The following is a 57,671-nucleotide window of genomic DNA, read 5'->3' on the forward strand; positions in this document are numbered from 1 at the left end:
TCAAGTTGATTTCGAGGGTTAACTAAGTGAATATCTTTCGACTTACTTGCTAATTATGTGTTCCGGTGATGAAACGCTCTATGTTTAAGAGCCACGACTGATAAGGCTAGATCAATATGGTGTTCGAGCTGCTGCTGATTTTTCTTGGAGCTTTGGCTTTGTTTCTATTCCGTCGAAGTTCCAGTGAGCGAGAATGGATGGATTTACCTTCGTATGATGAGTATCTGTCAAGTCATCCAGAGACAGCTTTAGCGACTGGTGCTCAGTGTTTCCATTGTCATAGTGAGCAAATTTGGGAGTATGGCGTGGATAGCCTTATGGATTATCGGCGTGAAAATGTCTGTTTAGCTTGCGGAACTCGCTTATGGCGGAGCGAGCAAGAAAGCCTTACGAAATAAGCCAGCGACTGCTCGACCATCTTCTTCAAACTTTTCTCCACTTTAGCCCTATTGGTCATTGTTTGTGATGACCAGCCAACTCGCTTAGGCCATCTTTCTATATGTCAGCCATCCTAAAATACTTGGTATTGCTTGGTGGTGAGCTTCACTCTAGCCTTGATGCTTGATTGGGCTGGCACGCCTTCCATTCGAAGTGGAACCTAATCTTGCGGCCAGATAACTAGATAAACAGATAGATAACTAGACAGCCACCGCAACTAGCGATTGTCCTTCGACAGTTATATCGTTTTAATGGTCGAGCATTCGGTGAATGGCTTGGTTTCGTTAGGTGTCTTTATATGCCTCGGCCAAGTGTGCTTGCGTCCGGCTTGTTTGGCCAAATACATCGCTTGGTCGGCGCGTTCTAACCAGTCGTCAATGTTTTCGCTGGCTATCACGCTGGCTACGCCTGCACTAAAACTAATGGTTTGTTGATTAGGAGGAGCAGAGGGCTGGGCGAGTTGTTGTAGCAGCTGTTCACTGACGTGGTAGGCTTGGCTAAAATCTGTGTTTGGCAAAAGAATGAGAAACTCTTCTCCGCCAAAGCGAAATACTTGATCGCTGACTCGTACATTGTTTTGTAAATAAGTGGCAAACCAAACCAAAACTTTATCCCCGACATTATGGCCATGTTGATCATTCACTTGTTTAAAGAAATCGATATCTAACATGATGATACTACTGACAACATTGTTATGTTTATAGTGTTGTTTTGCGATTAGTAGTTCCTCGTATAGGGCGCGGCGGTTATAGCAGCGAGTCAGGGTATCCTTAAAGGCGAGTTCTTTTAATTCGGTGTTTTGTTTCATTAGTAACCGAGCTAAACCCCAAGCAAAAAAATGTGACACGATTACGCTAAGGCTAAAGCGCTGGGCGATATGGCTGCCCAAGTGCTGAAAGCTTAATCCAATCGCTGCGAGACTGAGCGCCATAACGAGACGCTCGGCCAGTTTTAAGGGCAGGCGAACAAAGCAAGCTAGAATTAATGGCGGAACAAAAAACTCACCATGCATTTCGGGAAGAATTAAGGCCAGCAGTACTGGTGGAATCGCTAATAATAGAAACCAGAAATCGGCGACTTTATAATCTTGGGAGTTGGGCCGAGTGAGCATTAAGTAAACCGATGCCAGCAGAGTAGACATGCAAGGGAGAATGATGATCCCAAACAAAAAGTTATTATAGAAAATATGATGGATAGAAAAATACACGCAGGGAAACAGCCCAGCCACGTGCATCATTAGACTTATTTTCTTTTCTGGAAAATTCGCGGGAGCCCATTGAGATAACATCAGGTTAACGGTCCCTTCTTGGTTGTTGGTTAATCCTTACTGAATAACCATACTGCCTTTTAACTGTAAACTTAACTTGTCACTTTAGTCAAATTATTGATTATATTTTTTTGACATTACCCTCACCGTTCTGATGCCCGGTAATAATTTGCAGGTTTGCTGTTGTAATAATTGTAAAAATGCTTGTAAGGCTGGGGCGTTTCTCAGGCTTAATGGGTAAGCTGCGTACATTGGTCGCCATAAGGCTTGCTGCAATGGCAGGGCACATATTAACCGTTGTTTTACATAGTGATCAACTGCCCAATAAGGCATCGCGGCAATGCCCATATCAGCGGCTACCATTTGCACTAACATCGCTGGATTATCGGCGTGTTTACGGTTTTTCATCTGAAGATTCTCGGGCGTTAAAACAAAGTTGTATATGTCTAAACGTTGCGGATTTACTGGGTAACTGATTAGTGTATGTGGGCAGAGATCAGCGGCGCTAAGCTCAGTTTTACTGCTGAGTGGATGAGTTAAAGGGCAGATGATGACCATTTCATATTCGAATAGAGGTTGGTAGTGGATGTCCTCCTGCGGTGAAACTTGAGAGGTCAGCAATAAATCAGTTTCGCCTTGCTGTAATAACGGTAGCCCATCGTAGTTTAGGTCTTGGCAAAGGTTACTTACAACCTCTGGCCAAGCTTGTTTAAATTGTTGCAGGCTTGGTAATAACCATTGGAAACAAGCATGGCAATCAACGCTGATGTTGAGCCTGCTTGAATGCTGGTTGCCGCTAATTAATGTTTGTTCTAGCTGGCCTATAAGAGGTAAAACCTGTTCGGCGAGCGCCAGCACCTGCTTGCCGGGTTCGGTTAATTGTATCGCTTGTCTTTTCCTAAGCAGTAAGTGGACGCCAAGCTTTTGTTCCAAACCCTTGAGTTGATGAGAGAGAGCCGATTCACTAACAAATAGTTTGGCTGCGGCGCTTTTCATCGAAGGGCTGCTGGCAAGGGCTTGTAGGCTACGTAAGTGTTTAATTTCTAACATAAGTTCAACAGAGTACCAGTGCTATTAGCGATTAAGTCGCAAGCTTAGGAGCTTGGACTTTGCTTGTATAGTTAGCGGCGATTTTAGTTTCCTTAAATTGAATTAAATTCATTTTAAATGCTCTTGGTGTCAAATCATGGCTGTATAGGTAGTCCTAACTTCCATCTTATGCTTTCTAAATTGAATTTGATTCATTTTCGTTTGAATACTTTGCAATTGTAATTGGCGGCTTCGCTTGCCAGTATGGAGCTGTATACATCTAGACGGCTAAAAGGATTGGTTTATGACTATCACACATATTTTGGGTTACCCCCGTATTGGTAAACAGCGTCAGTTGAAGTTTGCTTTAGAGGCATATTGGCGGGGGGAATCCTCGCAACAGCAGTTACTGGAAGTGGGGCGGCAGATCCGCCAACAAAATTGGCAAGCTCAGCGAGACAGTGGTCAAGCTTGGGTGACCGTTGGTGATTTTGCTTGGTATGACCAAGTGTTGAATACTTCCTTATTGTTAGGGAATCTGCCACAGCGCCATCGCTCTGCTGAACTAAATTTAGACACGATGTTTGCTATTGCCCGTGGTCAACAAGGTTGCGGGTGCAACCATGCAGCATCGGACATGAGTAAGTGGTTTAATACCAATTATCACTATATTGTGCCGGAGTTCTCAGCCAATAGTGAGTTTAGTCTGCAATGGTCACAATTATTTGACGAAATTAAAGAAGCCTTGGCTTTAGGTCATAAAGTGAAACCTGTGTTACTAGGGCCGGTGTCCTATCTATATTTGGGGCGCAATGATGTAGCCTGCAGTGAGCCATTCGAGCGGGTCACTTTGCTACCGAAATTAATCCAGGTCTATCAGCAGATCTTGCAAGGTATCGCCGCGCTGGGGGTTGAGTGGGTGCAGCTAGACGAGCCTATCTTAGGTTTAGAATTAGAAGCGCAGTGGCAAGATGCTTTATTGCAGGCCTACAACAGCCGTTTAAGTCCCTGTAACTTATTATTAACTAGTTATTTTGACGATGTCTTAAGTAATACAGGGCTGATTAAGCAGCTGGCGGTAGATGGTTTACATCTCGACTTAAGTGCTAGCGCTGAACAGCTTGAACCAATATTGAGTGATTTTCCCGAGAACTGGGTATTGTCGGCAGGCGTGATCAATGGTCGTAATGTATGGCGAGCCAACTTACCCGTCTTAGCCGAGCGCTTGGCAGCGGCCAAGCAACAATTGGGGGAGCGTTTATGGTTGGCCAGCTCCTGTTCGCTGTTGCATAGTCCGATTGATTTGAATGCTGAAACCGAGTTAGCCGAAGCAAAGCCTCGCTTGGCCTTTGCCGAGCAAAAGTTAGAGGAATTGCAATGCTTGGCTGCCGTGATTGATGGGGATGCAGCGGCTCAGCTTAAAGCTCAGCAATATAGCGCTGCGGTGCAGGCGCAAAGCCTTGCAACTGAGGGAGAACTACAGCAGCAAATTCAGCAATTCTCCTTGTTACAGCGAGAGCGTGGGCAAAGCTTTGCCCAGCGCCAAGTTATTCAGCAGCAAAGTTTAGCCTTACCTGCGCTGCCCACGACTACTATCGGCTCATTCCCTCAGACCGCCGAAATTCGTCGCCAGCGGCGTGAGTTTAAGGCTGGTTTGCTAAGTCCAACAGACTATCAGGCGGCCATCGCCGAGCACATCCGGGAGGCGATCAAGCGTCAAGAGAGGCTTGGTTTAGATGTATTGGTACATGGCGAAGCTGAGCGCAACGATATGGTGGAATACTTTGCCGAGTTACTCGATGGCTTCTTGGTGAGTCGTTTTGCTTGGGTGCAAAGCTATGGTTCTCGTTGTGTGAAGCCGGCGATTATTGTTGACGATATTAAGCGCAGTAAACCCCTAACCGTTGCGTGGGCAAGCTATGCACAATCGCTGACGCAAAAACCGGTAAAAGGCATGTTAACGGGGCCAGTTACCATACTGACCTGGAGCTTTGCGCGTGAAGATCTGAGCAGAGCGCAAATCGCAGAACAGATTGCTGTTGCTTTAAATGAAGAAGTGGCCGACTTACAACAGGCGGGGATCCAGATCATTCAAATTGATGAGCCTGCGATCCGTGAAGGTATGCCTTTAAAACGCAGTCAATGGTCTGCTTATTTAGATTGGGCGGTGGCCGCTTTTAAATTATCGGCGGCCAGTGCCAAGCCGGAGACGCAAATTCATACCCATATGTGTTACAGCGAGTTCAACGATATTATGCAGGCGGTTGCTGCCTTAGACGCAGATGTGCTTACTATCGAAACCTCACGCTCGGCAATGAGTTTATTACAGGCCTTCGAGCACTTTGCCTATCCAAATGAGATCGGCCCCGGGGTTTATGATATTCACTCACCCAACATTCCGAGTGTTGCAGACATAAAGGTATTGATTGATAAGGCGGCCAAATGGATCCCTTGGCAACGTTTATGGGTGAATCCCGATTGTGGTTTGAAAACCCGGAATTGGAAAGAAACCGAGTTAGCTTTGCAAAACATGGTGCAGGCGACGAAGGAGTTACGCGCCAGCTTAGTTTAAGCTTTGCTTAAAGCCATCGCTTAAAACCCTTGTTTATTCAGGGGTATTTGAGCAATGACTTCGGCTGGCTTTGCACCTACACTCAGGGTTTAAGATCCCTGTAGTGAGCATCTATGCCCAAGGCTAAATTTATTTCTGGTGATATTTTCCGGCACATTGTGTTGATGTCCTCCACTAATGCGATCGGTTTAACGGCCTTATTTTTGGTTGATTTAGCCGATCTGTTTTTTATTAGCTTGTTGGGGGAGGCCGAGCTTGCTGCCGCCGTGGGTTACGCTGGTACGATTGCTTTTTTTACCACCTCTTTTACGATTGGTTTGTCGATTGCTATGACCGCTCTGGTCTCTAAGGCGATTGGCCAACAGGATAAAAGCCGCGCTCGTCAGTTAGTGACCAATGTGCTGGCAACGGGTTTTTTGATCAGTAGCTTGGTGGCTGGCTTAGCGTGGATTTTTACCCCCGAATTATTAACGCTAATTGGTGCGAAGTCGCGTACCCATGCCTTGGCGGTAGAATATTTACATATTTTATTACCTTCTTTGCCTATCTTAGGCATGGCGATGAGTGCGGGGGCAGCGTTGCGCTCGGTGGGGGATGCAAAACGGGCGATGTGGTCTACTCTCGCTGGCGGTGGGGTGAATGCTTTACTCGACCCCTTGTTCATTTTTGCTTTAGGCTTGGGCTTGCCGGGCGCGGCCATCGCTTCGGTTGTGGCACGCTTTGCGGTAGCTGGGGTGGCTCTGTCCGGTGTGGTCAGTAAACATCAGCTAATCTCTGCTTTTCGTATTGGCGGCTTGATTGACGACTTACGCGGCATTTTAAAGGTTGCACTGCCTGCGATGATGACCAATGTTGCAACCCCAATGGGGAATGCTTATGTGACTGCCGCGATTGCTCACTTTGGTGATGCTTATGTGGCTGGATGGGCGGTGGTTGGGCGGATCATGCCAGTTGCCTTTGGCATGATTTTCTCTCTGTCGGGAGCGATTGGTCCAATTGTTGGACAAAACTTTGGCGCGCATGCCTACCCTCGAGTGAAAGAGGCGCTCAGTAAAGCGCTGTGGTTTAACGTGGTTTATGTACTGGCCATCTCTTTGCTGCTGTATGGCTCGAAAGACTTGCTGATTGCGGCCTTTGGCGTGAGTGGTGATGCAGCCTCGGTGATTGATTTTTTCTGTACTTGGGTTTGTTTCAGCTTTGTGTTTAATGGGGCCATGTTTGTCGCCAACGCAGCGTTTAATAATCTTGGTTACCCAAGTACTTCAACCTTGCTCAATTTTGGTAAAGCGAGTCTTGGGACGATTCCTTTTGCTTATTTTGGTGGGCAATGGTTTGGTGCTTTAGGTGTACTCGCGGGTCAAGCCGTGGGGAGTATTGTATTTGGTTTGCTTGGCTTGTGGATGGCTTATTACATCGTGACTCGGGTTACCAATAAACATCTTGCGAAGCAACAGCTAGAGGCGCAAAACCTAGAGCCGCGGGTACCCTTAACACCATTTTGTTCAAGTCGTGCTTATATGTGTGCCGAAGCAGAAGTCGATCAATTGAACGATCCTGCACCTACGCCTAAATAAATCGGCTGGTGAGATGATCGTGATGATTGCTTGGCATTGCGAATTAGCAATAACCAGCTTCGGCTGGTTTTTTTGGTAAATGCGCTTCGGTCGGGAAGGATTTGAACTGCTGGATTGGATAAGTCAGTAGAGTTGACTTCGGTGGTGAATGCCAGTAAACATCCTTTAGCTCAGCCATTTATAAAAAATACTAATTTATCTGTTGATTGAAACGGATTGGCTTGGTTGGTTTTGCTAAGCGCTATATAAGGAAGATCTGTGGAGAGGGAAACAGTGGTGAATATGTTGTTATTTGATTTGGACGATACTTTAGTTGATGACGGTGTCGCTACCCGTTTGGCGGCCGAAGCTTTATTTCAACACTACAGGCCAGAGCAACAAGCTCAGGCGCTGCAGCATTGGCAACGGGCCTTAAAATTATATTATCCGGCGTTTTTACAAGGCCAGATGAGCGCTGCAGAAATGCGTCAAGCTCGTGCCCGGGAAGTGTTACAGCAGCCGCAGTTGAGCGCGGCGCAAGCGGAACAGGTTTTTGAGTATTTCATGCAGCAATATATCGCATCAACCCAGCTTTATCCCGATACTCTCGCCTGTCTAAAGGAGTTGCAGCAGCAAGGTTGGCGTTTAGCACTGATATCCAACGGCCCCGAAGAGATGCAGCAGCGAAAGGTAAAGGCTGCGGGTTTAGTGGATTTTTTTGAGTTTGTATTAACCGCCGAAGTGGCGGGGGCAGCCAAGCCTAAACTTGATATTTTTAAGCATGCTTTGCGCTTAGCAAATTTACCTGCGGCTCAATGCTGTTATATTGGGGATCATCTAGAGAAGGATGCTCAGGCCGCCTTTGCTGCAGGTTTGAGCAGCATTTGGTTGCAACGGACCGATAGCGCTGAAGTTGTTGCTTGGCCTTATCCGGATGTGAATTGGAAAATTGCTTGTCTGGCTCAGCTTAAACAGTGCATTTAGCGCTAAATAAAGGCACAGGCAAAGATGATGTTGTTAATTGTTCAGGGAGTTGTATGAGATTCGCCAGTTTGTGGGATTGGTTGGTTGATAGCTTAGCGTTTTATCGTCAGCATATTATTAGTTTTGCGGCAATGGTATTACCCTTCGCTATTCCATTTTCTGCGTTACAGAGTGGTTATGTGTATGACGTTTCACACCCTTCGGTATTGCAATATTGGATATTTATTTGCTTGGGTTTACTCTGCCAGCCAATCTATCAAGGTGCGAGTATCTTGTATATTCGAGCTCAGCTAAACCAGCAGCCTTGGAGTATTGCTCAATGCTTTCAAGCGTCGCTTAGTATCTGGCCAAGGCTATTTGTGGTGGTATCGATCAGCTTTAGTTTAGTGATGCTTGGTCTTAACTTTTTTGTTGTTCCCGGGCTTATCTTTGCGAGTCGTTTGTTATTTGCCGATTTGAATTGTGTTTTATATAAACGCTCTCCTTTGCAATCGCTTAATGATAGTTGGCGGCAAACGGATGTGATCAAATGGCCGCTGTTAGCCGGTGTGATTATTGTCTCTGGCATTAGCATATTACCAGTATGGGCAATTGATCACTGGTTAGTTGCGCAACATGCCAACAACTTTTGGTTTTTTGCCAATAAAGTGTTGGGGCAATTATTGGATGTATTTTTTCTAGTGTTTGCTTATCGTGCCTATTCTGGCATCAGTGATGTAACAGAGGAGCCTTAAGTGAGCCAGCTCGAACCATTAACATTACTCAACTATCCCAACCCGATGTTGTCTCAAGTTGCTGAACCATTGCATTTTCCGCTGAGTGCTGAGCAACTTCATTGGATAGAGCGTTTGCGTTTTACCATGATACAGGCCAACGGAGTAGGGATTGCCGCGCCGCAAGTCGGGCGCGCATGGCAGTTGATGATTGTGGCTAGTTCGCCAAATGCACGTTATCCAGATGCGCCGGAGCTAGCACCGTTTGTGTTGTGTAATCCTCAGATCAAGCAATATAGCGAACAACAACAGTGGGGCTGGGAGGGTTGTTTAAGTGTTGCTGGACAACGCGCAAAAATAGCCCGTTCGCAAGCCGTTTGGTTGGAATATCAGGATTTACAAGGCGAATGGCAACAGGCGCATTATCAGGGCTTTGTGGCACGTATTATTCAGCATGAATATGACCATCTGCAAGGTTTATGCATCGTTGATCGCGTTAGCGAAGATACTTTGCTGATCAGTGAGCAGCAGTATTTGCAAGACTTTAGCTAACGATAAATTGCTGCTGTTGAGCACGTAACTCATAACCCGCCTGTTGCAGTCGTTGGGTGAGCTTATCTTGGTCTAGTGCGTAAAACTGACACAATTCGCTGAAGCTGCCGAAGTCATTTCTAATTTGCATGTTCACGATACTCAGTAAAATGTGAACATCCATTGTTTCGATGCGTTGTTGGTCTAACATTATGCTTTTCCTCTGATGGCTGAACCTATGCTTTAAATCGCGAGTTAAAGAGCAAGCGTCTCTGCCTCGACCCGTTTCAAATCAGCTTTTTATTGAAGAAATTAGCCACGCGATGGACACTGGGTTCAACAAGTGCGACGGCACCGTCGATCAGGATCTGGTCGCTTAATTAGCGTTTGCTGATTAAACTTCGCATCTAAATGATAATTATTATCATTTAGATGCGCAAGTGTTTTATCGATTTTTGTTGTGTTTGTGTCAGTTGGTGCTGCTTTATTTTTTGGATATGGAAGTTATAGAGTAAAATCATGTCACGATCACTGAACTTGATGGCGGGTCTTGAGTGCTTGGCAGTAATACGCAAGATTAACAGGAATAAAGTTGAGCCTCTATATGCATTGAGTTTTATATCTTTCCTTTCCTTTCCTTTCCTTTCCTTGCCTGTATAATTCCCGCAGAATAATTTTGGTTAGGATAAGTTATCAATGATTAAAAAAAGGTTTGAAGCATTAGATGCTTTTAGAGGGCTGTGTGCTTTATCTGTTGTGGTATTCCATATGCACTGGATTGAGTCAATAACTGAGTTGGATTTCTTTAGTGGAGCATTGGTATTTGTTGAGTTTTTTTTCGTTTTAAGTGGTTTTGTATTAGCTCATGGATATGGATTTAAAAGAGAATTAGATTTTAAATCATTTATGAAATCGAGATTTTTTCGACTGTATCCCTTACATTTTGCTATGTTTATTTTTGCTTTTTCTTTTCAATGTATAAAGTTTTTTGCATATGACTATGGTGGAATTACTTTTGGCTCTGAACCTTTTAGTGGTAATTTTGCTTTTAGTGAAATTATACCGAACTTAATGTTGATTCAGTCCTGGACTCCATACACAGAGCATTTGTCTTATAATGGACCATCTTGGAGTATTAGTATTGAGTTTTATATGTATGCAATTCTTTTTATGTCTATTTTGTTTTTTAAATCACATAAAGTAATTTCATGGTTAATGATCTCAACAATATCATATATTCTATTGTTTTCTGGTTCTGATGTTTTACTTAACACGGTTTTACGTGGCTTATCCTGCTTTTTTGGTGGTGCAGTTGCTTATCTTGTCTATACGAAAATATCTGATCTTAGACCAACATATGTTTTAGGTAGTTTGGTTGAGACTATTTTAATTGTTAGCGTGATTTTTTCTGTTCAGTCTAATATTCAAAATAAAGGTGCTTTATGTTCAATCTTATTCATATTAACAGTTCTATTTTTTGCATTTGAGTCAGGTATAGTATCAAACGCACTTAAAAATAAGCCTTTCCAATATTTAGGTATGTTGTCATATTCAATATATATGGTACATGGAATTATTTTACTTTACCTTGGAGCATTATTTAAAGTCCTTGAAAAGGTTCTTAATGTTAAAATTAGAGTTATGACTGATACTGTTGAATATACAACATTAGGGAATGCATTTATAAATAATATAGCAGTGTTTACTATTGTGGTTTTAGTTGTTTTTATATCACACTTCACTTACAAGTATATTGAAGTGAAAGGTCAACAATTGAATGGAATATGTAGTAATAAGTTAAAAAGTGAGATTGTCAGATAATAACTCACCAATATAAATTATCAGGAAGATCTTGAATTACCCCCTTTAATTTAATATCTTCCATTTTGAAGTGAAATATTTTCATACTTAGTGTCTCTATGGCTGTATTAGCTGACTTTTGTTTTAACTTCTGGCTCTTATCCTCAATATCTAATAATTTTGCGATATGCGATATGCGATATGCGATATGCGATATGCGATATGCGATATGTGATATGCGAAAGGTGAAGATATTTAGCGTGTGGTCCCATACTTATTAAATACAGAGCAATTCTTTGATAGTTTGTTTTTAACCCTTTCAATAAGCAGGTATTTACAAAGAATGTATTACCATTAGTATCAAAATAATCAGGTTTTATATTATGAGTTAAGATCTCGTTCTCTTTATCTAAAATATAATATCAAAATATACCATTATTAACTTGGTTTAAGAAATCCATTGGATCATACTTTGACTCAGGGCGGGATCGCACTTTGTTAACAGATATGATCTAATACCTCTAAACCCTAAGCTACATAGTTATTTTGAACATAATTGAACATTTATCAGTCGTCGAGGATACTCGATCTGACATCAATCAAAAGCATGACCTTATTGACGTGATTTTCCTTGTTATCAGTGCTATCGCATCAGGATGTGAAGGCTGGCAAGACATTGAATATTATGGAGAAGAGAAGTTGGGCTGGCTGAGGAAATATAGACCATTTGAACACGGGATCCCAAGACGACACACGATTGCACGCATTTTGCGTTCTGTTGTCGCGGAGTCTTTGCTTGAGGCATTAGCTCTGTGGATTAACGAGCAGCGAACGAGTCAAAACAGAGCCATCATCGCATTTGACGGAAAAGTACTGCGTGGCTCGTACCGAAATAACAAGAAAACAGCATTACAATTGGTTACAGCCTATGATACTGAACGAGGTCTCGTTCTGAGTCAGAAACCGACAGCGAACAAGAACGGCGAGATTAGCGTTGTGCGCCAAATGCTTGATGTTATTAACGTAAAAGGCAGTGTTGTCACCGTTGATGCTCTACATTGTCAGCGCGATACACTAGAGAAAATCGCAGAAAAGAAGGCTCATGTTGTCGTTCAAGTAAAAAACAACCAACCAAAGTTGAGAGCGGCTGTTGTTGAGCAGTTTCAAGCCGTCTTTGATGCTGGTAAAGAGAAGGTCGTCACTGAAATTAAAGAAAAACACCATGGTCGTAGCGAAGAGCGATACGTCTTTCAACTAAAGGCCAAGTTGCCCGAAGAGTTAGCAAAGAAATGGCCAACGGTAAGAAGCATCATAGCAGTGGAACGCCACCGCGTGATAAATGGGAAAGGCACTGTAGATACCTCGTATTACATAAGCTCAATGTCACCGAATCACAAATTGTTAGGCCACTATATTCGTCAGCATTGGCGAATTGAAAACAGCCAGCATTACGTATTAGATGTTGTTTTTAAAGAGGATAACTCTCGCATTACTTTAGACGGAGCGGTGGAAAACATAGCTCTATTTAGACGTTTTGTGATGAACATGCTCAAACAATGCGATTGTGGAGCGCCAAGTCACAAAGTGAAGTTGAAGAAAGCGGGATGGAACGACGATTATCGGGCACGAGTCTTCTTTGGGTTATAAATCCATCAAAGTATGCTCCCGCCCTGGATTATCGGGCACGAGTCTTCTTTGGGTTATAAATCCATCAAAGTATGCTCCCGCCCTGTACTTTGACTCTCCTCTAAATATTTTATATGTTTCTTGTAATTTCTTTATGCTTATTTTAATAGATCTATTTTCTTTTGTTCTGATTGTTTCGTTATGAAGCAATATAGAAAATAAATAAAAACCTCTTGGTTTTTAAAATGACTTTATGAAGTTAGTTTCTCTAACAGCATTTTGATTTAACAAAATTATTGGCTTGTTTTTCAATTTTTGGCAATTGTGGTAGTTCATTATATTTAGTCATGACATCCTCTTTTTGGAACGGTTGTGTAATACATTTATCATATATTTATTAAATGTAAATAGGCAACTAAATGTAAATAGGCAATTAAATTTATTTATTCGCACTACGTGCGGATTCTCAGAAAGGCGCATAGCGCAATTGGCTTTTAGTATTCTAAAAATAATAATAAATAAAATACTCCCGAATTCAACTCCGAACTGCGACATTCTTAATTCTCAAGCCGCCTCCATTATTTCTTTGAAAATGACGGCGGGTTGCTTGAATCCTAAACATTTTTTCGGACGATAATTTATCCTTCGCTGAGCCCTCTCAATATCCTCATCACTGACAGTTCTTAGGTCTGTTCCTTTTTTAACGTATTGTCTCAATAAGCCATTAGCGTTTTCATTCGCTCCTCGCTCCCAAGAGCTATAGGGATGAGCAAAGTAAACCTCGGCCTCCAATGCCTCTGCTATTTCTTCATGGCCAGCAAATTCGCGACCATTGTCAGCTGTAATTGTATGAACGAATTCTTTGTAAGGCATTAGCATATCAATGGTTGCTTTCGTCACATCTTTTGCCGACTTTGAGGGAACTTTTTTTGTCAGATAGAAACGTGTTTTACGCTCTAAAATGGTGATGACAGCTCCTGTCCCGTGTTTACCTAAAACCGTATCAATTTCCCAGTCACCAAAACGTTCGCGGCTCTCAACAACTTCTGGCCGTTCATCTATCGAAACCGCATTTTTGATAGCAGGCGCTTTCTCTTTCTTACCTCGTCGATACCGTTTGTGGCCTTGGCGTAAGTGTCGAAAGAGTTTGCCACCCTGTCGCTTATTACGAGCAACAAAACGGTAAATCCACTCATGACTCACGTTAGCTCCAGCGCGGGTTAAGACATTAAGTATTTGCTCTGGACTCCAATCAATAGTCAGCAACAATTCTACAAAACCTATGCGTGACTGAGATATTCGATACTTACGAGCTTGCCTTCGTTTCACTACCGCTAATTGATGGGCTCTATCTGGCAGATACTGATCCTTCTTACCACATCGCTTCAACTCTCGATAAATAGTTGAGCGGTGGCATTTAACTGTATTGGCAATTTCTGGTACTGAAATCCCCTGTTCCAAAAGGGCTGAAATCTGATATCTTCTCCCCTCGGTCAACTGCTGATAATTCATGGTAGTACTGCTTGTTTCTTTGGCGAGAAGAGCGTACCACTTTCGGCAGTTGGCTTCCTCTTCTACACCTTTCCATGAATGTCGCAGTTATTATCTGAAATCGGGCTTAAAGATATGCCAAAACCAACTGCTGTTAACGAACAATGGGCAGGAGACTTAACCTATATTCGTCAAGGTAATCGTTGGTTATACCTAGCAGTGGTTATCGACCTCTACTCGCGAAAAGTGGTGGGTTGGTCGTTAAATCAGCGTAAAACTACTGAGGTAACGATGGCGTCGTTACACATGGCTTTTAGAAATAGAAAGCCACAGGCTGGGTTGGTGTTTCACACCGATAGAGGTGCTGAATACAGAGCTCACGAAGTGCAAGCACTGCTAAAAAAGCACGGTGTTCGCCCTAGTATGAACCGCCCAGGCCATTGTACCGATAACGCAGAAATGGAATCGTTCTTTCATACTTTAAAAGGTGACTTAATTAAATCGAATCACTTTACAAGTGAGTGGGATTTGAGAGATAAAGTAGCAGGTTATGTGCAGCATTTTTATAATCGTTTTAGACTGCACTCAAGTTTATATTACCTAAGTCCGATGGAATACGAAGATAGGGTAAGGGGAGCGTAAGTGGTGTCTACTTTATCGGGTCAAGATCAATACATAAAATTGCAATACTTTTTGCGGGCGCTTGTCGGTGATTGGTGTGCTGTTTTCTATGATTTAGCAAGATAGGCGGGAGTTATCTAGCTTGTCTTGCTGATATGAACCACTAACGGCTTAAAAATAATGAGGGTGGGCAATCGCTACTTAACGCCATTGCCTCATTACAGGGATGAATTATGTTTCGACGTTTTACAGTATTAGGCCTTTTGCTGGTGGTAGTGGTTGGCTGTTCCAGCATTATCATTCAGCAGTTTGACCAGCGCTTTGGTCAAGCTACGGTGCAGACTCGGATTTATTCTGAAGATTACCCGCCGAGCGCAAACTTCCTAGAAGAAGTGAAACCGATCCTCGACCAACGCTGTGTGATGTGTCATGCCTGTTATGATGCGCCTTGTCAGCTCAAGCTGACTTCTGCTGCGGGCATAGACCGAGGTTTAACCACTGCACGGGTGTATAATTCCAGTCGTTTGATCGCCGACCCTACCAGTCGCTTATATACCGATGCGCGTTCTACTCAAGCTTGGCGTCAAAAAGGTTTTAACCCAGTGCTGAATGAGCGGATCCAAAGTGAACAGGCGAACCAGGAAGGTGGTCTGATGTATCAAGCGCTGAAGCAAAAGCGAGATTTTGTTGATAGTCAGCAAGATATTCTGGATCCCAATGCCTATGATTTTGCCTTAGATCGCGCTCAACAGTGTGTTGGTATCGAGGAATATGCCTCTAAGGTTCAGGCTTCTCATCCAGAGTGGGGCATGCCCTACGGTTTACCAGCGCTCAGTGATGCCGAGTTTGATAGCCTCACTGCATGGCTTGTGAGCGGAGCGCCAATGGCTGACGATTTGCAGCATCACCAACAGTTTGCAGCGCAAGTTAAACGTTGGGAAGCATTGCTTAATGGTGATTCACTAAAAGAACAATTGATGAGTCGCTATCTGTATGAGCACTTGTTTATCACTCATCTTTATTTTGACGATTCACAAAGTAAACGTCCGGCTTTTTTTAAACTGGTTCGTTCGCGCACCGCACCCGGTTTTCCGGTCGATGAAATCGCAACCCGCCGACCTTATGACGACCCTGGGGTGGCGCGGGTTTATTACCGTTTAATGCCTGAGCGTGAGAGTATAGTGGTGAAGACCCACATTCCTTATCATCTTGATGAAGCGCGAGCAGAACGCTGGAAATCTTGGTTTTTGGCTGACAATATTAAAGTTGAACAATTACCGTCTTACCAGCCTGATGTAGCAGGAAATCCTTTTGTAGCCTTTCGAGATTTTCCGGTTAACTCGCGCTATCGCTTTATGTTGGATGACGCGGAAACCTTCATTATGGGTTTCATGAAGGGGCCAGTCTGTCGAGGACAGGTGGCTTTGAATGTGATTCAGGATCATTTTTGGGTGTATTTTGTTACGCCTGCTCATCAGTATGAAAAACTACAGGCCGACTTTTTAGCGGCTCAAAGTGAGCACTTGCGGATGCCCTCGGTAGAGCAGAGTAACGTTTTGCCACTGAGTACTTGGATCTCGTATTCGAAACGGCACCGCCAATATATGGAAGCGCGGATCAAGAGCCAGCAAAACTGGTTGAAGGAAGATGCTGGCCGCATAGATTTAGATTTGATCTGGGATGGTGATGGTAACAACAGCAATGCTGCGCTGACGATTTTCCGTCATTTTGATAGTGCCAGTGTGGTACGAGGTTCGGTGGGTAAGCCACCTAAAACGGCTTGGATCCTCGATTATTCCCTGTTTGAACGGATCCATTATTTATTGGTGGCAGGCTACGATCCCTATGGTAACTTGGGGCATCAACTGGTCACACGTTTATATATGGATTTCTTACGTATGGAAGGTGAGTTTAACTTTGCTTCTTTGTTACCAGCGCAAGCGCGTTATGATGAGTTACGTCGTTGGTATGTTGACGCTGACAAAGAAATTATTAAGTTTGTTGAGTCGCGCCCGCAAGAAGCTTTCTTTAAAAGCTCGGTTCACTATAACCAAGATTTGCCCTATAAGCAGCAGTTATACAATAAGTTATCAACCAAGCTTGCTGCGGTACAGAGTTCGAAGTACCAAATTGATCCGATCCATTATTCGCGAGCGGTGAATGATTTTGCTTCCCAGCTGGCGGCCTGGAAGGGGGGAGCGATCAAATGGTTACCGCAAGTGGTGTTTATTCAGGTGGTTCAGCCAGAAAGTTCACAGAGCCAGTATTTTACGCTACTCCGAAATAACGCCCATGCCAACATCTCTAGCTTGTTCTTGGAAGATAAATATCGTTTGCCAGATAATGATACGCTGACTTTGTTGCCTGGCCTTGTGGGGGCCTACCCCGCTGCTTTTTGGCAAGTACAAGAAAGCGAATTAAAGCAATTGCAACAGCAGCTGCTGCATGTGAATAACGAGTTGGCTTACCAGCAATTGATGAAGCGTTTTGGGGTTCGCCGAACTAGCTCAGAGTTTTGGCCCTATAGCGATAGATTGCATCAAGCCTATTTGCAGGCCGAGCCAATTAGTGGTGGGATCTTCGATTACAGCCGTTTAGAAAATCGTTAGTTGATGGGCATCTGCGAGCCTTAAGTTAGGGCTCGCAATTCTTGAATCATTTTCAGGCATGCCGGATCCACCGATGTGCAGAGCCATCCGGCCATTGCATGGTTAAATCATTGTCGGTCTTTGTTTTGCCTGAGCACTTTTTTAGCATGCAGCCAAACAGCAGCCAAAGCCCTACCCAGGGGAAGGAGAGGGCAAACAAGGTTGTGGCTATAAAAATTAGCGTCGATGCTGGTAAAGGCGGTGATGGCTCCGGTGATAACATCCCGGTGGGTCCAACACCGATCCCACTCAACGGCGCTAGGCTCTTTTTGAACCCCAAATTCATACCAAGCTGATTTATGATATGAGCCAGTTATTGCGCAGAATCAATCTGTCGATAACCAGATATCAAGCGCAGTCACTCGTGGCTCTCATGACAAGATACATCACGCAGTTCGCGGTGATTTAGACGAGTAATAGTCAACCGATAATGAGTTAGATTGGTATCAGTCCAAAACTCATTACCATTAGTTTATTTGGCCATGGCGCAACCGATGCTGATATGGCAAATCATGTCACTGCCTATCGATTATTCATGTTTTCGCTTATGCTCATCCCGAATCCCTAACGTTTGGCTTGTGATTGAAATTTCGAGGGCTGGGGTCGTTCGCTCGCTTCGAGAGCAAAGGGCGCGGCACGGTGAGTGCCGCAGCTCCCTTTCGGTCTATTGCTCAAAGGGAGGGTTATTGGCGGAACGCTTCGGGTCGAGCGTCATTGAGGCGGGGGGCTTAAGCCTTAATCTGCGGCTTGTAATATTTCTTTTAAGGCAAACATCCCATTTAATGCTGCTGGAAAGCCAGCATAAACCGACATTTGTAAGATCACCTCTTTAAGCTCTGCTTCGCTGCAACCGACATTGAGCGCCGCTTGTAAGTGTACCTTGAGCTGGGGTTGGCAGTTGCCCATGGCGGTGAGAGCCGCAACGGTGGCAATTTCTCGTGATTTCAAATCGAGTCCCGGTCGGCTGTAAATGTCGCCAAAGGGATACTCGATGGTATATCTGGCTAAATCGGGGCAGATGTCTTTCAGGCTTTCGATCACTTGATGGCCGGCTTCGCCATCAATTTTACTCAGTTGTTCCAGGCCGATTTGGTATCTGGTGTTGTCCATGGGCAAGCTCCGTTTCTGTATTGAGAAACCACACTGTACAACTTCGAGTTCACTCTAAGTCAAGCGCTACTTGGCGATGATACCAATTTATTTTTTGCTCCAATGCCGCGAGGTGTTGTTGTTGGGATTGAATATGCGTGCTCAGCTTGGCTTGATGTTGTTCGAGCAGGGCTTGGCGGTTGGCATGGGTGCTTGGGCCTTGTTCGCGTAGTCGGGCATATTGCAAAATGTCGCACAGTGGCATTGCGGTTTCTTTTAAACGAATGATGAAGTTAGCCCACTCCAAATCTTGCGAACGGTAGTTGCGATGGCCGCTGGCATTGCGCTGAATGCCCTTGAGTAAGCCTATCTTCTCGTAATAGCGCAGCGTATGCGCCGATAAACCACTGCGTTGAGAAAATTCTTTAATGTTCATCGATGGTTCCTTGAATTGGCGTTCTGTTCGTTGGTTATTTGCGTAGTTAGCTTTTGTGGGGGCTAAGTAACAGTGATAAACCAAAGCCGACAAATACCCCGCCAGTGATTCGATGAAATAGACGACTCACATTTTGTTTTCGTAAATAAGGGCTGAGCTGCTTGCTGGTGAGTGCATAGACCAACAGCGCGCTGAATGAGCATAGGGCAAAGGTGCCGCCAAGCAACAAAAATTGCTCTGGCATTGCTTGATCGTGGTGGATGAATTGTGGAAACAAGGCAGTATAAAATGCAATGGCTTTTGGATTACTCACGCCAACAATATAGGCTTCGCGAAATAGCTTTTTGCGACTGATTGTATCAAGTTGGGGGGGAGCATCGTTGCTTAAACTCAGGGTTCGGCTGGCAAGCCAAGACTTTAAGCCAAGATAAATAAGGTAGATCCCGCCGACGACTTTGATCGCCGTGAACATCACTGTGGATGCTAAGATAATTGCGCCGAGGCCCGCCGCCGATAAGCTGGCCAAGCAGAGCATCGCGGTGATATTGCCCAGGATCCCACTGAGGGAATAATTCACACCATAGTTGGCGGCGTTTTTTACCACCAACAATACTGCGGGACCGGGTGAAAAGGTAGCCGCCAAACAGAGTAATAAAAATAGCCAATAATCCATATTGTTTCTCCTATATTGTGCTCTTCATTGTGCTCTTCGGTGGTGCTGAGTTGACAGCGCTGATTAAGCGCGCTGACTCAACAACATACCGCCGCCCATGGTGATCAGCAATCCGCCGGTTACTTTAGCCACCCGTCGCTCAAAGTTCTGGAAAGAAAAGCGCTTGCCTAAATAGCCGATGGCGTATGCGTAGCTCAGGTGAACACTGGTCACAATGCAACCAATGCTGATAAACATCAGATAAAACTGCCCTTCGGTGGCTTGTTCGGTATTCAGAAATTGTGGGAGGAAGGCCGATAGAAAAATTAAGGTTTTCGGGTTACTGGCGGACACGCTAAAGGCTTCGATAAACAAGGCCCAGAGAGAGCGTTGACTCTGCGGCTTGGGGCTTGGGCTGGTATGGCTTGAAACGTTAAGGGATCTGAGGCTTTTGATCCCGAGATATATTAAGTAAATACCGCCCAGCAGCTTCATGACCATAAACCAAAAAGGAAGGGCTTGGATCAGTTGTCCAATACCAATGGCAACTAAATAAACGATGATCGCTTGGCAGCTTAAATTCCCGAGAATGGTGATGAAGGCCGATTGCCACCCCCGTTGAATGCTGTTTTTTAGCACTAATAATACATTGGGTCCCGGCGACAGGGTGGTGATCAAATAGGCCAGACAGAACATCAGCCAGAGATGTAGATCCATTCGATTATTCCTAAATAACAGGATGACTTTTAAGCATTGAACCACCCCCTTCGCTCAACTTGAGTGTTGCTGAGAAAATGTGCAAATTCACGAGGGTATGCTTGCATTAAATGCCAAGGCGAGAGTGATAGCAAGTGCTTATTTCGCTAAAATAATCAAAGAGTAAGCACTTGTTTACCAACAAAAGCGGAGCCTTTGGCGAGACTGACTATGATTGCTTGTTTTGGCAGTTTTTTATGTTTTATCGGCAACTTTGTCAGCGCCAAAGCAGCGCAATCTCGTTTAAGACAAATTGCGCTTATCAGCTTTGGTAGAGTGACAGCTTGAGGACTCTCGCCTTTGATTCGCCGTAACAATGTTTTGTAGTAAGGCGACAGAGTCAGTTTAGCTTGCCAAAAACTCCAAGGCTGGCGAGGTTTTTGTTGGAATAAATTCAGTCACCTCATATTCAGCTAGTTGATGGATCTTGAAAGGGTCCTCGGCCAAGATCGCATCTAGGGCGGTGCGGCTATCGGCTTGCGCGAGGATCACTCCACCGGTGCGCGGTACTTTGCGACCAGACGCCAGAAATACTCCGGCGGCGTAGTGGCGATCTAAATATTGGATATGGGCATCTAAGTGTGTTTCTACGTCTGCTAAATCGCAGATGTAGTTCAGTGAAACAATAAACATCTTGCTCCTTTGCGGGTGCGGTTGGTGATGAGTAAGGACGCTTGAAATGTGCGTGATTTCAGCTTCAATTTATTACTTTCAAGCCTAAGTTTCAAGCGCTTGCAGTGATATAGCTCGGCTCTGCTTTGACTCAGTTAAGTTTGATTTATTTGAACACTTGGCAGCGTATTTTCCTGATGCTTTTTCTGCTAGCTACTGTTTTGTGACTCGATTAAATTTATTTTAAGCAAATGAGGTGTCATGCAGTCGGCAATATTGCCGCTATTTACGGTTTTGGCGGACTGACAACAGTATTAATTTCACGACGGCTTGTTTATGCTAGAGCCATCTTATGTGACTGGTAGCTATCTATGTTTAAAAAATTCTCTGTTTATAGCGCAATTTGTTGTTTGTTTTGGGTGATCCCCAGTTTGGCAGACCAGCTTCAGCCGGAAAAAGTTGCCACCCTTGTTCTCGAAAATGGCGCACGAGTGCAACTCAACGACGATTTCACTTGGGAGTATGTGTTTGTAAACTCTGCTAGTGAGGTGAGTGGCCAAGCGACTGTAGAAGCTGTCGAAAAGCCAGCCGCTGGGTCGGCTACGGAGCTTTCTGCTCCCTCGGTAAGTTTGAGTTCGGCGGCCATCGCTCAGGCCGAACTATTGAAGTCTACGGCTAAAAACGGGGTGAAGGTGAGTTTGCTGAGTAGTCAGTGGGATGCTCAGGATCGCTTAGGTTTAAACTTTGAATTGGTAAATACCGGCAGTAAAAATTATGTGCAGGTTGCACTAGCAGTGAACCTATTTGCAGACTCGGGTGATTTGCTGAGCAAGCAAGAGCTAAAGGTTTGGCAAGCCATCTTTAGACTGCCCGAGAGTTATTTGCGTAAGGGACAAACTCGCAATAGCGACACCATCTGGTTGGACGGTGTTGATAAAGCGCAGTGGCAAAAACAATTGCTGACGCTGAAAATAACCGAGATGGACTCTCGCTAACTTGATGATTTACAACTTATACCATGAGATTTGCTTGTTACTGGCCTAGCAGGTCATATCAATCCTTTATCGTGAATTACTTGCGCTGATGCTTTTGAAAACTCTAGAGATTGTTACTTTTTTGAGTTCAGCCTATGTCCATGTCGACTCCTGAACGGCGAGCCTCGCCTGAATAAACAAGCTGTGCGAGGCTTCACTTGTGCTAAATCATCTGCTGATGGGCTGCGATGAGCTTCAGTATTTCGGTTTGCCTTTAGCGTCCCAATAAACTTCATGTTTCGGTCATATAACTGACACTTTTCCAGCCTAGTCTTGAATTCGAAATTGCACGCGAGTGCAAAACATCGATCACTAGAATTAATCAAGACAAGGAGAATCCAATGTTCCAACGGACACTAATGGCCAGCACCCTGATGCTCGCTTCGCTGGCTGTAAATGCTGATGAGCTGGTGATTGCAGCTCGTGATAGTAGTTATGGAGACGCCATGCAGTATGTGGTGGACCAGTATGAGAAAGCCCACCCAGACACCAGCATTACTCTAGTCAAGCGTCCCAGTAAGGGCTTGTATGAAAGTGTGGTGCTGTCGATGCGTGAAAAAACCGGTCACTATGATGTGATTCTAATGGATGACACTTGGGCGCCGGAGTTTTTTGCAAACCAGTGGCTAAGCCCGCTATCCGATGCCGTCGCCGATCCGGATTTTGTTCAGGCACCGTTCAATATTGGCCGTTATCCAGATGCCAAGGGTCCGATTTATGCTTTACCCATGGTGGGTAATGTTGCCATGTTTGCCTGGAACCGTGCGTTGTTTGAGAAAAATCATTTGAGTCAGCCTCAATCTTGGTCAGAGGTATTGGCGGCAGCGAAGACGATTAGTCAAAGCGCAGACGTGAAGGGCTTGGTTTTCCGAGGTGTGAAAGGCAACCCGATTGTGACCGGTTTTTTACCGATCCTTTGGGGCTATGGTGCCAATGTGGTCGATTCATCAGGCAAGGCAAGCTTAGACTCGCCGCAAGCCAAACAGGCCTTAGAAACCTTCCTCGCCATGAAACAGTACGCGCCGCGTGGTGTTGAAGTGTATAACGCCGATGAAGTTCGTGATGCTTTACAAAAAGGCAGCGTCTCCATGGCTATTGAAGTGTGGCCTGCCTGGGTGCCAAATCTGGACAATGCAAGTGTGTCGAATGTGGTGGGTGATATGGAAATTATGGCGCCACCTGCAGAGGTGGGTCAGCCTTCGCCGATGTTGGGGATTTGGCAATTGGCGATTCCTGCCGATGCCAAGCATAAGTCACAAGCCGAAGCCTTCCTGAGGTTTGCCACCAGCGCTGATATTCAGAAAGATTTGGCGCTTCACTACGGTATACCGCCTACCCGCACCAGCGCTTATTTCGATAAAGATGTGGTTGCTAAATATCGTTGGTACCCACAACAAGCCGCCGCGCTGAAAACCGGTAAAGCACGTCCACGCATTCAAAACTGGGCAGAAGTAGAGAGTGTACTCGGTGATTTCTTGCAAATGGCGATGATGGGGCAAATGTCGGCCGAACAAGCCTTAAAGCAGGCGCAACGTCGCATTGAGCGAATGATTAAAGGTTAATTTTGTTGGATACAGGCCTTGTAAGCTGTGCTGGCAAGGCCTTGTTGGATCGGGTGTATGTTATTTGAAAATCGTAAGCAATTAGCTCTGTTGCTATTGCCAGGCTGTATTATTTTGGGCTTGTTAACCATTTATCCGCTGGCTTCGGTGCTGCTGAACGCCTTTGGTCATGCCGATCCGCACAGCGGCAGCTTCCGCTTTGTGGGTTTGGCAAATTTTGCTGAATTATTTGACGACTTTTTCTTTATTGGGGCGATTAAAAATACCTTTGTTTTTACACTGGTGGCCTCGATTTCTCAGGTGCTATTGGGCTTGTTCTTAGCCTTATTATTTCATCGACAGTTTCCGGGCCGCCGCTTTGCTTTACCAATGATTATCTATCCGATGATGTTATCGACTTTAGTTTGCTCATCCATTTGGCGTTCTTGGTATCACTATGACTATGGTTTACTTAACCATTTGCTGGTGATGGTTGGGCTTGCGCCTCAAGAGTGGTTGTTCAATCCGGATCTTGCCCTGTACTCAATTGCGCTGGTGGATACCTGGCAATGGACGCCGATGGCATTTTTGATCATTTTGGCGGGCCTACAGTCGATCCCCAAGGATATTGGTGAGGCTGCGCGGGTGGATGGCGCGAAAGGTTGGCGTTCGTTGCTTTACATTACCTTGCCGCTGATCCAAAAACAGCTGATGCTGGCATTTTTGCTGCGCTCCATCGATACCTTCAAATTGTTCGACAAAGTTTATGTGATGACTGGCGGCGGACCGGGCAATGCCACCGAAACCCTGTCGATGTTTGTTTATAAGTATGGTTTTCGTTTCTTTGATTTAGGGATGGCCAGTGCCTCGGCGCTGGTGATGTTGAGCATCTCCTTAGTGATGACTTTGCTTTATGCCCGAAAAGTCATGCAAGGAGGAAAGTGATGAATACAAAGTTTCATGGCGTGCTGGTTTGGTTCATCGTATTGCTGTTTATCATGCCAGTTTTGTGGATGTTTGGCACGGCGTTGAAGCCACCCGGTGAGATCCTGCGCGCCAGTGCCAGCATTTTGCCAAGGCAGCCGAGTTTTGCGGCCTTCGCGGCGCTTTGGCAGGGGGATTTACCGCGTTTGGTGGCCAATACTTTATTGATTTCGGTGTCGGCCACGGTGATATCGCTGGTGGTGGCTTTTGCGGCCGCATATGCACTGGTGCGTTATCGTTTTCCTGCCAGCTTGGATAAGTTGTTTTTGTTCGCGGTTTTGGTGATCAAGATGATGCCGCCGATTGTGGTGGCGATCCCGCTGTATTCTTTGATGAACCAGATAGGCCTGCTAAATAGCAAATTGGGGCTGGTATTGGCTTATCAGGTATATACCTTGCCATTTTGTATTTGGATGTTGCTTGGCTTTGTGCGCGATATTCCCATAGAAATTGAAGAGGCAGGCGCGATGGACGGTGCCCGTTTGCTCAAACGCCTTGCTTATATTGTGTTTCCGCTGTGTGCGCCGGGTCTGGTGGCAACCGCGATATTTGCCATGATTTTAGGTTGGAATGAATTCTTGTTTTCCTTGTTGTTCATTCATACCCCAGACAAGTTCACGCTCCCTTTGTTTATTGCCAATTTTATGACCGAGGACGGCACCGCATGGGGGCCGCTGATGGCTGTGGGAATTGTTTCTTCGTTACCGATGCTGGCCTTAGCCAGCTATATGCAGCGTTATTTATTGCGTGGCTTTTCAATGGGCTTGAAATAGGAGGCACAACATGAAAAAACTAGAGTTACATCAAGTGAATAAGGCCTATGGCGATAACACGGTGCTGCCCAATATCAATCTCACGGTTGATGAGGGCGAGTTTGTGGTATTTGTAGGGCCTTCGGGTTGTGGTAAGTCGACTTTACTAAGGATGATCGCTGGTTTGGAGTCAATCACTGACGGGCAAATTAGCCTCAACGGACGAAGTCTGAATGGGGTGCATCCCGCCGATCGCAAAGTCGCCATGGTATTTCAGTCTTACGCTTTGTACCCGCACCTGTCGGTAGCAAAAAACATGGCTTTTCCGCTGAAGATGGCCGGAATGGATAAGGCCAGTATCGCCCAGCGGGTGAGTGACACCGCCGACAAATTGCAGCTGACGCCATTGCTCGATCGCTTACCGGGAGAACTCTCTGGTGGGCAGCGTCAGCGAGTCGCCATTGGCCGAGCCATCGTTCGCGATCCGCAGTTGTTTCTATTTGATGAACCGCTATCCAATTTAGATGCGAAATTGCGGAGTGAAATGCGGATCCATCTTAAACAGCTCCATCAAAGCTTACAGTCAACCATGATTTATGTCACTCATGATCAGGTGGAAGCGATGACGCTGGCGGATAAAATTGTGGTGCTTAATCAGGGGAGAATAGAGCAAGTCGGCTCACCGGAGACTTTATATCATCAGCCCGCAAATAAGTTTGTTGCGACTTTTATTGGGTCGCCGATGATGAACTTTATCCAACGAGACGATTTTCAGAGGATTAGTCCTCACACCACGCTGCCTGCTTCGGTGACAAGCTTGGGGCTCCGACCCAATCAGGTGTTGATAGATGCGCTTGCCCCAGACTGTGAAATGCAGATCGAGCTGATCGAGCCGCTGGGGCATTCACGCTTATACCATGGCCAATTGAACGGTCAGCCATTTTTGGTGGAAAGTGATTGTTATTATCGCTTAGCTGACTATTTACCACTTAACTTTGCGAATTCGGTGCTGCATTGCTTCGCGAGTGATGGGCAACGAATTGCAGGCTTGAATGACGCTCAAGCGGTTGGAGCCTTCGATGCCGCATAGTTTTCAACTGGAAGTATTGGGTATCGGCAATGCCTACGACGGTGAGCGAACCAGTGCTAGCCTATTGCTTGAAGAAAATGATTTTCGACTGTTGCTTGACTGCGGGCCAACGGTACCGGCGGCGATTTTTCATCGAAACATGGATCCTGATGCCATTGATGCGATTTATATTACCCATACTCATCCGGATCACTGTTTAGGCTTGAGCTGCTTATTAAATTGGATGGATGCTAAAAAACGCAAGCGGCCATTGCTGTTGATTGCCCAAGCGGAACAATGGCCAGTGCTGGAGCCATTGTTGGCATTCTCCCATTGGCCAGAACCTACGCTCGGATTTGTGATTGAGCGGCAAAATAGCGAATCGCTGTTGGCGATTGGTCCATGGCAAATTGAAACGTCTGTGACCCGTCACGCGGTTGCAAACCTGAGCTTGCAGCTGCGAACTTCGTGGGGGCATCGTTTGTTTTATTCGGGCGATGGTAGCTTGTCTCACAAGGGGCAGCAGTTGGCTGCGCAGAGTGATTGGGTTTTCCTTGAGTGCGAAACACTCAGTCCTCACCCCAGTCATGGGTGTTGGCTGGATATTCAAAAGCTTACTCATAAGCCGGGTAGCCAATGGCGTTTGTATCATATCGACCCCCAATATCGACCTCAGTTGTCGGCCTTGGTGCGTCATATTGCGCACCTAGACCTCGCCGAAGAGGGACAACAGTTGGTGAGCGAAAAATCTGGAGTTATAGATGTTGCCTGAACAATTCGACCATCAATTAAAGGTCGCTTTATCCATCGCCGAACAGGCGGGAGCGATTGCGCTGCAATGGTTTGCCCAACGTGATGCACTAATTATTAGCAGTAAGGGACATCATGATTGGGTTTCACAAGCCGACCAATTGGTGGAACAGTATATTCGAGAAGCCTTGCAGACTGCCTTTCCCGAGCAGCATATACTCGGTGAAGAGAGTGGTGGCGAGTTTTGCTTGCCTTGCTGGGTGGTCGATCCGATTGATGGCACCACTAATTTTTTATATGGTCAGGCTGATTTTGTGGTGAGTATTGCCTTGGTTGATCAGCAAGGGCCGGTGCTTGGGATTATTTATGCGCCGGTGCATCAGCGGATGTTTTATGCTGTGCGAGGGCAGGGGGCTTTTGAGCGTAAAGCGAGCCAGCTGCTGCCTTTGCAGAGTCGGGCGGCAGCTCAGCAGCAGTTGGTGATTGGTTTAAATCTTAATTACCAGGCAGGGATCCCGGAGCGTTATCTGCGGCATAGCCAACAAGTGATCGCGCAGGGGCATCAGGTGCGAGTCAGCGGCTCAGCAGCGTGGACGCTCACTCAAGTCGCTTGTGGTGAGTTAGATGCTTGTTATATGGGACAGGTGAACATTTGGGATGTGATGGCAGCTCAGTTTATTTGTGAGTTAGCAGGGCTTGAAATCGCGCCCTATTTAAGCAAGCAGATGACTGGCCCTGTGTGGGCTTGGCCCAAAGGCTCACCCCTCGCGACTTGGCTAAACCATGAAGACATCATTCATCCAGACCGAGAGCGGCCTGAATATGAATAAAAAAGTAACCGCTGCGGATGTTGCAGCACATGTTGGCGTATCTCGCTCCGCTGTTTCTCGTGCCTTCACGGCGGGGGCCAGTGTTCATCCGAAAAAGCGGGCGAAGATTTTAGCAGCCGCTAAAGAACTTAGTTATCAGCCTAATTTTTTTGCGCGCACCCTCAGTACCCCTGTATCGCGTCAGCGCTCGAACTTGGTGGCGATCCTGATTAGTGATTTTTCGAACCCTTATCAGTCGTATTTGTTTGAACAACTATCAACCGCATTACAGCAAAGTGGTAAGCAACCGATGTTGTTAAATGTGAAGCAGGCTGAAGATATGGATGCGGCCATTCTTCGCCTATCGGGTTATCAGGTTGATGGTGTGATCGCGGTGATGGGCTCGTTACCTGCGACTAGTTTTAACCAGTGTCTTAAACTGTCACTGCCCTTGGTGACCTTAGGTCGCGCTGACGAGCGGGGCTTGATCCCTTCGGTTCAGACCGACAATTTAACCGCGGGTCGCTTAGCGGCCCAGCATTTTGTGTCGCAGGGTTTAACCGAGCTTGGTTTTGTCGCGGGGCGTGCCGATGGGCAAGCATCGCTCGAGCGTTATCAAGGTTTTAAAGAAGCCTTAACGGAACATGGCATCCCAGCACCGTTATTGCTCGAAGCTGGACGTTATACTTATGCCGCCGGTTATGCCTTAGCGGCGCGCGAGCTTACATCGTTACGGCAATTAGCGGGCGTTTTTTGTGCCTCAGATGCTTTAGCGATGGGTTTAATGGATTGTTGTCGAGGGCATGCTGACTTGGCCATACCTAAACAACTTAAAGTGATCGGCTGTGATGATGTTCCGCAAGCCGCATGGCAAGGGTATCAATTGAGTACGGTTGCTCAGCCAGTGGAGCAAATGGTGGCGCAAGTGTTACTGCTATTGCAACGAATGTGGGATGGTGATCAGAGGATTTGCAGTATGAATCGATTGGCGCCGAGTTTAATCATCCGCCAAACTTAAGTTTTATCGCGTTGAGCAAGCACCTACGATGGCTTAAATCTGATAGGTAGAATCAAGGTTGATATCAAGCATGAAGCTATCAGGTTCTCGATTTTTCCTGATAACTTCATGGCTTAGTGCGTTGATGAATTGCGTTTATGCGCTGGGAGGCGTGTAGCCTTCGATATCTACTTCGCCATCTTCAAAGAGGTATTTCACCATTTCAGCTTGTAATAACTCTCGATCATCCAGATTCATTAAATTTAACTTTTTCTCGTTGATCAGCATGGTTTGCTTTTTCTGCCACTGGGTCCAGGCTTCTTTGCTGATGTTGTCGAAGACTCGTTTGCCAACTTCACCGGGGATCAATTGAAAATCTAAACCTTCGGCTTGTTTTTTTAAACGTTGGCAAAATACAGTTCTGGCCATAATTATCCCTTATTGTTTGCTACATGGCGGCTTACGCGGCCCTGAGGCGTTTTTGTGATCGCGTTTGCGCCAAGCTTTGGTGCTTGCTGCATGTTATACCAAAGTTGCCGTCTGGCTGCCATGACTAGTGTGCAGGTGCTGGCGCAAAACCGCTATTGATGATTGAACGATAGTGGCATTTACTTTGAGTCGCTTGCATAGTTTTGACAGAAATGACTCAGCTATAGAAAAACCTATACTTTTTAGGGGGGAGTCTCATAATGGCTTTATGATTGAAACGCGGAGATATTTCATCTAGATGGCGATTAAAACGGGCAGCTTAGGTCAGGCTTTGAGTCATAAATCGACCAGCCTGAGTAATGAAATCCTTGCCGCTATTCTTAATAGTGCAGAAGATTTAATTACCGGGCAAGGTTGGCTCGATAAGGTCAATGTTCTCTTGGAAGAGTTGGGAAAGGTGACTTCTGTGAGTCGGGTATGGATATTTCAAACGCTTGACTTACAAGATGATTACATTCTGCAAGATTATGTTTTTGAATGGGCTGCTGCCGAAAAGTATGTGCAAATTAAGCAGTCTCGGTTTAATTATTTTAAATCGATGTTAAAAGAGCCGGAGTATTCAGAGCTAGTTGAAAGCCGCAAACGGGGTGAGTATCAACAGGTGCTTCCTAAATTACTGCCTGAGTCTTGGTTGAAAAGTCATCTCGAAAGTCAGCAAGTCTTATCGATGTTAACCATTCCGATCATTGTTGAAAATCGCTGGTGGGGAACCTTGGGTTTAGATGATTGTGAGCGCGAATATGACTGGTCTCTTAACGAAATCACCTTGCTTAAAACCGCCAGTTATTTTATCTCTAGTGCGGTGGTTCGGGATAATTTTAGAGCCAAGAAACATCAGCTGGATATCTTAAAACAGAATATGGCTTGTAGTAGCTGGGAGTTTGATCGTCGGCGTGGCTATTTATGGTGTAGCTCTGAGGTCTTAAGTAGCAGTTCGGAGGTTGTACGTAATCAACATTTTACCCCGCGGGAATGGATGAAGCGGATCCACCCCGCTTACCGTAAGCAGTTTCTGAAAGATGCACGCGAGTATTTTAGATCACAAGGGCGTACCTTACGTTGTGATCTAAAGATTATGAAGAATGATGGCAGCTACTGTTGGATAGACATCTCCGCCAATTTATCGACCGATAGCACGCTACTTGATAGTTCTATCGCTGGTATTTGTTGGGATATTTCCGAGCGAAAACAGCAAGAACAACAATTACTTTTACAAGCGACGACCGATCCACTCACCGGGCTGATGAATCGTCGCAAAATGGAGTCGCAGTTGCAGATCTTGATGTACGATAATGCGCAGCGGCAACAAAATTTTTCCTTGGCGGTACTCGACATCGACCACTTTAAGCTAGTGAATGACCGCCATGGGCACAGCGTTGGTGATCAGGTCTTACAACACTTTGCGAAAGTCTGTCATCAATCGCTGCGTAAGCAAGATTATTTTGCGCGGGTCGGTGGAGAAGAGTTTGTCGTGTTACTTCCCAATACTGGTCAGGATGATGCCGATTCTATCTGTCAGCGGATCTGTGAAACGATCCGCAGCACGCCCTTTGCAAACGAGCAGGGAGCGATTCAATACTCGGTGTCTATTGGTTTCACCACCCTCAGCGATGCCAGCCTAAACGCTCAGCAGATGATTGATGCGGCAGACCGCGCGCTTTATCAGGCGAAACAAACCGGACGAGCAAAAGTGGTGAGCAGTCAAGCACTAGAGCTTTAAACGGCTGGACTTGCTTTGGGTGCTCCGTCGATTGAATAGCATCTCAGCGCAGCAGCGCATGGATTGACGGTGCTTGGGCCATCTTAGGTTGAGAGCCAAACTAATCCAGCATAGGGTTTTGATTTGATGGCTTCAAGACGACTGGATAAATTGCCCACATGAATTTCTAATTTGTGCCCATCAGGGTCAAGGATGTAGCGTGATTGTCCTTCACTCTTGTTTACTTTCCATTGTGTTACCGCATGGCATGCTAAGCGTTTACAAAAAGGCTCAAAGTCTGATGAAGAGATATCAAAGGCAAGATGTGTGTAATCATCTTTCGGGCATGGCTTATCCGATGAAAGACAAAACCATAGGTCTCCAAGGGAAAGGTAAGCGCCATCATTCCATTTTACATGTCCTTTGAAGCCGAGCACTTCAATATAGAACTTTAGTGATTGTTCTAAATCGCTCACCGCGAGCGTGATATGGTTCAGGCCTAAAAGCATCTGTTACTCCTACAACATAAGCGTCTTCAGTTCGCGCAAGGTATCGCACTGTAGTGCTCAAGTAAAACTGGCCACGGTTTTATATTTTTTCCAGTACAACTTTTCAGCCTGATCCGGTGGCAACATCTTGTTGTGCTGATGTGGCCTGACTAGGCTGAAATATCCTACGATATAATCCGTTATTGCGTGCTTGGCTTCTAAAAATGCTCGGTAGCCTAGCTCTGGTATCGATTCTGTTTTCAAACTTCTAAAGAAATGCTCCATCGGCGCAGTATCCTAACCATTTCCACGGCGACTCATGCTCGGTTTGATTTGGTATCGGCATTTGTAGTTAGGCAAAGCATAGGCTGATAAATGCTCGTATGGAGGCTGGTAATGCATCAATTGGTCTTCTAAGACCGAGAGCTTGCGAAGTTCGAGATACAGAATGCTTGAAGTTAAAGTTTTGGCAAACATCCCTTCCAGAAGAGGAGTCTATTTCTATCCACAAATTAAACTTATGTAAACGGAGAAGAGCCGAAAAACGAATCAATTTTGGCGTTGCCGATGAATCTACTGGCAACACCAAATCTAAGCTCAGCGGTTTGCTTTAATTTGCCGCTTCTATGGTGCCTTTGAAGGTGGTGTTTAAGAAGTCCTTTATCTCTTGAGAGTGATAAATCGAGATAATCTTTTGAAATACTTCCTTGTTTTTGTCTTCATCTCGCGCGGCCACAACCATCACGGCTAAAGGCGCGTCTTTTGGCTCCAAGTAAATACCTTGTTTCTTAGGATCTAGTCCTGCAGACATCACGTAGTTCATGGTAATTACCGCAGCATCTACATCGTCAAGTGTGCGTGGCAGTTGAGCGGCATCGACTTCGACAAATCGAATACTCTTTGGATTGCTGATAATATCTTGCAAAGAAGCACTGAAGCCAAGGTTTTCTTTTAGCGAAATCAACCCTGCATCTTCGAGTAGTAATAGCCCACGGCCGCCATTGGTTGGATCGTTTGGAATCGCAATTCGAGCATGCTCTGGGATTGCGTCCAGCGTTGTGTACTTGTTAGAGTAAACGCCCATACGCATCAAAATGGAACGACCAATAGAGACTAAGTGACTATTGTGACTGTCGTTAAAGTTATCGAGAAACGGCTGATGTTGATAACTATTAAGGTCGATGCTTCCATCGCTTAGCGCGGCGTTAGGGGTGATATAGTCTGAGAACTCAACTACTTGAATGTTGATCCCTTGTTTTGCTGCTTGTTTGGCGACCGCTTCTACAACTTGTGCATGTGGGCCAACTGTTGCGCCAATTTTGATAAGCGATTCGTCTTTTTGCCCACATCCTGTTACGCCGAATACGAGTGTTAATGCCAACAGCGATGTTGTGATTTTTTTGTAGCTTTTCATGATAATCCCATTTAAATAACAAAAGACATTCAGATGTCTAGACGCCCATAATATCGATTAACGTGATTTGGTCAATAGCTTTTTAAAAGTGAAGTCAAATTGAGCTTATTACGATGTAAAATGCGTTTGTTTGCTAGGGGTTTACGCGACAAAAAGAGAGCTACTGATATAACTAGGAGAGCTAAACGAGCTTAGCTTGAAGGCTAAGAGTAAAGCTCCTTTCCATAAGATAAGTTCTCTAGCAAACTATGGAGCAAAAACGTGTTTCGCTATAACACGCTTCTGGACAAAAGCTTGCTAGAGCATTCACTTATTCAATTGGTAAGGCCTGAACCTGAAAATCAATCCGCAGCCGTCATTGGAATGCAAAGGCGCTAATCGACCGTTGTATTTTAAACACTTTCAGGAAGCGCCCTGTGCGGAGCCGCATGCAGGGTGTTGTATGGGGGAGGCTAGAGACCCCCGGCTACCCGATTAGGTGAAGTCTGCAAGTTGGTACTTTAACTTTGGTAACATTCTTTTTTGCGGGATACTTTTCACCTCACCAATTCTCACGGCACCTTTATGAAGGTAAAACCCTTCGGCATCAGGCTCTGATATGATGCTGAACTCCCTAATCTTCAAACGATTACACTCTCGAAGTATCTCTTTAAAAACTAGATTTGCTATCCCTTTTCCTGCAATCTCAGGTCATAACCATAGATGATCTAGTTCATCAGAGTTGGTTCTTTTAATAGTAAAAAACTAATTGTTTTAGAGTCTAGTAAAACAACCTTCACAAGATTCTCTGCAATATATCCTTCTTCAATCCTAAGGTCTTTCGCCAAATCTCTAACTGCTCTCTTGAATAGCCCCAATAGCCTTTGGACTCAATTGCTATATCGCTTAATAGCTGTGACTGTTCAGGAGCAGCATCACTAAACTCAATCATTTTCCTTCATATTATCTAACGCCTCATTACGACCTTTTACGCACAGGAAATATGTCCATGCAAGCAATATTATTTGCAGGGGCGCACGAATTAGTAAATAAACAGGCCCCCATTGATGCCCACCAAGACCAATACTATTTGATGCCGCATAAATATTTGCTGGAAAGAAAATAACAAGAACTACAATAGCAAGCTTTGCTGCAATAGGTTGATATCTTGGGAAAAAAAGAGCAATGGCTATCAATAGCTCAAGAAAACCAGTGATATAGACTAATGCTAGGCGGTAAGGAACCCAAGGCGGTAGCATTTCCACCATTCCTTCCGTTTTAAGAAGGTGGCCAAAGAAGAAGAATGTAAATGCTATTCCCAGTCCCCAACTGGCATGCTTGGTAACATTCAAAGGCCTGTCGTTAAACTTTGAATAAACAAAGGCGATGCTCAACGGACAGGACAACAGCAAAAGGGTGATTATTGGAGTTACCATCGTTCCCTCATGAGGTCATAAAGCCTAAATAATGGTCAAATATCAGTTGGTTAAAATAAGCGCCGTAGGAGTAAAAACCAACTGTTATGTGTCCTGATTAATTTGCTTATTATGTGTTCCATGTAAATATGCTTGCGTGAAAATATAAGAGACATACAGATATAGCAATCACACAAGCTGACTGTTGATTTTTACCAAGTTTTATTACTTTAACAGCCTCAAGAATACTTGCAACTAAACAAAGAGCTACCCCTGTGCCAATTAATATATAAGTTGAATTCTTATCTATTAAATAGAATGGGGTTGGCTCGGCGCCCACACCCGAGGTAGCGTTATGAAAGGAGCCAGAAATAAGCTCAGAATACTTGCTATTCATTCTGCTGAATCGGCATTCTCGAAACCTGAGTTGGTTAAGAGAGTTACGAGAACAGCCAGAATTATTAGCACAACACTAGATATTTCATCCGATCGGACTTAGGTGCGGTGGCGCAAAATTAGCAGCCGTCATTGGAATGCAAAGGCGCTAATCGGCCGTTGTATTTTAAACATTTTCAGGAAGCGCCCTGTGCGAAGCCGCATGCAGGGTGTTGTGGGAGGGAGCCTAGAGACCTCCGGCTACCCGATTAACTGGCTAAACTTCAAACGTGAGAAAGTGCATAAGTAAATCAATATCAACTTGCTCAGACTGTGTGTAATTTCCCCCAACTAAACCAAAAATTGCAGACTGCCAAAACTTCAGAGCGGCTTCATTGCCAATTAGCACTCGGATTTGCCATTGACCTGAAAACTGCGCTGTCACCAATTTCAGAGCTTGTTTTCCGACACCTTTTCCCTTGAACTTTCGTAGTACAAAGAACTGCTCAACATCGTAAAATTGCCTGTTAGTTGGGTACTTTCGAACCAGAACAAAACCAGCTAACTCAGTATCAGCGTAAATAAAGTATGGAACATGATCTTCCTGCTTCCAATATACATCCAAGCTGCTTTTATTAAACGTAAAGTGACCATTCTCATTCGGAGACCAGCCCATATGCTCAGACATATCATAAATATAATATGGGAACAGACTCTCAAGAATATGACGAGATTTTGCTCCAATTTTTACTAGAGAAACTTCCATTTTAGTCCTTGCCAGTTAACGCTTTGCTCACCGACACAAAAACGAAGCGTAGCAGTATGTGTCCGAGTGCAGTAACTTTTTATGCCTTGCTTACACCAAACCACGATTTGAGCTTTAAGCTCCATTTTTTTTCGTAGAATGGCTTAGTTTGATTTATAAAGTATTGGCTAAGACCAGAATCATTTTCATTGATTCTGTAGATATCAACAGGCTCGCCTTTGGGCGCGGTATCGCCAGCTACGTTGCCAGCTTCTCTCATAACCTTTTCAATATCACCATCTGCCTCTATACCAACTATTAGATGTGGTTTCTCGTCAATAGACTTGTCATGCATGAGTGCTAGATAAGCTTTTCTAACATTGCTATGTTTTGCCAATAGCTGGGTAAGTGAGTCAACCATTTTTGACGGGTAATTAGAAGGCTGCCCCAGCAGAACCTTAGTTTCTTTCTCTACCATTCTCTGAGAAGGAGCCTGACTTATGCCTATAGATAACAAGTGTGCAACTTCTTCAGGAACAAACTCTTTTCCGTAATCTGATTTGGGGTTAAGAAATAGCGTAGCTCCTTGAGTCATTTCAAACAAAGAGCGTACTGGTAGGGCCAAATATGATTCTTCGCTATTGATTGATTTTTGCAACACTTCTAGCGAGGAAAAGAACGGAATTACAGGTGAGCCATCTGCCTTTTCCCAATGCTGTATTTGAATTTTATCAACCGCTTCGGGATTCACTTCTCCGTCCGAGCCCGACATTCCAGTTGTACCAAGCACAAATATCTGTGAGCTTAGTAGTACTTCACAGAATTGTGGCCGATGGGCTGGCTCGTCAGCAGCTAACCTTAAAATCTCTTCTAGTTTATTTTCTTCGGTTATTTCCACGATTCTTCCTTTAGGCATCAACGCCCGATTAAGGTGTGAAGCACGCTGCCGCAGAACTCAATTTGACTACCGTAAACACTGAATTCAACCCAAACCAAAAATGCCAAGCGTGCAGAATCACTCTTAAATTGTTTGTGTACGCCCAGCATGGGCATGAACTAATGAGGTGAAAGTCCTCTGTAGGAAGATCACCGTTTAATATTACTTTGATTATTAAACGCTAACTACTGGCGAATGACAAGGGCATTACCGCGAGGGAATGTCTGAAGGAAGCCGGACGCCTTTTTATCTAAAGAGAGGGCGAGCTGATGAACAAGAACATCATATGAGGCGTAGGCTGGAGGCGAGTTGGCACAAGACAACGAAGCCATGTGATCTAACGGCCACCGTAAATGATGCAGCAGTGCAGAGAAAAGAGAAAGTGCATGTTCTACTTCTTATAAACAAAGAGTGGGGAGCTCTGCTTAACAAGCGATCGTTTAACTCACTCCATGGCGGTTATCAGCAGACTGCGTTTTTAGATAAAGAGCCCAATGCCGCTTTATTGTGTAATGGTTGGGACATGGTGAAGGCCTGAACCTGAAAATCAATGAGGAGCCTGTGCAGCTCATTGTCTCCGTATCCGACCGGACTGAGGAGTCATGGCGCAAAAAACAGAAGCCATCATTGGAATGCAAAGGAGCTAATCGGCCGTTGTATTTTAACCGTTTTCAGGAAACGCCCTGTGCGGAGCCGCATGCAGGGTGTTGTGGGGGCTGGAAGTTAGATGTATTAGTTCCGACTAGATCTGACACTACTTCTTGAAAAGTAGAGAGTTACCCGTTTTGATAAAGGTGTTGAATCTTTAATCAAAATATCCAAAAAGGAAGGTAACTGTCAGATCAGGTCTGAGCTACTACAAGTTAGATACCTCCGGCTACCCGATTAGGCATGTTGCTCATTGTCGCTGTCTAAGTCCAATTTCATAATTTCTTCGAAAAGAAAGTGCATTCCCAATAAAAGTTGATCGAACTCAGAAGCGTAATCCCCTTCATCAATATTTAGCTTTGACATAGTCTTTTCGTATTCCGTACCTTTTCTATGTGCTACACCAGTTGATCTAACGGACTGAACCCCTTTCAATAGTCTGGATAGAGCCGAAAAGTGCGCGGATTCTAACTTTTCAAGAAGAGCTTCCATTAATGATATTGATTTAGTCGATTTGTCAGTTACTCCGAGGTGATTTCTAAGCGACTTAACGTTTATTGAGTCTATCGTGATTTTTGTAAGAGCAAGCACTTGAGCGTCAAATTCCGACTGTTCATTACTTAGCATTGACCGCAACGATTCATAGAAATGCTCATCCTTAGTAGAAAGAGGCAAGAAAAGATACCAGCCGTATTTTTTGTACCAATATTCTTGTATGTCTCTAAACTTCTGTTTAAATCTGTGCTCTGGATTTTCAGCATCGTAGAAATTGCCCAAAAAGCTCCGTTCAAAATTTGTTCTACTAATTTTTCTTCCGTCGGGTATCAAATTAAAGCTTTTCCAATAAACCTGTTCTTTACTTGGCAAGTCCCTGCCTAAATCCCCCAAAAATACTGACACATGATTTGGTGAATTATTATCAAACCTCAAACTCCACGAACCAGTCCTATATAAATGCCCATCTGTAATTTCATAATCAGAGGAACTGTAGTATTTCTGCATAACTTCTTTACGAAAAAATACTGGAGTTAGGTAATGAGGAGCATCAGGATTAGCGCCGAAATAATTAGCCAACAGTTCAGGGTTACACGAAAACATTTCAGGATCATCAATATCACCATCAATAATGAAATCCTGATACACCTTCTCTTGCTCAAATGGCCATACACCACACTTTTCCACGGATTCACATCGAATCAGCTTTTTTCCTAAGATCCTCGAAAAAGATGTGTATCCATCTGAATATGAATCTCCGGAATAGATTGTGTAGGTAAGCGATTCACCATTTACGTCGTCAGAAAAACCTGTTCTCTGCTCGTAATGCCGAGTCAGTTCAAAATATAGAAGCAGGTTCATCTGGCGTGCGGCCATAAAGGAACGTAAGTATCGCTTTCGGATTTTTACTTCATTTCGTTCCACTTTTATCACTTCAACTTCATCACCAGCTTCATCGAAGCTGAGAAAAGAGCCAGTTTTGTTGTCATGATATAGGTTGTAAAACAGGCGAAACTCTTCAAGAATTTCTATGTAGTCTTCCTTTCTTCCATGAAAATCTCGAACTAGAATTGGTCTCAAAAAATCATCATCTGAATTGGTGTAGTAAGTCATAATTTCTTCACCATCTTGATATGACGTACAAAAACCCGGCCCCCCACTGCCTATCATCAAGTCCCAGCCAGGTCGCTTCATTGCATGTACCGTTTTTTCTTGACTAACAAGGGCGCAATACATTCCACCATCATGATCAGTATTGTTAATTGGCTCGCGTTTATAGACTGTAACCCAAAGCTCTTCGCCGTGCTTGTTGGATAAAAAGTCGATAAAGTCTTCAAAAGGACTATTTGACATACTTAAAAATTATTTCCTTTTTCGCCGACAGCGGCGCTGTTGTTAGGAGTTTTCTGGTTTCTTAGCCCAGGATGCGTTTTCGAAGTAACCGAGTTCTTTTTGTATTCCAATTACTTGTTCTTCGAAGTCATCATTCCATTCTGGGATATCTACATAAACAATATCGTGAGAGTACCCAACCTCTGACGGCCCCAACTTATCTCTTGATATGCCAACTACAATTTGGACATCGGGAAGGCGACCTCTTACAACCAAGCACCTTAAGCCTAGCTCTTGAACCCTGGCTTCTCGATCACTGCTTGGCCCTAGATGGAATACAAATGCCGTGTTTTTGTGCGCCAAAACTACTCTTGCAGCAATGTTTAACTCAGGCTTCTGTAAAAACTCAGAAAAGGCATCGACTAGATTTGCTCTGTGACCACGCGGCTGGAGGGCCATTTGAACAAGAGCCTGCTGATTATCAGTGACTTGATTTGTGCCATATTCAAACATTCCATCAGTAAGGAGATCACCCACAAAATGCTCGATCAACTTGTCCCAAAAATATGAATCCTTATAAGACTCTTGGATCGCTTTGTAGTCATCAGAGTCTATGAACCCTCCAAAAACCGTATCATCAATTATTAGTAAATCAGCTTCTTCGTAAGGGAACGAATGATTGTTTAATAAATAGATAGCCAATAAGTCTTCAATGCCACCGCCGCTGAAAACTATATTGGCCCTGTTTATTAGAGCCTCAACTTCGGAAAGAAAACCAACGAAGTCCGTGATCGTATCTAGAAGGCCAAAAATTGCTCCAAGGCTAAACTCATCGCAAACATGTACGATTCCATAACCTAGGTCTCCCGACTTTGTGGGTATTCTTCGTTGAGCCCCAAGTGATACAGATACACGATGTACGATTCGCTCCTCTTTTGGTGGCAATTCTACCTTTCGGCAATCGTGCCTGGTGAACTCAACAGAAGAATCTAGCCATCGTTCTGCGCCCCATATTTGAGAAGCCGACTTATCTATTGCTGCTTTAGTCCACCTCTTCCAGCCAGCTTCATCACCTGTATCTTTGTACTTAATATCCTTTACAGAAATGATAACGATATGGTTTCCGCAGACAATTAAGCAATCACAAAGCTCTTTTCCTTTCTTCCCAATTGGATTTGGATGAGTCCAAAGATTAAGAAAAGCTCTCTCACTAATAGAGTTCACAAATTTTTCTGATTCAGTCAATCCCTCGGACATGCAATCCTCTCGGCGTGATGCCTAACCCATATATTCTCTAATGACTCTAAAGTTAACATCGACAATAGTGACGTTCAATCAGACAGTTAACAGATCCAGCACTTCGACTGTCTGCGTGAAAGATGGAAAAGTCATGCGAATACATGGAAACGGCAAGGTCTGAGTATATACACAGGAGTTTAGTAAGCCTCTCCAACTCGCTTTGGGGCAAAAACGATTTAGCACAAAAAGGTCGGTTAATCGCTGCTGCTTCTCATTCTTTCTGCTGATTGCTGAGTCAGCCACAAGTTTCATGAATCGTTATCACCTTGGGTGAAAGCGGTGAAGAATCAAGCAAAAGCCCCATCATCAACGAGTGCTTAAGGGCTACAAGCATTCACGCAGATTTTCTCTTAAGCTGGGCTGCTGTTATTGCGACTGACCCAATAGGCGTGACTGAATCAATGCATTGCTCAGAGTAATTAGAGGGCGGTTTTTTCCTGTTTATTTTTATGCGGTTTAGGGGATTTGAATTTCGCTTCAGCGTTTAAGTATTGTTTGAGCTAAAAGCGCTTGCCGATGCTTAGGCGTAATAAATCGGCGTCGTCTTGGTGGCCTTGATAATCCATCACCCGGCTAAGGCTGAGACCAAAGTAGCCCGAATGAAAAAAATGCCAAGCAGGGAAGTAGTTCATGCCAAAGCTAATTATGCCTTTCAAGTCGTAAGCGCTGCGGTGTTCTATTTTGTCTTGCGCGAGGTAGCCGCCCGCCCCAATTCGCCCTTCGAAATGACTCCCTAGCGGGACTATTTTCCAAAGCTGACTGGTAAAGCCGCGTCGACTGCTGGCCCCGTTGTTACCGCCTTCATCGATATAAGCCAAGGATAAGGCAAGATGATGATTAAAGTGTTTTGCCATATCGATACTGTAACCAATGGTGGTGGTTGGTCCGCCATGGTTAATTTTGGTGTTAACCAGAGATATCGACAAATCGTTGAGCCACGCGGAAGAGGCTGGTCTGCTTTGGTGATTTGCGTTATCTATATCAAAGCCCAAACCAATCAGCAAGGAATTGCTATGCGGGCGATTTGGCACCAAGTAACTATTAAGTTGCAAACGAAGTTGGGCGCTTTGGCTTAAATAGGAAAGTGGATAGATAACGCTAAGGGTGCTCATTGCACCGAGTCGTTTTTCGTTTAGTTCAAGGCCTGAGTGATCAACGGTGGTATTAAAGGACATGTAAGGGCCTGCACCGATCTCGAAGCGGAAGCTATCTGTTGGAACGTAGATGTAGCTGACATGAGTTGAAAAACCATCTCGGTGGTGATTATAGGCGTGGCCTTCGTTGGCATGAACGAAATCGACTCGCCAACTTTGAGCAAAGTGCTGGGCGAAGCGAATATCAAAGGAACGGAAGTGCTGTTTTTTTTGCTCGTCGGTCACGTCATCCTCTAGGTAGGTAATACCACTGCCACCTGCCATTGAAAAGTAGCTCTCTGTGCTGTGGGAGCTTCGTGTTTTTGCGGTGAGGGGCAATGAGCACAGCGTGAGCCACAGGCTTATCATGAGTGGCTTGCTGGTTAACAGTTGAACAATGGCGTGGCTAGATAAAATCATGGATCATTTTTGTTAGTGTTTTAATTTAATTAAAACAGCCGCTTGGCTACTATTAGACTGAAATTCAGCTTAGCTTTAATTTGATGGTTTTGTCACTGAAGAAATTAAAGAAATTAAAGATGAGTTACTTTTCACTGCGCTCGGCCGATGTGGGTAGTGACGGTTTGGTGCATCATTAGCGGTGATGTTGTGTCGTGCGGTTTTAGTTCTAGAGGGTCAGTTTACGAATGGCGCAGACTGACCTACTTTATGCATCTAAGGTTTACTGGGGCTCATTTAGCGCTGATTTCACCACGACTCTTATCGTTCCTCTTCCCGCAGCGTGAGCACCTCATAGCCTACAGGGGTGACTAAGATGGTGTGTTCCGATTGTGCAGAAAGTTTTTTGTCACGGGTGACGACGGTCCAGCCATCTTTTTTGGTTTTAACTTTTGCGGAACCTTGATTGACCATCGGTTCGATGGTGAAAATCATGCCCTCTTTTAGCTCAAGGCCTCGGTTTGGCGTACCGTAATGCAGCACTTGTGGTGCTTCGTGCATTGCTTGCCCTATCCCGTGGCCACAGTATTCTTTCACGATACTATAGCCACGGCGTTCCGCATATTGTTGAATCGCATGGCCAATATCGCCAAGTTTAGCGCCTGGCTTCACTTGTTTAATTCCAGCCCACATTGCCTCATAGGTGGCTTGGGCCAGCTTTTTAGCTGCCGGTGACGCTTCTGGCATGAGATACATCTTGCTTGAGTCTGCAATAAAACCATTTTTCTCTAAGGTAATATCTAAGTTAATGATGTCGGTCCTTTTTAATCGCTGACTAGGCGTTGGAACCCCATGACATACCACTTCATTGATTGAAGAGTTTAAAACATATTGATAACCATATTGGCCTTTGCTCGCTGGCCGAGCATTAAGATCATTGACAATAAAATGTTCTACTTTGTCATTTATTTCTAGGGTAGAGAGGCCGGGTTTAAGGTAGCGGTCTAACATCTGAAAGACCTGTGTCAGTAGGTGCCCGGCATGGCGCATTAATTCAATTTCACTTGCCGATTTAATCTTTACGCCATTATTCATCGGTATGCGCTTCTTGTATGGCGACTTTGGCGACTTTGGCGACAGAGACCTCTGCTGATTTGAGTAGTTCTGAGACGATTTGATTGAATGAGCGTTGCGGATGAAGCTCGGCTAGCATCCCAATGCGGATCCAGAATTCAGCTTGCGAATTGATCGAGCGTGACATGACAGAACTGGCTTTTCGGATTTCTTGATGGAGTTCTTCGGAAATTTTAACAATACCCATTTTATATAATTCGTTTACGAAACGTATACGAATCATATATCGATTTCGTCATGAGTCAAGATAATTGGGCGGAGCCATTGGTGGCGGCTTGCTAAATATTGTTCTCTACTAAAGGGTAAGCCGCTGAATCACAGGCCGACCACTAAGCATTGAAGTTAGCTTGAATGAAGCGCCCAAAATACCAGCACTTAGTGAAATGTACTGGCATTTTGAGGCTTGATGCTTTGACTCTATTTACATATTTTTTAAGATGAATTTTTTGATTGGGGTGGGTAAGCCGCGCGCTTCGAGTTCACTTAATGAGACCCAATGTTGTTCCAGATGTGGTTCATTTATTTGATCAACGGACCAAACCTGCGCCTCTAATTTATAGTGGGTAAAGGTGTGTTTAAAGTTTCCTTTTAATTCAGCGCCGATCAACACTGGGTCGAGATGGACCTGCGGTAGGCACCACAGCGCCCCCCAAATCCCCCCTTCACCACGCCGCTCTAGCAAAATCTTTCCTTGATCTTCTACCCATAAAAAATGACCGGGTTTGGTGGGGATCACCTTTTTCGGTTTTGCGGTGGGTAGCTGTTCGACTCGTTGGCTTAGAAATGCTGCGCAGCAATCGATAAAGGCACAGTCTTCACAAAGTGGTTTTTTGGGTTTACAGCGGGTTGCCCCCATGTCCAGCAGGCCTTGAGCAAAGGCGCGATTGTGTTGTTTAGGGGTGTAAGTTTCGGCAAGCTGCCACAGTTGCCGGTCAACTTTGCTGGTGCCGGGGACGCCCTCTATTCCAAATAGGCGGCAGAATAGGCGTTTTACGTTGCCATCGACAATTGGACCGTAACGATTATAAGCAAAGGAAGCAATGGCTCCGGCGGTGTAACGACCCACACCGGGGATCTGTTGCAAGGTGTTCACATCTTCTGGGAATTTCCCCTGGCATTCGCTTTGAATATAAATGGCGGCTTTGCGCAGGTTACGAGCGCGAGAATAGTAGCCCAATCCTTGCCAATGGCTCATTACTTGGTCTTCAGTGGCTGCGGCTAAGATCTGCACATTGGGGAAACTTTGCATCCAGCGCTCAAAATAAGGGATCACCGTTTTCACCTGGGTTTGCTGCAGCATAATTTCCGAGACCAGCACCCGATAGGGGCTTGGATCTTGCTGCCAAGGTAAATCATGACGGCCGTGCTGCTTTTGCCAAGCGATTAATCGTTGTTGAAAGTCATCTGAATTCAGCGGGGGATTATTCATTGCCATTGTTTCTCAGTCGCTAGCTTGGAGTCTGAAGGATTAAGGAGCAAAGTGCCTCGGGCTTGATTGAAGCCCCAAGTCTTATGTTCGCGAAAACCTGTTAGCTCATATAGTGGGTCGGTAGAGCGGTGGTACTTTTCATCACTTCCATGGAAAAAGCCGAACTGACGTCGGTAAAAGCCAGCCGCTCGATAAGCTTTTTATACACTTGATCGTAATCATCGATGCTGGGTACCACCACTTGCAGTAAATAATCGACGCTGCCACTCATTCGATGGGCCTCGATAATCTCTGGAATATCTTCGATGGCCTGTTTAAAGAGTGCCAGCCATTGAGGGTCGTGTTGGGCGGTGCGAACACTGACAAACACCGTGACCCCAAGGTTTAATTTTTGGCGGTCGAGCAGTGCCACCTTATGGCGAATAAAACCGGCATTTTCCAATTTTTGTACCCGTCGCCAGCAAGGCGTTGCGGATAAACCGACCCGTTCGGCGATCTCATTTAAGGGAATGCTCACATCCCGTTGCAATAGATTTAGGATTAACTTGTCTTTACTATCTAGTTTCATTTTTCGTTTATGGATGCAAATTGGAAATGAAATACTATTTTCTCCCGCTTTTATCGAACAAACAACCCTTTTATTTATAAGGCTACTGCTCGAAGATTTTAAAAATACTCGCTGGGGCAGAGCAGAATCGATGACCTTGAAAGCGGTGACATACTCTCGGCTCATTGCACTCGTTTAAACTTTCTAACGCCAGATCTCTCCAAGTGTTTCTGAGGTTGTGCTCTCTCACGTATGCTGAGTGATGCTTTGTCGACTAAAGGTATTAGAGCGATGCTATGGGCTCTTAGGTTTGTAGCTTTTAAGTTGCTCTGTAACAGCCGAACTTAGGATTTTTGTTTGGTGAAATGAATTAGATCAAATAACATCGGTTCATAAGCACGAGGCATGATAGGCGATTAACGGGGAAACTGCATATTGGAAATTAAAATTGCTAAAAAAGAAAATGCTGAACTGATACTTCATTTTATAAAGGCCTTGGCTATCGCCGAAGGGTTTCCCTTCGAAGTCACGGTGACTCAAGAGGACCTGGAAAATAATCTATTGAGTTCAACGTCTAATGCTGAGGCCATTATTTTTTATGTTAACAATAAACCCTGTGGATTTGCAGTGTATTACTATACATTCTCGACAACGACAGGACAGCGCGGTTTACATTTGGATGATTTATATATTGAACCCGCTTATCAAGATCAAGGATTTGGCAAACAGGTTCTGGTTTACTTGTCACATTTAGCCATCGAGAATCAGTGTGCTCGTTTCGAATGGTGGGCCTTAAAAACAAATGATGCCGCGATAAAGTTTTATAAAAATATAGGTGCCCACAAACTTGAAGAAATCAGCGTTTTTCGCTTAGATCTTCAGGGGATTTTGAGTTTGTCTGATGGTGAGCCAATCAGCAATCAATGAGTGACAAGTCACCGTTCATCGATGGGGCACGTTAAAGCGAGGCATCTCAGAAATGTGCGTTTACGACATTCCCCCCTCACCGAGCGTCTAGGAAGTTTAAAATGAAACCCTTATTTCAAGTAGCTAAAAACAAGGATTTTGCCGAGCGTTTGACTCGTCAAAATATGCAAGCTTATTACCAGCAACTTGGGATCCTCTGGGATCAGGCAGCCTTCGATATAAATTGGCATGAGTTTGAAAATTATGAGATTGCTGTAAATCGATGTCCTGTAGGTATGCTTCGTATCAGCCACGATGAGCTTGCTTATTATATTCGAGATCTTCAAATTGAGCCGACTTGGCAGGGGCAAGGTTTGGGCTCTCAAGCGCTTAGTTATGCAATTGAGCTTGCTAGAAAAGCTGATGTCCGATTGCTGAGGTTGTGTGTGTTTGAGACGAATCCGGCGCTTGCTTTATACCAGCGTAAAGGATTTCGGATCTGCAAAACAGAGAGGTATGTCCACTATATGGCACGCGAGCTTAACTAAGCCAAAATAATCCCACCGCTCCAGTGACTTGTTTGCTTATTCACAGGCGATACGGTTGGCTTGGCTCTCTTGGCTGAGCATGATCACTTCCCCATTCAGACTAAGGGCCATTATTTAGTGCCACCCGCCTAAAGTTCGCTAATGGAGAATGTGGCTGTCTTTGCTATCTATTGCTGGTCATTCTTTTTTGTTCGCTGATGCGTTCTTGAAGGCGGGGCTTGTTTATTAAGATTCATACTCATCAAAGCGATAATCAATACAAATTCAATCTTTATTTATATTAATGGTTTTGGTTTTTATTTAGGGTTGATTTAAATTCTAGTTTAAAATGTTTTGGTTTAAGAGTAATAACTTAAAGCGCAAGTTTTGAATTCATCTCAACTATTTATCTATATTTAACATGTTTTTATCTTAATGTGTCTCTTTACTTGATAATGAAATAATGTTCTTTTTTGTATTCTTGAATATAGGTATTATTTATTAAATTCATGGTCACAAAAATTATAATTAATATCTTTTTTATCTTGTTTCATATTCAGTGAAATAATATCGTGGCCTGGTTCGGGCAAGTTTTTCTTCGGGTCTTAAACCCTTTATTTTACGGTGGGTAATTAAAATAAACGTATTGAGGTTCTATGCTGAAAACAATCTATTTCCTTTGTTTTATCTCTCTGGCGAGCTTTGCAAAACCACTGAGAATTCCCGATACATCAGCGGGCAATATCTTTCCTGCGGTATTGGCTCAAGAAATCGTCAAGCGGAGTGAGCTTTACGACAGCGTTGCCTACCCTTACGGGGCTGTCGGCGATGTCGTCATTACCAAGGCAGTGGCCGATCTGAATGATGGGGGATTAGATTTAATATGGACGGCCACCTCTGCTGAGCGAGAGCTGGAATTAACTGCGATTTATTTCCCTATTTTCCGCGGCATCATCGGGATGCGCCTAGGGATTATTAAACAGCAAAATCGCCAGCGCTTTAGTCAGGTTAACAGTTGGGATGAGATGCGGGAGTATATTCCGTGCCAGGGTAAGCTATGGGCCGACACCGCCATTTTGGAAGCAAATGGGGTGAAGGTGGCCAAAAGTTTGGGTTATCCGAATATCTTTGCGATGGTCGAAGCGGAACGCTGTGATTATTTTCCTCGGGGAATTTTTGAACCTTGGGGAGAGCTGCAACGGGAAGCTCAGTATAATTTAACTGTCGATCCCTATGTGATGCTGCGTTATAAAATGCCACTGTTGTTCTTTGTAAAAAAAGACAATCAGCATTTAGCGGAGCACTTATACGGCATTTTACAGCAGATGTTTGAAGACGGCAGCTATCAGGCCTTATTTCTCAATCACCCAGACGTGAAAAATGCTTTGCAGCAAGGTCAGTTGGCGCAACGCCGTATCTTTGATTTAGACAACCCTTACTTAACTGAAAAAGTGCGAGCCATCCCCCAAGAGTTTTGGTTTGACCCCGTTGTTGGAAATTAATTTATGAAAACTATTACCGCTAAACTCTCTAGTTTACTTGTTGCGACTATCCTGATTGTGGGCCTGCTGGTTGTGGGCGTGTTGTACTGGAATAGCAATGCCAGCCAGACTCAGCAATACGAGCATCAAAAACAAGCCCTAAGCAAACAAATGAGTATTATTCTAAATGAACCGATATTTGTTTATGACTTGGATGTCATTCAAGCGATTATTAATTCTTTCAGTGATGATTCAATGATTGTCGGCATTAAAGTCAGCGATCAACGTGGTAAGTTGATGGCGAAAAGTGTGACTCGTCAAGCCAGTGTTGATGATAATTTAATCATACCGATGGCGTGGGACGGCAAAGCCACCGGTCAAATTGAAGTTGCAGTGACGCGTCAAGTCATGGACTCCGCCTTAATCCAGAAATTACATCAAGAGATTCTCACCATCGTTGTCATGGCGGCTCTAATTCTAATATTAATGATCGTATCGCTGCGTCAGTTAGTGATCCGTCCCTTAGCGGATGTAAATATCATGCTGGCCGGAATTGCCGAAGGTGATGGCGATTTAACCGCCCGGATCCCACTCCAGAGTGATGATGAAATTGGCCAGCTAAGTCGCAGTTTTAATAGTTTTATTCAAACCGTGCAACACATTGTGCAGGATATGGCGGATGCAGCCGGTCACTTAGAGCTGGTATCCGAAAATGTGCGGATGATTAATGATAAAAGCACCGCCAATACCATCGAGCAGACTGAGCTCACCAGCACCTCTTTGGGTAATCTTCAGCAACTGGGAATTGCCACCAAAGACATTGCCGGGAATGCCGCAAATACTGCCAGTAAAACGCAGCAGGCTTATCAACTTTCCATCGAAGGACATCGGGCCATTGATGATAATATTGCTCAGGTAACAGCGCTGGTTGATAACTTAGATAAGACTGCTGAAGATGTAAGTAACCTGAAACAAGTGAGTGATAATATTGGTAGTGTATTAGATGTGATTAAAGGCATTGCCGAACAAACCAACCTCTTGGCCTTGAATGCGGCCATTGAGGCCGCACGGGCAGGGGAGTTGGGACGTGGTTTTGCCGTGGTGGCCGATGAAGTAAGGGCGCTTGCCAGAAAAACCCACCAATCAACCACTGAAATTGAACAAATTATCGGTAATCTGCAAACTCAGGCCGAAACTTCTTATCAAGCCACGCGAGCGGGTAAGGTGATGGTGAGTGAAACCATCAAGTCGGCGCAGGGCACGGGTGAGTCTTTGGTTCAGATTAAGCAAGAAATGAGTTCGGTGAATGACATGGTGAACATGATAGCCAGCGCCAGTGAGGAGCAAGCCAATGTGACCAATGCGGTCACCAAGGATGTGGAATCGTTGAGCCAAGGTACGGCGTCGTTGAGTCAGGACAGTAAGCAGTTACAACAAGCCACTGAAGACTTGCTTGAGGTGAGCGTTCAGATGGTACAACAGGTGAATCGTTTTAAACATAAGTAAGCTGCGTTGAGCGAAGCATTGTGCTGTTTATGCGGATATCGCGCTGAAAGGGGGCATCGATAGGCCCCCTTTTATATGTCTATGAGCTGTTAATCGAACTCGCGGTATGTTTGGCCATACTTATGCGTCACCAACTTTGCAGCATTGCTGCTCAGCCATTTGAGGCGCAATGGTGATCTTACTGTTCGTTGCCTGAGGGATTACCGATGAACGCCAAGACCTTGCTTGAACGTTTTTTAATCATTGAAGACCTTCGCCAAGATTGAAAAACTAAGCCAAAATAGTCGCGCCGCTCCAGCTTGTTTGCTTATTCACAGGCGCTACGGTTGGCTTGGCTCTATCGGCAGAGCATGATCACTTCCCCATTCAGACCAAGAGCCATCATAAAGTGCCACCTGCGTGTAGTTCGCTAATAAGGCTGCAACTAAGCCAATACAAGCGGTAATGCCGGAGCCACAAGAGAACACTAGTGGCTTTGAAGTATCTTGTATTACTGCAGAGAACAAGGCTTGTAGCTCGCTTGAACTTTTGTACTTATGCTCATCAAGGGTTTGCTCGAAAGGCAGATTGAGCGACTTGGGAATATGTCCGCTTCGAACGCCTGGTCTTGGTTCTTGCGCTGCGCCAGTAAATCGCCCAGAAGCGCGAACATCAATCACACTAAAGTCTTGGCGAGTAAGATTAGCAAGGACTTGTTGCTTGAAAACCAGGGCATCAGTCGAAAAATTTAATGGGGGATAGCTTCCTGAGTGAGCCTTGGTGCGGTATTCCGTGGCGCTTGGGTAGTTTTGTTTCAGCCATTCAGGGAGACCACCATCTAGTATATAGACCTTCGCGAGGCCAAAAGACTTGAGGATCCACCATGCCCTTGGCGACGAGTAGATCCCTTGGTTATCATATACTACGATGGTGGTGTTGGCGGTGATCCCAAGACTCTCCATCAGCTTTGATACTTGCGTGGATGATGGAAATGCGTGGATCTGCGGACTTGAATGGTCGACTAGCTCGTTAGACAAATCCACATAGTAACTGTTGGGAATGACTGATAATGTCTCATAAACGATAGCTTCTTTCCCAACCACGGATTTCATGCTGACATCGATAATCCTCAGATCATCATCAGCGAGTCGTTGGTATAAACTGGCTGCCGAAATTAATAGACGGTCCATCCTTCCTCCAAAAAAGTTAACTCCACAAGTCTGGTTGTTTCATATCGCTGGCAACAAAGCCCATCAAGCGCCACTCAGGATGGGATATGCGAACGACAAATCTTACAACACCAGCCTGCATAAATGCACAAAAATACTTTAATTTTCTTATGCTTGAAACCAAAAAATAATGTGCTGGTCCAGCCTTGCGGATGCTTGAATGGCGGTCGATAGTAAGCGCTTAGGCTATTCGTGACTGATGTTTAGCAGGATTGATTGTTGGCTTGAGAAAATGAGCCTTCAATCCCGGCTTTGTTCAACGGGGGCATTTGCTGGTCGAGGAGCAATTAATATAAAACGGGGCTGAGGATTCTTGAGCGATCGCTTTCAGAGCGGGGCCAATGTCGCCTCGCTTCAATTGGCGTGCGTGCTGGAACAAGTGCTTGCTTGAGCGTATGGTGATTGTTTATCAAGTTATTAGCGAATAAAAGGAAGTCAGCTGATGCCGCAGATCCAATCCATCGGGGTGATCCATTCTCCCTACCAGTGTTTAGAAGATATGCCGATCCAACCCAAGGGGGCGAGTGAGGTCAAAGGTGAGATCGTGTTAGACCCGCAATACGCCGAGGGGCTGGCCGATCTGGAAGGATTCTCGCATATTTACCTGATTTATCACTTTCACAAAGCCATTCGCACCGAGTTGCGGGTGACGCCTTTCATGGATACTCAGCCCCGCGGGGTGTTTTCTACTCGCTCACCGCTACGACCTAATCACATTGGTATGTCGGTGCTTGAGGTGAGTCAGGTGGTGGGCAATCGGGTCTATGTACAGGGCATCGATATCCTCGATGGCACGCCCTTATTGGATATTAAACCCTATATTGCCAAGTTTGATGCGGTAGCACAGAGCCGCTCGGGTTGGCTGCAAGCTAGCGAGCAAGAGATTGTTAATAAGCGTTCCGACCAGCGCTTTGTTTAATTGAGAACGCGTGTTCGAAAATGAAAGGAGTGGATATCTTAGAATTCAGACCTCGCTGCGAGCATTGTCTTGTTCGTCTATGCTCGTCAGCGGAAGGTTTGTCCCATTTTGTGGAAGTGCTTGCGCCTGGGCTGCTCCGACTCTCGCGGGATGAGATTAGAGATATGATGTGCTTGATGCTCCGATGAGTCTTAGGTTTGTGTTTAAGCCAGTCGGGCCGCATCTTCAGTAACAGTTGTTTGTGTTGCTCAGAGGAAGGCCGTTAATGGGGCTCTAGAGTGAGGTCGTGCTCAAGCGCACACTCAATCGGCTAAAAAAAATCTAAACGTTTGGCGATTTCCTGCCAGCGTTTGATCCGCTGTTCACTATTGGGGGAGCGCTTAGCGACCGCATCTACCAGCATATTGGTGGTGAGCACTATTCCCCAAGTGGATTCTAAAAATAACCCAGATTTAGATTTTGAATAAATAATATGGGCTCCATATTCAACTGCCCAATGGCAAAACTCATCGGTGATGATGACAATTTGGATCCCTTCTCTTTGAGCTTCTTCACAGAGTTTGCGACTTTCTGCTGCGTAAGGCACCACATCTAAAATCACTAAAGCATGGTAGCCTTGTTGGGAGTGCGGCACCTCTGCAAGCCATTCTGCCAGCATACTATCGTGAGGTGAAAGGTATTGCACCGAGTCACGAGCCAAAGATAAGCGACGACTAAAATCTTCCGCTGCGCCGCGTATAGATTGAAACCCGGAAACATAAACTTTGCTGGCAGCACTCACGCAAGCAACTAGGCTTTGCCAATGTTCAGTTTCAAATTGCTCATATAAACGCATCATTGCTTGCAGCTCATGTTTGAAATTTTCTCGGTAAAAAGAGTCAACGGGTAGGCGTTGGTTGTCACTTTCTTGTATCGGGATCACTTCTTTTTGCAAGGCTTCCTTGAGGGATGCGATCCCTTGATAGCCAGCCCGCTTTAGAAAACGACTCACGGTAATTTGGCTCACGGCTGCTTTCTCGGCGATGGAAGCCCCAGTCTCGTAACTGATTCGGTCTAGGTTTAATAGAATGAATTGTGCGACTCTCGCTTCTGACTTGGTGGCTTTAGGGATTAAAGCTTGTATTTTTTGAGCGGTGTTGTTGGCGATAAACTCGGGTTTTGAAGAAAAAGTATTTTTCAAAATATTGTCTCCTGTGTCATTAACAATTTATTGCATCATCTCTGTGCGAAACCAAGGCCGATATATCCAAGTTAGTGCATAAATATACAGTTGAACAGTGCTTGCTAGAGAGTGGTTTTTATAAAATATTGATTTTTAAAATAAAATAATATGTTACGAATCTAACATATATTGATATTGAAATAATCATGCCTAACCATAGAATGAAGGTGTGGTGTTTTTATAAACAAATTAACTGTTTTTCAATCAACAAAGGTGAGCTCATGAACTGTTCAATTTCTAGAAAAAGAGGTCATATGCTGAAAACGGCTTTGCTTGCGACAAGTCTCGCATGCTCTGCTTTTAGCTATTCCCAAGTTGCGTCGGCAGAAGAGACCTTAAACCTTTACAACTGGGGAGAATATATCAACCCAGAGGTGCTCAGCCGCTTTACTGAATCGACTGGAATTAAAGTGAAGTTAGACACTTATTCTTCTAATGAAGAGTTGCTCGCTAAATTACAGGCCGGTGCGACGGGCTACGATATTGTGTTTCCTTCGGTACACATGCAAGACATTATGGCGCAGCTTCATTTACTCGAAAAAACTTATATTAATCAGTACTCGGGTTTTAAGCATATCGATAGCGCTTTTCTTACCGCAGAATCTGACCCCAAAGGAGAATACTGCTTGCCTTACGCTTGGGGTACCGTGGGGATCCTCTATAACAAGAAGTTGGTTCCAGAGCTGAATTCTTGGGATGATTTCTTCGCGTTACCCAAACAAGGTAAAAATATCGCCATGTTGGATGAGATGCGCGAAGTTATTAGTGTAGGTTTGATCACTCATGGTAAAAGTGTCAATAGTACTGACCGAGATGATTTAAAAGTAGCGCAAGACTATATCATTCAACAAAAAGGTAATATTTCAGCCTTTACTTATGACAGCATTCCGATGGTGCAATCCGGTGATATTGCTGCTGCTCAATGGTATGTCGGGGCAATGTTATATGTATTTGAGAATCCCGATGAGCTGGCGTATGTGATCCCCGAGGAAGGTGCGACCAAATACCAAGAGAATATGTGTGTGCTTAAAAGTGCTCCGAATAAAGCGAACGCCCAAAAATTCTTAGAATTTTTTACCCAGCCTGAAATTGCCGCCTTAAATGCCAAGCAGCAAACCAACGGCACGATGAACAAAGATGCGATTGAATTGTTGCCTGACTATTTACGTAATAATCCGAGTATTAACCCACCGGCTTCGGTGAGAGCCAAACTACAAATGTTTAAGGAATTAGGTAAAGGCATTAAGTTGTATGACAGAGCTTGGACCAAAATCCGTACTTCTTCTTAATCGTTTGCAGCATGCGGGCTTGCCCGCTTTTCTTATTTTTTGAGGTTGTTTATGTCTACTGCGGTACCAGTCCCTGAATATGTCCGAATTCGTCGCGCTCATCGTCAGTTCATTACGCCCGAAGGGGGAGTGATACATGCTTTGGATTCGGTGGATTTGTCTATTGCCCAGAGTGAATTTATCACCTTGCTTGGTCCTTCTGGGTGTGGGAAAACGACCTTATTGAAAATAGTGGCTGGTTTCGAAGAGATCGACAGTGGCGATATTCTGCTGGATGGTCAATCGATTATTGGCAAGCCTGCGCACAAGCGGCCGGTGAATACCGTGTTTCAGTCCTATGCTTTATTTCCTCATCTGTCGGTGGGAGACAATGTGGGTTATGGTTTGGATGTCGCAAAGGTGGCAAAAACCGAGCGAAACCGACGTGTGGCAGAGGCCTTGGAGATGGTGGGTTTAGCTGGGATCGAAAAACGTAATCCTGCACAACTGTCTGGTGGCCAGCAGCAGCGAGTCGCCTTAGCTCGAGCCATCATTAACCGTCCTAAGTTACTGTTGTTAGATGAACCCTTGTCAGCCTTAGATAAAAACTTGCGTTTAAAAATGCAAATTGAATTAAAAAATCTACAAACAGAATTAGGGATCTGCTTTATTTTTGTCACCCATGACCAAGAAGAGGCCTTGACCATGTCTGACCGTATTGTGGTGTTGAACGGTGGTAAGGTTCAGCAGGTTGGTACGCCAGATGAGATATACCATCGCCCGAAAAATAACTTTGTGGCGAGCTTCATTGGTGAAAGTAATATCTTTACTGGAAAAGTAGTCGAGCAAGACCAGCTGGGCATTCAAGTTGATTGTGGTGGCTTGCGAATCCACAGTACAGACGCTGAGGCATCGTTAGGCCAACCGATGACCTTATTGCTTCGTCCCGAGCAAATGTCGCTAACGCCACCTCTTGATTCGCAACAGCTTGCGAGTTTAAGCATGACCCTTGATCAAGTGGTATTTATTGGCAGCGATTATCAATTGCATGGGCACTTGTCGAATGGCTTTCAGTTATCGGCCTTAGTGCGCCAACATGCCACTCCTTTGGCAGAAGGTGATCAAGTTGAGCTTTATTATCAGCCCAAGGCAGTGCATACCATTCCTGAATCAGCCGTTGGGAGTAAGCCATGAGTGTGTTTATTCGAGCACGCCAGCGGCTGATGTTAGCTGGTTTGCTGGCTCCAACGACTTTGTTTCTTGGGATATTTTTTCTGATCCCACTCGGTATTATGTTGCTCTATAGCTTCTTGGAACCGGGCCTGTATGGGGGCGTGGAGTGGAATTTTTATCATTGGAATTACGGTCGGGTTTTTGGCTGGGCCGATGGTGTTTATGAAGAGTTTGACTCGGTTTACCTTGAGATCTTATTACGTTCGATTGGGCTCGCGAGTGCAACGGTGATTTGCACCCTGGTGATTTGTTATCCCGTTGCTTTTTGGGTCGCTACTTTAACGGCAAAACAGAAGTCGTTTTTTATCTTCCTTATTACTTTGCCATTTTTTGCAAGTATGGTGGTTAGGTTATATGCCTGGGTACTGATTTTGCGTAATTCCGGTTTTGCCAATCAGTTCTTACAGGCGGCGGGCATTATTACTGAGCCCTTAAATCTGATGTTTTCAGGCACCGCGGTCATCATTGGCATGGTGTATATCTTTATTCCATTTATGTTTTTACCGATTTATTCCAGTGTTGAAAAACTAGACATGAGCTTGTTGCAAGCATCCCAAGATTTAGGAGCGACCCCATTTACCACCTTTCGACGAGTGGTCCTTCCGATGACCATTCCCGGGATTGTCGCAGGTTCTATCTTGGTCTTTATTCCTAGTCTCGGTAATTTTGTGGTGCCTGACTTATTGGGCGGCGCCAAGGTGATGATGATTGGTAACATGGTGGAGCAACAGTTTTTATATGCTCGCAATTGGCCCTTTGGCGCCACCTTGTCGATGGTGATTATCTTCTTGATGCTGGCCATTCTGTCGTTTTATTTGTTTGTCTCCGCCAAAAAAGTACAGCAACCTTAGGAACTGATGATGAAGAAGCAAACTGCATTAGGCCGTTTATTATCTGTATATAGTACGTTCTTCTTTGTATTTTTGTATGCCCCCGTGCTGCTTATTGTGATTTATTCATTTAACTCAAATCCGATTAATATCATGATTTGGGACGGCTTTACCTTTGATTGGTATCGCAGTATTTTTGGCGCGCAGACCCACTTAGCGGATTCAAATAGCTATGTGAATTCAACCGCACAATTATTGAATGCCCTGAAAAATAGTTTACAAGTGGCTTGTAGCGCCACATTGATCGCGACCCTATTGGGGACTAGCGCAGCCATCGCCATTTCACGTTTTCGTTTTAAATTACAAGGCTTTTACCGGTTACTGTTATTTGTTCCGATGGTGATGCCTGACATTGTATTAGGCATTGCGTTGCTGATTTTCTTCGTTGGTGCTGGTTTCACGCTCGGCAATACGACGATTATTATTGGCCATTGTACCTTTTTGAGCAGCTATGTGTTTGTGGTCGTAAGCGCTCGCTTAGCTGGCATGGATCCGAAGATAGAGTCGGCCTCTGCCGATCTGGGGGCAAATGAATGGCAAACTTTTCGCCGTATCACCTTACCTCTCATCTTACCGGGTGTTATTGGCGGTGCCATGCTTAGTTTCATTATTTCGATGGACGATTTGGTGATTACTTATTTTATTAGTGGGGTGGACTCCACGACTTTACCGGTATTTATCTTAGGTATGATCCGTCGCGGGATTAAACCCGAAATTAACGCCATTGCTACTTTGATGCTGTTGTTTTCTGTTGCCATCGCCTCGATCGGTATTTATTTCAAATCTAAGAACTCAAGTGATTAAGGAGAGTATGGGCAATATGATGTCTAAACGACGAGCAAGAGAGTTAGGTCTTCCCTTTCCTGGACGTACTGGCCCCAACAATGCGATTACCGATGTTGCAGGCGTTTTAGTTGGTTATCAAACCATCAGAAACGAACAGCCCCTCTCTCCGGCATGCACCGGGGTTACGGCTATCTTGCCACATGGGCGAAGTCATACTCCAAGGCCTGTATGGGCTGGCATGTATGCCTTAAACGGGAATGGTGAAATGACCGGGACTCACTGGATCCAAGATGGAGGTTACTTCACGGGTCCGATTATGATTACCAATTCGCATGGTGTGGGGATGACCCACCATGCGGCGGTGAAGTGGATGATTCAGCAGTATCAAGCGGTGTGGCAGGGGCATCACCTATGGGCAATGCCGGTTGTCGCCGAAACCTTTGATGGTATTTTGAATGATATTAATGCGCTGCATATTACCGAACAGGATGCGCTGGCTGCTTTGAATAATGCCGCGGCTGGAAAAATTGCCGAAGGAAATGTTGGTGGGGGAACCGGAATGATTGCCTATGATTTCAAAGGCGGCACCGGAACATCGTCGCGTTTGGTCGAAGTGGATGGGCAGACTTACACGGTAGCCGCTTTAGTGCAGGCAAATCATGGCATTCGTCCTTGGTTTAATGTACTCGGTGCGCCATTAGGTAAAGTGATGACCGAAGATCGGATCCATAGCAAGCATGAGCAGGGCTCAATTATCGTGATTTTGGCAACCGATGCACCGATGTTACCGCATCAGCTGAAGCGGATGGCGAAGCGGGCGGCGATTGGCATTGGTCGCAATGGTTCTCCGGGAGGAAACAATTCGGGGGATATTTTTCTTGCCTTTAGCACCGCAAATCAACAAGAAATGCCGCAATTATCCGGGCCCATGCGCACCATGCATTGTTTAAACGATGAGGTTTTTGATGATTTTTATCTGGCCAGTGTCGAAGCAATCGAAGAGTCGGTGATTAA

Annotated in this window: 53 protein-coding genes and 3 pseudogenes (1 of these 56 running past the window's edge); 30 read left to right on the plus strand and 26 right to left on the minus strand. The window is 44.9% G+C overall.

Annotated elements, in window-relative coordinates:
• Window positions 1-116 precede the first annotated feature (116 nt).
• Window positions 117-398 carry a hypothetical protein gene (locus tag ACRRS1_RS04095; protein WP_432460996.1) on the plus strand — a complete coding sequence of 94 codons (282 nt, stop codon included), beginning with the start codon at window positions 117-119 and terminating at the stop codon, window positions 396-398.
• Between the two features lie 278 nt (window positions 399-676).
• Here the strand turns inward: ACRRS1_RS04095 and ACRRS1_RS04100 are convergent, their stop codons facing one another.
• Window positions 677-1,726, minus strand: a complete 1,050-nt coding sequence (locus tag ACRRS1_RS04100; protein ID WP_432460997.1) for a GGDEF domain-containing protein — start codon at window positions 1,724-1,726, stop codon at window positions 677-679.
• A gap of 93 nt (window positions 1,727-1,819) precedes the next feature.
• Window positions 1,820-2,755, minus strand: coding sequence for a LysR substrate-binding domain-containing protein (locus ACRRS1_RS04105; RefSeq protein ID WP_432468335.1), 936 nt, complete (start codon window positions 2,753-2,755; stop codon window positions 1,820-1,822).
• 283 nt (window positions 2,756-3,038) lie between these two features.
• Between ACRRS1_RS04105 and metE the strand changes: the two genes are divergently transcribed.
• The 5 genes from metE to def all read left to right on the plus strand — a co-directional run bounded on the left by metE (window position 3,039) and on the right by def (window position 9,108).
• Window positions 3,039-5,306, plus strand: a complete 2,268-nt coding sequence (metE, locus tag ACRRS1_RS04110) for a 5-methyltetrahydropteroyltriglutamate--homocysteine S-methyltransferase (RefSeq protein ID WP_432468333.1) — start codon at window positions 3,039-3,041, stop codon at window positions 5,304-5,306.
• A 113-nt stretch (window positions 5,307-5,419) separates the two neighbouring features.
• On the plus strand, window positions 5,420-6,880 hold the full coding sequence (locus tag ACRRS1_RS04115; protein WP_432468332.1) for an MATE family efflux transporter: 1,461 nt from the start codon (window positions 5,420-5,422) through the stop codon (window positions 6,878-6,880).
• A gap of 258 nt (window positions 6,881-7,138) precedes the next feature.
• Entirely contained in the window at window positions 7,139-7,843 is a 705-nt protein-coding gene (locus ACRRS1_RS04120) for an HAD family hydrolase (protein WP_432468330.1), read from the plus strand.
• Window positions 7,844-7,896: 53 nt separating this feature from the next.
• A complete protein-coding gene (locus tag ACRRS1_RS04125; RefSeq protein WP_432461001.1) occupies window positions 7,897-8,577 on the plus strand; it encodes a hypothetical protein in 681 nt (226 codons plus the stop codon).
• On the plus strand, window positions 8,578-9,108 hold the full coding sequence (gene def / locus ACRRS1_RS04130) for a peptide deformylase (RefSeq protein ID WP_432464407.1): 531 nt from the start codon (window positions 8,578-8,580) through the stop codon (window positions 9,106-9,108).
• On the opposite strand, the gene ACRRS1_RS04135 is transcribed toward def, so the two are convergent.
• Window positions 9,101-9,298, minus strand: a complete 198-nt coding sequence (locus ACRRS1_RS04135) for a DUF4250 domain-containing protein (RefSeq protein ID WP_432454413.1) — start codon at window positions 9,296-9,298, stop codon at window positions 9,101-9,103. The two genes, def and ACRRS1_RS04135, sit on opposite strands and share 8 nt — an antisense overlap.
• Window positions 9,299-9,783: 485 nt before the next feature.
• Here ACRRS1_RS04135 and ACRRS1_RS04140 point away from each other — a divergent pair, with 485 nt between their 5' ends.
• Both ACRRS1_RS04140 and ACRRS1_RS04145 read left to right on the plus strand, forming a co-directional pair.
• Window positions 9,784-10,908 carry an acyltransferase family protein gene (locus tag ACRRS1_RS04140; RefSeq protein ID WP_432468329.1) on the plus strand — a complete coding sequence of 375 codons (1,125 nt, stop codon included), beginning with the start codon at window positions 9,784-9,786 and terminating at the stop codon, window positions 10,906-10,908.
• 525 nt (window positions 10,909-11,433) lie between these two features.
• The gene (locus tag ACRRS1_RS04145) at window positions 11,434-12,534 is read left to right on the plus strand and encodes an ISAs1 family transposase (RefSeq protein WP_432468127.1); all 1,101 of its coding nucleotides are present in this window, start codon (window positions 11,434-11,436) and stop codon (window positions 12,532-12,534) included.
• A gap of 543 nt (window positions 12,535-13,077) precedes the next feature.
• Here ACRRS1_RS04145 and ACRRS1_RS04150 read toward each other — a convergent pair.
• Window positions 13,078-14,025, minus strand: a complete 948-nt coding sequence (locus ACRRS1_RS04150) for an IS30 family transposase (RefSeq protein ID WP_432468327.1) — start codon at window positions 14,023-14,025, stop codon at window positions 13,078-13,080.
• 108 nt (window positions 14,026-14,133) lie between these two features.
• Here ACRRS1_RS04150 and ACRRS1_RS04155 point away from each other — a divergent pair.
• A pseudogene (locus ACRRS1_RS04155) lies at window positions 14,134-14,646 on the plus strand (IS3 family transposase); the annotation flags it as partial.
• 212 nt (window positions 14,647-14,858) lie between these two features.
• The gene (locus tag ACRRS1_RS04160) at window positions 14,859-17,234 is read left to right on the plus strand and encodes a fatty acid cis/trans isomerase (RefSeq protein ID WP_432468326.1); all 2,376 of its coding nucleotides are present in this window, start codon (window positions 14,859-14,861) and stop codon (window positions 17,232-17,234) included.
• Window positions 17,235-18,008: 774 nt separating this feature from the next.
• Here the strand turns inward: ACRRS1_RS04160 and ACRRS1_RS04165 are convergent.
• The 5 genes from ACRRS1_RS04165 to ACRRS1_RS04185 form a co-directional block, all read right to left on the minus strand.
• Window positions 18,009-18,383, minus strand: a complete 375-nt coding sequence (locus ACRRS1_RS04165) for a carboxymuconolactone decarboxylase family protein (RefSeq protein WP_432454409.1) — start codon at window positions 18,381-18,383, stop codon at window positions 18,009-18,011.
• A gap of 49 nt (window positions 18,384-18,432) precedes the next feature.
• On the minus strand, window positions 18,433-18,798 hold the full coding sequence (locus tag ACRRS1_RS04170) for a MerR family transcriptional regulator (protein WP_432461004.1): 366 nt from the start codon (window positions 18,796-18,798) through the stop codon (window positions 18,433-18,435).
• A 46-nt stretch (window positions 18,799-18,844) separates the two neighbouring features.
• A complete protein-coding gene (locus tag ACRRS1_RS04175; RefSeq protein WP_432454406.1) occupies window positions 18,845-19,471 on the minus strand; it encodes a LysE family translocator in 627 nt (208 codons plus the stop codon).
• A 63-nt stretch (window positions 19,472-19,534) separates the two neighbouring features.
• Window positions 19,535-20,167 carry a LysE family translocator gene (locus tag ACRRS1_RS04180; protein WP_432468325.1) on the minus strand — a complete coding sequence of 211 codons (633 nt, stop codon included), beginning with the start codon at window positions 20,165-20,167 and terminating at the stop codon, window positions 19,535-19,537.
• 384 nt (window positions 20,168-20,551) lie between these two features.
• Window positions 20,552-20,839 (minus strand): YciI family protein, encoded by a 288-nt coding sequence (locus tag ACRRS1_RS04185; protein ID WP_432454403.1) that lies wholly within the window; start codon window positions 20,837-20,839, stop codon window positions 20,552-20,554.
• 350 nt (window positions 20,840-21,189) lie between these two features.
• Between ACRRS1_RS04185 and ACRRS1_RS04190 the strand changes: the two genes are divergently transcribed.
• From ACRRS1_RS04190 to ACRRS1_RS04225, 8 genes are all read left to right on the plus strand, one after another.
• The gene (locus tag ACRRS1_RS04190; protein WP_432468324.1) at window positions 21,190-21,813 is read left to right on the plus strand and encodes a DUF3157 family protein; all 624 of its coding nucleotides are present in this window, start codon (window positions 21,190-21,192) and stop codon (window positions 21,811-21,813) included.
• Window positions 21,814-22,193: 380 nt separating this feature from the next.
• Entirely contained in the window at window positions 22,194-23,414 is a 1,221-nt protein-coding gene (locus ACRRS1_RS04195; protein ID WP_432468323.1) for an ABC transporter substrate-binding protein, read from the plus strand.
• Between the two features lie 57 nt (window positions 23,415-23,471).
• Window positions 23,472-24,338, plus strand: a complete 867-nt coding sequence (locus tag ACRRS1_RS04200; protein WP_432454398.1) for a carbohydrate ABC transporter permease — start codon at window positions 23,472-23,474, stop codon at window positions 24,336-24,338.
• Window positions 24,338-25,150: a carbohydrate ABC transporter permease gene (locus tag ACRRS1_RS04205; RefSeq protein ID WP_432461009.1), complete on the plus strand. Its 813-nt coding sequence runs from the start codon at window positions 24,338-24,340 to the stop codon at window positions 25,148-25,150. Before ACRRS1_RS04200 ends, ACRRS1_RS04205 begins: the two co-directional genes overlap by 1 nt.
• A 10-nt stretch (window positions 25,151-25,160) precedes the next feature.
• Window positions 25,161-26,219 (plus strand): ABC transporter ATP-binding protein, encoded by a 1,059-nt coding sequence (locus ACRRS1_RS04210; RefSeq protein ID WP_432468321.1) that lies wholly within the window; start codon window positions 25,161-25,163, stop codon window positions 26,217-26,219.
• Window positions 26,209-26,970 carry an MBL fold metallo-hydrolase gene (locus tag ACRRS1_RS04215; protein WP_432468320.1) on the plus strand — a complete coding sequence of 254 codons (762 nt, stop codon included), beginning with the start codon at window positions 26,209-26,211 and terminating at the stop codon, window positions 26,968-26,970. Before ACRRS1_RS04210 ends, ACRRS1_RS04215 begins: the two co-directional genes overlap by 11 nt.
• On the plus strand, window positions 26,960-27,778 hold the full coding sequence (locus tag ACRRS1_RS04220) for an inositol monophosphatase family protein (RefSeq protein WP_432468319.1): 819 nt from the start codon (window positions 26,960-26,962) through the stop codon (window positions 27,776-27,778). The genes ACRRS1_RS04215 and ACRRS1_RS04220 overlap by 11 nt, the downstream gene beginning before the upstream one ends.
• Window positions 27,771-28,775: a LacI family DNA-binding transcriptional regulator gene (locus tag ACRRS1_RS04225; protein ID WP_432468318.1), complete on the plus strand. Its 1,005-nt coding sequence runs from the start codon at window positions 27,771-27,773 to the stop codon at window positions 28,773-28,775. The genes ACRRS1_RS04220 and ACRRS1_RS04225 overlap by 8 nt, the downstream gene beginning before the upstream one ends.
• A 135-nt stretch (window positions 28,776-28,910) precedes the next feature.
• Here ACRRS1_RS04225 and ACRRS1_RS04230 read toward each other — a convergent pair whose 3' ends face one another.
• Window positions 28,911-29,183 (minus strand): oxidative damage protection protein, encoded by a 273-nt coding sequence (locus ACRRS1_RS04230; RefSeq protein WP_432454391.1) that lies wholly within the window; start codon window positions 29,181-29,183, stop codon window positions 28,911-28,913.
• 298 nt (window positions 29,184-29,481) lie between these two features.
• On the opposite strand from ACRRS1_RS04230, the gene ACRRS1_RS04235 reads away from it, so the two are divergent.
• The gene (locus ACRRS1_RS04235) at window positions 29,482-30,963 is read left to right on the plus strand and encodes a diguanylate cyclase (RefSeq protein ID WP_432468317.1); all 1,482 of its coding nucleotides are present in this window, start codon (window positions 29,482-29,484) and stop codon (window positions 30,961-30,963) included.
• 83 nt (window positions 30,964-31,046) lie between these two features.
• On the opposite strand, the gene fos is transcribed toward ACRRS1_RS04235, so the two are convergent.
• Window positions 31,047-31,451: a fosfomycin resistance glutathione transferase gene (gene fos, locus ACRRS1_RS04240; protein ID WP_432454389.1), complete on the minus strand. Its 405-nt coding sequence runs from the start codon at window positions 31,449-31,451 to the stop codon at window positions 31,047-31,049.
• A 57-nt stretch (window positions 31,452-31,508) separates the two neighbouring features.
• Window positions 31,509-31,772 (minus strand): annotated as a pseudogene (locus ACRRS1_RS04245) (IS3 family transposase); the annotation flags it as partial.
• A 14-nt stretch (window positions 31,773-31,786) separates the two neighbouring features.
• Here ACRRS1_RS04245 and ACRRS1_RS04250 point away from each other — a divergent pair.
• A pseudogene (locus tag ACRRS1_RS04250) lies at window positions 31,787-31,956 on the plus strand (ISL3 family transposase); the annotation flags it as partial.
• 84 nt (window positions 31,957-32,040) lie between these two features.
• Here ACRRS1_RS04250 and ACRRS1_RS04255 read toward each other — a convergent pair.
• From ACRRS1_RS04255 to ACRRS1_RS04310, 12 genes are all read right to left on the minus strand, one after another.
• Entirely contained in the window at window positions 32,041-32,844 is an 804-nt protein-coding gene (locus ACRRS1_RS04255; protein WP_432454388.1) for a MetQ/NlpA family ABC transporter substrate-binding protein, read from the minus strand.
• A gap of 474 nt (window positions 32,845-33,318) precedes the next feature.
• On the minus strand, window positions 33,319-33,528 hold the full coding sequence (locus tag ACRRS1_RS04260) for a hypothetical protein (RefSeq protein ID WP_432468952.1): 210 nt from the start codon (window positions 33,526-33,528) through the stop codon (window positions 33,319-33,321).
• Window positions 33,529-33,767: 239 nt separating this feature from the next.
• Complete coding sequence (locus tag ACRRS1_RS04265) at window positions 33,768-34,259, minus strand: DoxX family protein (protein WP_432468316.1); 492 nt, start codon at window positions 34,257-34,259, stop codon at window positions 33,768-33,770.
• A 631-nt stretch (window positions 34,260-34,890) separates the two neighbouring features.
• Window positions 34,891-35,379, minus strand: coding sequence for a GNAT family N-acetyltransferase (locus ACRRS1_RS04270; protein ID WP_432468315.1), 489 nt, complete (start codon window positions 35,377-35,379; stop codon window positions 34,891-34,893).
• A gap of 79 nt (window positions 35,380-35,458) precedes the next feature.
• Window positions 35,459-36,256 carry an enhanced serine sensitivity protein SseB gene (gene sseB / locus ACRRS1_RS04275; RefSeq protein ID WP_432468314.1) on the minus strand — a complete coding sequence of 266 codons (798 nt, stop codon included), beginning with the start codon at window positions 36,254-36,256 and terminating at the stop codon, window positions 35,459-35,461.
• A 924-nt stretch (window positions 36,257-37,180) separates the two neighbouring features.
• On the minus strand, window positions 37,181-38,791 hold the full coding sequence (locus tag ACRRS1_RS04280) for a hypothetical protein (RefSeq protein WP_432468313.1): 1,611 nt from the start codon (window positions 38,789-38,791) through the stop codon (window positions 37,181-37,183).
• A gap of 42 nt (window positions 38,792-38,833) precedes the next feature.
• The gene (locus ACRRS1_RS04285) at window positions 38,834-40,027 is read right to left on the minus strand and encodes a hypothetical protein (RefSeq protein ID WP_198558487.1); all 1,194 of its coding nucleotides are present in this window, start codon (window positions 40,025-40,027) and stop codon (window positions 38,834-38,836) included.
• Between the two features lie 542 nt (window positions 40,028-40,569).
• On the minus strand, window positions 40,570-41,487 hold the full coding sequence (locus ACRRS1_RS04290; protein ID WP_432468312.1) for a hypothetical protein: 918 nt from the start codon (window positions 41,485-41,487) through the stop codon (window positions 40,570-40,572).
• A gap of 435 nt (window positions 41,488-41,922) precedes the next feature.
• Entirely contained in the window at window positions 41,923-42,696 is a 774-nt protein-coding gene (gene map / locus ACRRS1_RS04295; protein WP_432468311.1) for a type I methionyl aminopeptidase, read from the minus strand.
• Complete coding sequence (locus ACRRS1_RS04300) at window positions 42,689-42,922, minus strand: ParD-like family protein (protein ID WP_432468310.1); 234 nt, start codon at window positions 42,920-42,922, stop codon at window positions 42,689-42,691. The genes map and ACRRS1_RS04300 overlap by 8 nt, the downstream gene beginning before the upstream one ends.
• A 234-nt stretch (window positions 42,923-43,156) precedes the next feature.
• Window positions 43,157-44,164, minus strand: coding sequence for an A/G-specific adenine glycosylase (gene mutY / locus ACRRS1_RS04305; RefSeq protein ID WP_432468309.1), 1,008 nt, complete (start codon window positions 44,162-44,164; stop codon window positions 43,157-43,159).
• A 100-nt stretch (window positions 44,165-44,264) separates the two neighbouring features.
• Complete coding sequence (locus ACRRS1_RS04310; RefSeq protein WP_439022894.1) at window positions 44,265-44,897, minus strand: Lrp/AsnC family transcriptional regulator; 633 nt, start codon at window positions 44,895-44,897, stop codon at window positions 44,265-44,267.
• A 249-nt stretch (window positions 44,898-45,146) separates the two neighbouring features.
• Between ACRRS1_RS04310 and ACRRS1_RS04315 the strand changes: the two genes are divergently transcribed.
• The 4 genes from ACRRS1_RS04315 to ACRRS1_RS04330 all read left to right on the plus strand — a co-directional run bounded on the left by ACRRS1_RS04315 (window position 45,147) and on the right by ACRRS1_RS04330 (window position 49,131).
• Complete coding sequence (locus ACRRS1_RS04315) at window positions 45,147-45,638, plus strand: GNAT family N-acetyltransferase (protein WP_432468308.1); 492 nt, start codon at window positions 45,147-45,149, stop codon at window positions 45,636-45,638.
• Window positions 45,639-45,739: 101 nt separating this feature from the next.
• On the plus strand, window positions 45,740-46,165 hold the full coding sequence (locus tag ACRRS1_RS04320; RefSeq protein ID WP_432468307.1) for a GNAT family N-acetyltransferase: 426 nt from the start codon (window positions 45,740-45,742) through the stop codon (window positions 46,163-46,165).
• Between the two features lie 635 nt (window positions 46,166-46,800).
• Complete coding sequence (locus ACRRS1_RS04325; protein WP_432468306.1) at window positions 46,801-47,646, plus strand: hypothetical protein; 846 nt, start codon at window positions 46,801-46,803, stop codon at window positions 47,644-47,646.
• A gap of 3 nt (window positions 47,647-47,649) precedes the next feature.
• Window positions 47,650-49,131: a methyl-accepting chemotaxis protein gene (locus tag ACRRS1_RS04330; protein WP_432468305.1), complete on the plus strand. Its 1,482-nt coding sequence runs from the start codon at window positions 47,650-47,652 to the stop codon at window positions 49,129-49,131.
• A gap of 320 nt (window positions 49,132-49,451) precedes the next feature.
• On the opposite strand, the gene ACRRS1_RS04335 is transcribed toward ACRRS1_RS04330, so the two are convergent.
• Window positions 49,452-50,300: a sulfurtransferase gene (locus ACRRS1_RS04335; RefSeq protein ID WP_432468304.1), complete on the minus strand. Its 849-nt coding sequence runs from the start codon at window positions 50,298-50,300 to the stop codon at window positions 49,452-49,454.
• Between the two features lie 481 nt (window positions 50,301-50,781).
• Here ACRRS1_RS04335 and tsaA point away from each other — a divergent pair, with 481 nt between their 5' ends.
• A complete protein-coding gene (gene tsaA / locus ACRRS1_RS04340; protein ID WP_432468303.1) occupies window positions 50,782-51,258 on the plus strand; it encodes a tRNA (N6-threonylcarbamoyladenosine(37)-N6)-methyltransferase TrmO in 477 nt (158 codons plus the stop codon).
• Window positions 51,259-51,568: 310 nt separating this feature from the next.
• Here the strand turns inward: tsaA and ACRRS1_RS04345 are convergent, their stop codons facing one another.
• Window positions 51,569-52,438, minus strand: coding sequence for a MurR/RpiR family transcriptional regulator (locus ACRRS1_RS04345; protein ID WP_432454364.1), 870 nt, complete (start codon window positions 52,436-52,438; stop codon window positions 51,569-51,571).
• A 263-nt stretch (window positions 52,439-52,701) separates the two neighbouring features.
• Here ACRRS1_RS04345 and ACRRS1_RS04350 point away from each other — a divergent pair, with 263 nt between their 5' ends.
• The 5 genes in view from ACRRS1_RS04350 to ACRRS1_RS04370 are tightly spaced (at most 51 nt apart) and all read left to right on the plus strand, a layout consistent with a single transcriptional unit that may run on beyond the window.
• Window positions 52,702-53,769 carry a polyamine ABC transporter substrate-binding protein gene (locus ACRRS1_RS04350; RefSeq protein WP_432468302.1) on the plus strand — a complete coding sequence of 356 codons (1,068 nt, stop codon included), beginning with the start codon at window positions 52,702-52,704 and terminating at the stop codon, window positions 53,767-53,769.
• A 51-nt stretch (window positions 53,770-53,820) separates the two neighbouring features.
• Window positions 53,821-54,942 carry an ABC transporter ATP-binding protein gene (locus ACRRS1_RS04355; RefSeq protein ID WP_432468301.1) on the plus strand — a complete coding sequence of 374 codons (1,122 nt, stop codon included), beginning with the start codon at window positions 53,821-53,823 and terminating at the stop codon, window positions 54,940-54,942.
• The gene (locus ACRRS1_RS04360) at window positions 54,939-55,832 is read left to right on the plus strand and encodes an ABC transporter permease (protein ID WP_432454361.1); all 894 of its coding nucleotides are present in this window, start codon (window positions 54,939-54,941) and stop codon (window positions 55,830-55,832) included. Before ACRRS1_RS04355 ends, ACRRS1_RS04360 begins: the two co-directional genes overlap by 4 nt.
• A 6-nt stretch (window positions 55,833-55,838) precedes the next feature.
• On the plus strand, window positions 55,839-56,675 hold the full coding sequence (locus ACRRS1_RS04365) for an ABC transporter permease (RefSeq protein WP_432461025.1): 837 nt from the start codon (window positions 55,839-55,841) through the stop codon (window positions 56,673-56,675).
• Window positions 56,676-56,691: 16 nt separating this feature from the next.
• On the plus strand, window positions 56,692-57,671 hold the 5' portion of the coding sequence (locus ACRRS1_RS04370; RefSeq protein WP_432454359.1) for a P1 family peptidase. Its footprint extends 130 nt past the window's final position; 980 of the gene's 1,110 nt are visible here — the first part of the coding sequence; it begins with the start codon at window positions 56,692-56,694; its stop codon lies beyond the right edge, outside the window.

It is taken from the genome of Agarivorans sp. Z349TD_8 (assembly GCF_050870825.2).
GTDB lineage: Bacteria > Pseudomonadota > Gammaproteobacteria > Enterobacterales > Celerinatantimonadaceae > Agarivorans.

Excerpts from the sequence above, each read along its gene's own strand:
- ACRRS1_RS04095 (WP_432460996.1), top strand. The coding sequence starts at position 117 with ATGGTGTTCGAGCTGCTGCTGATTTTTCTTGGAGCTTTGGCTTTGTTT.
- ACRRS1_RS04100 (WP_432460997.1), bottom strand. The coding sequence starts at position 1,726 with ATGTTATCTCAATGGGCTCCCGCGAATTTTCCAGAAAAGAAAATAAGT.
- ACRRS1_RS04105 (WP_432468335.1), bottom strand. The coding sequence starts at position 2,755 with ATGTTAGAAATTAAACACTTACGTAGCCTACAAGCCCTTGCCAGCAGC.
- metE (WP_432468333.1), top strand. The coding sequence starts at position 3,039 with ATGACTATCACACATATTTTGGGTTACCCCCGTATTGGTAAACAGCGT.
- ACRRS1_RS04115 (WP_432468332.1), top strand. The coding sequence starts at position 5,420 with ATGCCCAAGGCTAAATTTATTTCTGGTGATATTTTCCGGCACATTGTG.
- ACRRS1_RS04125 (WP_432461001.1), top strand. The coding sequence starts at position 7,897 with ATGAGATTCGCCAGTTTGTGGGATTGGTTGGTTGATAGCTTAGCGTTT.
- ACRRS1_RS04135 (WP_432454413.1), bottom strand. The coding sequence starts at position 9,298 with ATGTTAGACCAACAACGCATCGAAACAATGGATGTTCACATTTTACTG.
- ACRRS1_RS04140 (WP_432468329.1), top strand. The coding sequence starts at position 9,784 with ATGATTAAAAAAAGGTTTGAAGCATTAGATGCTTTTAGAGGGCTGTGT.
- ACRRS1_RS04150 (WP_432468327.1), bottom strand. The coding sequence starts at position 14,025 with ATGAATTATCAGCAGTTGACCGAGGGGAGAAGATATCAGATTTCAGCC.
- ACRRS1_RS04160 (WP_432468326.1), top strand. The coding sequence starts at position 14,859 with ATGTTTCGACGTTTTACAGTATTAGGCCTTTTGCTGGTGGTAGTGGTT.
- ACRRS1_RS04165 (WP_432454409.1), bottom strand. The coding sequence starts at position 18,383 with ATGGACAACACCAGATACCAAATCGGCCTGGAACAACTGAGTAAAATT.
- ACRRS1_RS04170 (WP_432461004.1), bottom strand. The coding sequence starts at position 18,798 with ATGAACATTAAAGAATTTTCTCAACGCAGTGGTTTATCGGCGCATACG.
- ACRRS1_RS04175 (WP_432454406.1), bottom strand. The coding sequence starts at position 19,471 with ATGGATTATTGGCTATTTTTATTACTCTGTTTGGCGGCTACCTTTTCA.
- ACRRS1_RS04180 (WP_432468325.1), bottom strand. The coding sequence starts at position 20,167 with ATGGATCTACATCTCTGGCTGATGTTCTGTCTGGCCTATTTGATCACC.
- ACRRS1_RS04185 (WP_432454403.1), bottom strand. The coding sequence starts at position 20,839 with ATGTTTATTGTTTCACTGAACTACATCTGCGATTTAGCAGACGTAGAA.
- ACRRS1_RS04190 (WP_432468324.1), top strand. The coding sequence starts at position 21,190 with ATGTTTAAAAAATTCTCTGTTTATAGCGCAATTTGTTGTTTGTTTTGG.
- ACRRS1_RS04195 (WP_432468323.1), top strand. The coding sequence starts at position 22,194 with ATGTTCCAACGGACACTAATGGCCAGCACCCTGATGCTCGCTTCGCTG.
- ACRRS1_RS04200 (WP_432454398.1), top strand. The coding sequence starts at position 23,472 with ATGTTATTTGAAAATCGTAAGCAATTAGCTCTGTTGCTATTGCCAGGC.
- ACRRS1_RS04205 (WP_432461009.1), top strand. The coding sequence starts at position 24,338 with ATGAATACAAAGTTTCATGGCGTGCTGGTTTGGTTCATCGTATTGCTG.
- ACRRS1_RS04210 (WP_432468321.1), top strand. The coding sequence starts at position 25,161 with ATGAAAAAACTAGAGTTACATCAAGTGAATAAGGCCTATGGCGATAAC.
- ACRRS1_RS04215 (WP_432468320.1), top strand. The coding sequence starts at position 26,209 with ATGCCGCATAGTTTTCAACTGGAAGTATTGGGTATCGGCAATGCCTAC.
- ACRRS1_RS04220 (WP_432468319.1), top strand. The coding sequence starts at position 26,960 with ATGTTGCCTGAACAATTCGACCATCAATTAAAGGTCGCTTTATCCATC.
- ACRRS1_RS04225 (WP_432468318.1), top strand. The coding sequence starts at position 27,771 with ATGAATAAAAAAGTAACCGCTGCGGATGTTGCAGCACATGTTGGCGTA.
- ACRRS1_RS04230 (WP_432454391.1), bottom strand. The coding sequence starts at position 29,183 with ATGGCCAGAACTGTATTTTGCCAACGTTTAAAAAAACAAGCCGAAGGT.
- ACRRS1_RS04235 (WP_432468317.1), top strand. The coding sequence starts at position 29,482 with ATGGCGATTAAAACGGGCAGCTTAGGTCAGGCTTTGAGTCATAAATCG.
- fos (WP_432454389.1), bottom strand. The coding sequence starts at position 31,451 with ATGCTTTTAGGCCTGAACCATATCACGCTCGCGGTGAGCGATTTAGAA.
- ACRRS1_RS04255 (WP_432454388.1), bottom strand. The coding sequence starts at position 32,844 with ATGAAAAGCTACAAAAAAATCACAACATCGCTGTTGGCATTAACACTC.
- ACRRS1_RS04265 (WP_432468316.1), bottom strand. The coding sequence starts at position 34,259 with ATGGTAACTCCAATAATCACCCTTTTGCTGTTGTCCTGTCCGTTGAGC.
- ACRRS1_RS04270 (WP_432468315.1), bottom strand. The coding sequence starts at position 35,379 with ATGGAAGTTTCTCTAGTAAAAATTGGAGCAAAATCTCGTCATATTCTT.
- ACRRS1_RS04280 (WP_432468313.1), bottom strand. The coding sequence starts at position 38,791 with ATGTCAAATAGTCCTTTTGAAGACTTTATCGACTTTTTATCCAACAAG.
- ACRRS1_RS04285 (WP_198558487.1), bottom strand. The coding sequence starts at position 40,027 with ATGTCCGAGGGATTGACTGAATCAGAAAAATTTGTGAACTCTATTAGT.
- ACRRS1_RS04290 (WP_432468312.1), bottom strand. The coding sequence starts at position 41,487 with ATGGCAGGTGGCAGTGGTATTACCTACCTAGAGGATGACGTGACCGAC.
- map (WP_432468311.1), bottom strand. The coding sequence starts at position 42,696 with ATGAATAATGGCGTAAAGATTAAATCGGCAAGTGAAATTGAATTAATG.
- ACRRS1_RS04300 (WP_432468310.1), bottom strand. The coding sequence starts at position 42,922 with ATGGGTATTGTTAAAATTTCCGAAGAACTCCATCAAGAAATCCGAAAA.
- mutY (WP_432468309.1), bottom strand. The coding sequence starts at position 44,164 with ATGAATAATCCCCCGCTGAATTCAGATGACTTTCAACAACGATTAATC.
- ACRRS1_RS04310 (WP_439022894.1), bottom strand. The coding sequence starts at position 44,897 with ATGAGCCGAGAGTATGTCACCGCTTTCAAGGTCATCGATTCTGCTCTG.
- ACRRS1_RS04320 (WP_432468307.1), top strand. The coding sequence starts at position 45,740 with ATGAAACCCTTATTTCAAGTAGCTAAAAACAAGGATTTTGCCGAGCGT.
- ACRRS1_RS04325 (WP_432468306.1), top strand. The coding sequence starts at position 46,801 with ATGCTGAAAACAATCTATTTCCTTTGTTTTATCTCTCTGGCGAGCTTT.
- ACRRS1_RS04330 (WP_432468305.1), top strand. The coding sequence starts at position 47,650 with ATGAAAACTATTACCGCTAAACTCTCTAGTTTACTTGTTGCGACTATC.
- ACRRS1_RS04335 (WP_432468304.1), bottom strand. The coding sequence starts at position 50,300 with ATGGACCGTCTATTAATTTCGGCAGCCAGTTTATACCAACGACTCGCT.
- tsaA (WP_432468303.1), top strand. The coding sequence starts at position 50,782 with ATGCCGCAGATCCAATCCATCGGGGTGATCCATTCTCCCTACCAGTGT.
- ACRRS1_RS04350 (WP_432468302.1), top strand. The coding sequence starts at position 52,702 with ATGAACTGTTCAATTTCTAGAAAAAGAGGTCATATGCTGAAAACGGCT.
- ACRRS1_RS04355 (WP_432468301.1), top strand. The coding sequence starts at position 53,821 with ATGTCTACTGCGGTACCAGTCCCTGAATATGTCCGAATTCGTCGCGCT.
- ACRRS1_RS04360 (WP_432454361.1), top strand. The coding sequence starts at position 54,939 with ATGAGTGTGTTTATTCGAGCACGCCAGCGGCTGATGTTAGCTGGTTTG.
- ACRRS1_RS04365 (WP_432461025.1), top strand. The coding sequence starts at position 55,839 with ATGATGAAGAAGCAAACTGCATTAGGCCGTTTATTATCTGTATATAGT.